Raw genomic sequence first — 57,671 nt, forward strand, 5'->3', positions numbered from 1 at the left:
GCCGCGGCCGGGCGGCGCGCGCTCGGGGCGGGGGCGGGGCGGCGGTCGGCGAGCGGCACGACGGGCGGCAGGGACTCGGAGGGCTCGCCGAGGAAGACCCGCCGCACCACGCGCTCCGCCGCCCGCCCGTCGTCGTGGGGGCAGAAGCGCGCCCGGAAGGCGGCGCGCCGGGCGTCATGGCGCGGATCGCACCAGGCGGAGGTGGCGAAGACCTCGATCAGCTCGTCCTCGGAGCGGGTGACCGGGCCGGGCGGGGCGGCGGTGATGTCGAAGTAGGTGCCGCGGGCGGCCCGGTAGGCGTCCCAGTCGTCGGCGTGGATGACGATGGGGCGGTCCAGATTGGCGTAGTCGAACATGATCGACGAGTAGTCGGTGAGCAGCGCGTCGGCGGCCAGGCACAGCTCCTCGACGCCGGCGTGCCCCGAGACGTCGATCACCCGCCCGCCGGCCGCCTCGCCCGGCAGGCCGTGCGTCCCCTGCGGACCGTGCGCCCCGTGCGTTCCGTCCGGGCCGTGCGTCCCGTCCGGGCCGTAGAAGTAGTGCGGCCGGACCAGGAAGACGAAGCCGGGGCCCAGCGCGCGGGCCACCCGCCCCAGGTCCAGGCGCGGCAGATACCCGCGCTGGTAGTCGCGGTGGGTGGGCGCGTACAGCACGGCCGTGGCGCCCTCCGGCACCCCGAGCCGCTCCCGCACCCGCGCCACGTCCTCGGCGGTGGCCCGCTGGAAGACGTCGTTGCGCGGGAATCCGTACTCGAGCGTGGCGTAGCCCGACGGGTAGACCCGCTCCCACACCAGGGTGGAGTGGCGGTTGGCGGAGAGGCTGAAGTCCCAGTGGTCCACCCGCTCCAGCAGCTCATTGAAATCAATGGAGCGGGCAGCGGCCGGGCGGTCCAGCAGGTCCAGGCCCATGTGCTTGAGCGGGGTGCCGTGGTGGGTCTGGAGATGGATCTGGCCGGGCCGCTTGCGCAGCCGGGGCGTGAAGTTGACGTTGTTGACCAGGTACGCGGCGCGGGCGAGCGCCGTCCAGTACGCGGGCGAGCCCGGGTGCAGCCGGCGCACCCCGGGCGGCAGGGTGTGCGCGTGCTCGCGGGTGGTGATCCAGGCGGTGCGGATGTGCGGCGCGAGCTCGCGGACCTTCGCCTCGATCGCCGCCGGATTGCAGGCGTAGCCCTTGTTCCAGTACGCCGCGAACACGGCGAGCCGCCGGTCGAGGGGGCGCAGCCGCTGCAGCCGGTAGTGCGCCCGCAGCGCCACCGCGCGCAGCCGTACGTACGCGGCCGCCCCGAGCTCCGCCGCGCGCCGCCGCATCCGGTCGGCGCCGCGCAGGAACTGGAAGACCCGGCGCGCCCCGATCCGCAGCAGCAGCCCCCGCCACCAGGCGCGCCCTGGCGGGCTGGTCGCCCCGCCGGGGCGGTAGCGGCGGTGGTGCGCCCCGGCCCGGCGGAAGAACTCGGCGCGCGCCCCGCGCGGCAGCCGCCCGGGTGAGGTGAAGACGGCGGCGAGGTGGTCGAGCATCCGCTGGAACAGCGCGGGCCGCCAGTGGGCCAGGTCCGGGCGGCTGTCCAGGAACCGGAAGACGCGGTCGTACTGGTCGAAGACGTCCAGGTGGCGGCGGCTCGGCGTGCGGAGGATGCCGCCGCGCCGCCGCTGCCGGTAGTGCACGCACACCCGGTCGAGCACGGCGAGCGAGCGGGCGGTCAGCAGCACGGGGTAGGTCCAGGGCGTGTCCTCGTAGTAGCCCGGCGGGAAGGTGAACCCCTCGCGCGCCAGGAAGTCCCGCCGGTACGCCTTGTTCCAGGCCACCATCAGCAACCGCAGCAGCTCGGGCCGGTCGTCCAGCCGGAAGGTCTCCGGCCCGCTCTGGCGCAGCAGCTCCGCCCGTACGTTCCGCACCGCCCGGCCCGTCCAGTACACCCGCGCGTAGTCGAACAGCAGCACCTCCGGCTCCCCGGTGGCCGCCAGCCGCTCGGCGATCGCCCGCAGCGCGCCGGGCGCCAGCGTGTCGTCCCCGTCGAGGAACAGCACATAGTCCCCGGTCGCCCGCCCCAGCCCGGCGTTGCGGGCCGGCCCGAGCCCCACGTTGTCCGTCAGGTGCACCGGCCGCACGCGCGGATCGCGGGCCGCGGCGTCGTCGATGATCGAGCCGCAGGCGTCGGGGGAGCGGTCGTCGACCGCGATCAGCTCGAAGTCGGTGAAGTCCTGCGTGAGTACCGAGCGCAGGCAGTCGTGGAGGTAGGGCTGGACCTGGTACGCGGGCACGATGACGCTGAACCGGGGCAAAGCGCATCCCATCGGTCGAGGCGGCGCGGATGTGGTTTATCAGCATCATCGGACCGTAGGCTCAACGCGGGGAGACGCGTGCCGCGGGGACGCGGAAAGCAACCCGTTCGGCGCAGCGGCGCCGCCCGCCGGCAGGCCCGGGCCGGCTCGGCGCGCCCCGGGCCGAGGTAACGGGTCGCTGTCCAGCCCCCGCACAGCACTGAGCCGGCCGGCCCTCGGCGGGCCGGCCGGCTCAGGGGGTTCGGTTCAGCGAGGTGTGATCACTTCACCGCGCCCGCCATCACCCCCGCGACGAACTGCCGCTGGAAGGCGAAGAACACGGCCAGCGGGATCACCATCGAGATGAAGGCGCCCGGCCCCAGGATGTCGATGTTGTTGCCGAACTGCCGCACCTGCTGCTGCAGGGCCACCGTGATGGGCGGGTTGCCGCTGTCCGCGAAGATCAGCGCGACCAGCATGTCGTTCCACACCCACAGGAACTGGAAGATGCCCAGCGAGGCGATGGCCGGCCCGCCCAGCGGCATGACGACCCGTACGAACAGCCGCAGCTCACCCGCCCCGTCCAGCCGGGCGGCCTCCAGCAGCTCACGCGGGATCTCCGCGAAGAAGTTCCGCAGCAGGAAGATCGCGAAAGGCAGACCGAAGGCGGTGTGGAAGAGCACCACGCCCGTCGTCGTCTGGAAGATCCCGATCTCGCCGAAGAGCTTGGCGACCGGGATCAGCGCGACCTGCACCGGCACCACCAGGAGGCCGACGACCACCAGGAACCACCAGTCGCGGCCGGGGAAGTCCATCCAGGCGAAGGCGTAGCCCGCCAGCGCGCCCAGCACCACCACCAGCACCGTGGCCGGGACGGTGATGGCGAGGGTGGTCCACAGCGAGTCGGTGATCTGCTGGTTCGACAGCAGGTCGTCGTACGCGCCGAAGCTGAGCTGCCCCGGATCGGTGAAGACCTTCCACCAGCCCGAGACGGCCACCTCGGAGGGGTCGCGCAGCGAGGAGAGCAGCAGCCCGATCGTGGGCATCAGCCAGAACAGCCCGATCAGGACGAGGAAGACTTGCAGCGCCCCGCCGCCGGCCCGGGCCGCGATCCGCGCGGCGAGCGACTGCTTGGCTGGTACGACCGTGTCCGCGCTGGTCATCGGCGGCTCTCCCTTCGGATCCGGCGGATGTTGAAGAACATGACGGGCGCCACGAACACCAGCAGGAACACGGCGATCGCGCTGCCGAGACCCTGGTTGACATCGGTCCCGAAGGAGGACTGATACAGCTGGAGGGCCAGCACGTTCGCCTCGTCCTGACTGGCGCCCGGCGCGATGATGTAGACGAGGTCGAAGATCTTCAACACGTTGATCATGAGGGTGACGACCACCACCGACAGCACCGGCGCCAGCAGCGGCACCGTGACCCGGCGGAAGACCTGCCACTCGTTGGCGCCGTCCATCCGCGCCGCCTCCAGCAGCTCGCGCGGCACGCCCGCGAGCCCCGCCGCGATCAGCACCATCGCGAACCCGGCCCAGATCCACACGTACGAGCCGATGATGGCCGGCGTGACCAGCGACGGGCCGAGCCAGTCCACCCCGTTGTACGGCTCGCCGAAGTTCCAGGCGGGCAGGCGCAGCTGGGCGCCCTCCGCCTTGGCCGGGAGGGTGTACGTACCGTCGGCGCGGGACGTGGTCTTGGCGACGACCCTGCCGTCCTTGACCGCCTCGATCCTGACGTCGGCGAGCGCCTTCTCGCCCTTGTCCAGCACGTTGTGCTCACCGCGGTCGCCCCTGGTGAAGTCGAACCAGACGGTGCCGGTGACCTTCCCGGCCTCCGGCTTCGCGGCCTTGGCGTCCTGCGCGCCGCTCACGTCGTCGCGCTTGGCGGCGACCAGCGGCAGCGAGAGGGGGGTGCCCGCCTTCGCCGTCGCCTCGGTGGTGAACGCCCCGCCCGAGGACTCGGTCATCCCGGCGTCGGGCCGGGGATGGGCGCCGGGGAAGGGCGGCGACTCGTTGAACGTGTCGTGCACGCTCACCCAGACGGCGTTCGCCACGCCCCGGTCCGGGTCCGCCTCGTACACCAGGCGGAAGATGATGCCCGCGGCGAGCATCGAGATCGCCATCGGCATGAAGACGATCAGCTTGAAGGCCGTGCCCCAGCGCACGCGCTCGGTGAGCACGGCGAAGATCAGGCCCAGGGCGGTGGCCACGGAGGGGGCGACGATGACCCAGACGATGTTGTTCTTGATCGCCGTCATCGTCGCGTCGTCGCTGAACATCTCGCGGTAGTTGTCCAACCCGACGAACCCGTCGCCCGACGCGTCGAAGAGACTGCGGTAGACGGAGTAGCCGATCGGGTAGACGACGAGCGCGCCGAGCAGCACCAGCGCGGGCAGCAGGAAGATCCCCGCCACCCACAGGCGGGTGCCCGTGATGCTTTTCTTCTTCTTGTCCTTCACTTGCGCAGGCGTTGCGCGGCCAGGTGCTGCCGCGCCGCCCGCTGTCGCGGTCGACATGATGTGGATCTCCCGGTCGCGTCGTCAGTTCCGGTACGCCTTGGCGGCATCGCGTTCCAGCTGGCGTTGAATGCCCTCGACGTCCTTGGGGTTCTTCAGGAAGTCCTGGAGCGCTTTCCACTCGCCCTGGGCCGGCTTGCCGCCGAACGAGGCCGGGGCCTGGTCGGACATGTCGAAGCGGAAGTTGTCACCCGCCGCGATCACCGCCTTGGCGATCTTGCGCAGCGGCTCATTGGGGTAGACGCTCAGGTCAAGCTTTCTGTTCGCCGAGATGAAGCCACCCGCCTGGGCCCAGATGTGGGCGGCGTCGGGCGACGCCAGGAAGGTCAGCAGCGCCTGCGAGGCCTCGCTGTTCTTCAGCGCCACGGCCACGTCGCCGCCGGTGACCACCGGGGCCGTCTTGCCCACGGCCGGGAACGGGAAGACCTTCGCCTCCGAGCCCAGTTGCGCCCCCGCGTCGGAGACGTTGGCCGCGGCGAAGTCCCCCTCGAAGACCATCGCGGCGTCCGGCTCGGCTGCGTTGGAGAAGGCCTTGACGACCGAGTCCGGGAACGCCGTCTGCAGTGCGCCGGACCTGCCCCCCGCGAGCAGCCCCTTGGCGCCCCACAGCTCGGCCAGCGTGGTGAGCGCCTGCTTCACCGAGGGGTCGGTCCACTTGATCTTGTGCTGGGCGAGCAGGTCGTACTTCTCCGGACCCGCCTGGGAGAGATAGACGTTCTCGAACCAGTCGGTGAGCGTCCAGCCGTCCGCGCCGCCGACGGAGACCGGCTCGGTGCCGGAGTCGGAGATCAGCTGCGCCTGGGCGAGGAACTCCTTCCAGGTCTTCGCCTCCTTCGCCCCCGCGTATGCGAACGCGGAGGTGTTGTACCAGATCAGCGACTTGTTGCTGACCTTGAAATAGACGCCGTACTGCTTGCCCTTGTACGAGCCGAGCTCCTGCCAGCCCTTCGAGAAGTTCTTGGCCAGCTCGGCCTTGGTGGCGTCATTGACCGGCTTGGCCCAGCCCTTCTGCGCGAACTCGCGCAACACGCCGACCTGGCCCACCAGCGCCACATCGGGCGGCTGGCCGCCCGCCATCTTCGAGCCGACGAAGCCTGCCATGTCGTCGCCGCTCGGCACGAACGACACCTTGGCGCCGGTGCGCTTCTCGAACTCGGCCAGCACTTTGGTGAAGTTCTTCTGCTCGGTGCCCGTCCACACGGCCGTGACCTGCAGCTGCTTGCCCTTGAGGTTGGGCAGCTTGACGGTCACGGGCGGTGGGCTGCCGCTGTCCGCCTCCCCGCTGTCGGTGCCGCAGCCCGCGGCGGTGAGCATCAGCGCCCCCGCCGAACAGAGGGCCAGCGCGGCTCGTGCCGAACGCTTGCCGCGCTTCCTGCGAAGCGATGTGAGCATCCCCGTTGTCCTCCCAAATCGGCCGTCCCCGCGGCCGTGTCCCGTGCCGACAGTCCTACGCCCGGTCACGGTCCGTCGCAATACCGTTTTCTGCGGTAACTCTCTGATTGTGACCGGCCCGTGATGAACAGTCAGGAAGGAACCGGGCAGGGGTGGTCAGACAGGAGGTTGGGAAGATCGATTCCGAAAATCGGACGGGTCGGAAGGGGCGGGGGCGCGCGGGGGTGGTTGTGGGGCCGGTAGCTGTGCGGGTGCGGGCGGCGGTTCGGTCGGGCTCGGGCGGGCTCGGGCTCGGGCGGGGCAGGGCGCCGGTCGGGCTCGGGCGGGTGGGTGAGCGGGCTCGGGCTCGGTCAGGCTTGGGTGCGGGCGGGCTCGGTTCGGTCAGGCTCGGGCTCGGTCAGGCTTGGGTGCGGGCGGGCTCGGGTGGGCGGGGGCGCGGCGCCGGGTGGGCGCCGCGCCCGCGCGCGTGGCCCGAACCGTAGCGGGTCAGATGAGCGCGGGCGCGGTCGGCGCGCCCGCCGACTGCGCCGCGCGCTGCAGCGCGCTGGCGAGCAGGGCCAGGTCCGTGGGCCCGTTGCCCAGCTCCCGCACCTGGCGGCGGGCCGGCGGGTCGCCCATCCGCTCCCAGTCGACCGCCACGACGGTGGGCCGCTGTGTCGCCGTACGCGGTATCCGCCCGGTCACCCGACCCGCCTGGAACGGCGCCGCCGCGCCGTCCTCGCTCCGCCGGTACACCAACTGCCCGCGGCCGGGGGCGGGCGGGGCGGCGCCCTCCGCCGACCCGGAGCCGCCGCCCTGGCCGCCCTGGCCGGCGGGACCAGCGGGGCCGGTCGGCGCCGGGGACGCCAGAGGGCGGGCCTCCAGGGTGACCCACAGCCCGGCCCGCTCGGCCGCCGCCGTGTCCGCCGTACGCTCCGGGCGGCCGGACGCCGCGATCAGATGCACCCCGAGGCGCGCCCCGTCGCGGGCGACCGCCTCCAGCGCCCGGACGACCGACCCGGCCGCCGGGCGGCCCGGGCTGCCCAGGGCGGGGGCCACCAGCGCGTCGAAGTCGTCGACGAGGACGACGAGCCGCGGCAGCGCGGTCGCCGGGGCCGTCGCGGCCGCCTCCATGTCCTGTCCGCCGGACTGGGCGCACAGCCGCAAGGCGCCGCCCGGGCCGGAGTCGAGATCGCCCGCCCGGCGCGGCGCGACCACCCGCGCGCCGCCGCCCGTACCGCCGGCCGCGCCCATGTCCCCCGCCGGGCCCCCCGGCCCGTCGCCGCCCAGATGCCGCCCAGCGGGGCCGCTGGGGCTGCCGCCCACCTGCCGGGGCGGGGCGTCGCCGGCGCCGGTCCCCGCGCCGGCCGGGTGCCCGCCTTGGCCGCCTTGCCCGCCTTGACCGCGTGCCGGGGCATCGCCCGTGCCGTGGACGCCCAGATGTCCGCCCGGGCTCTGCGCCGGCGCGTCACCCAGGCCCGCGCGGCCCCCGGGCCCGCTGCCCGCGGTCCGGTGCGCGGCGTCGAGTCGGTGGGCCGCCGCGCCGCCGCTCAGGTGTCCGCTCGCGCTCTCGGGCGCGCCACCGCCCCCACTCCCGGCGGACGCGGCGCTCCCGGCGCTCCCCGCGGAGGAAGCGCTCCGGGCAGGCGCGGCACTCCCGGTGGACGCGGCGCTCCGGGCGGGCGGGGGGCTTCCGGCGGGCGCGGCGGGGGCCTGGGCGTGCCAGGTCACGAAGTCCCGCTCGCCCAGCAGCTCCGCGCGGTGCTTGAGCTCAGAGCTGAGCGCCTGGGCGAACTCCCGCATCCGTACCGGGTCGGAGGCCGCCAGATATGTCGAGACCTGCGGCAGGTCCGTACACACCCGCAGCCCCTCGCCGCGCTCCGCGCCACCGCCGTCGACGAGCACGAGCCCGAGGCGGTCCGGGCGCTCGGCCGCCGCGAGCGAGGCGGCGAGCGAGCGCAGCAGCTCCGTCTTGCCGGTGCCGGGGCCGCCGCCGATCAGCAGATGCGGACCCTCGGCCACCAGGTCGACGGCGAGCGGGCCGCGCGGGCCCGCGCCGAGCACGGCCAGGGCCCGGCCTCCCGCCGGGACCTCGTCCGCGGCGGCCGCCCAGCGGGCCAGCAGCGAGGCGGGGGTGGCCCGCGCCAGCCCCAACTCGTCCAGCAGCCGCGAGGCGCGCGGCAGCGGAGCGGCCGCCGGGTGGCCGGAGCCGGGGCCGCCGCCCTCCGCGGCGGAGTCGGCCGGGCGCAGCGGCGCCATCGCCCGCGCGAACCGCTCGGCCCACGGCGCCGACACCGCGTCCACGGTCGCCACCGCGCCCGCGGCCACCTCGTGGCCGCCGCGGCGCACGATCTGCAGCCCCGTGGCCACGTCACCGCTGAGCAGCGCCGCCATCCCGCACGCGGTGAACACCGGGGACGCGGACGAGGCGGCCGCATAGCTCGCCGGCAGCGGTGAAGCGGGCGACGCGGCGGGCGCCTCCACGAGCGAGACGAGGTGGATCCCGGCCGCCGGGCCGGCCAGTGCCAGGGCCGCGAGCGTTTCGCGCAGCGCCGCCGGGCCGGGGTCGCCGTCCACGACCACCACGGTGTACGGGCCGGAGTGGCCCGCCGCGGCGGCGGCCACGGCCGCCGGGGAAGCGGCGGCCCAGCCGGGGCCGGGCCGCCCGTCCTCCAGCCGCCGCACCAGCTCGTTCGTACGGGCCGTGGCCTGCTCCGGGTCGTACGCCAGCAGCAGTCGGCAGTCCTGCCCGCGCAGCGGCTGGAGGTGGGGCAGCCAGCCGAGCCAGGACCACTCGGCGAGCCGGTCCGCGACGGGGCGCCGGGGGTCCGTGCTGACCAGGATGATCTCCAGCGCGGCGGGTGAGTGCAGCGCCGCGAGCTGCGCCACGACGGAGCGGGCGAGCCCGGCCAGGCGGGCGCGCGGGCCCGCCAGCCCCAGCGAGCCGGCCTCCCGCAGATCGACGGTCACGGGTGCGGCGGGCAGCAGCCCGCCGCCCGCGGCGGGCCGGTCGGCGGACCCCAGGCGCACGGTCAGCGCGTCCGGGTGTCCCTGGCCACGCTCCCACAGGCGGGGGCCCGGGCCGAGCGCGGTCATCAGGACGGCGGCGGGGTCGGGCCACCGCTGCTGCAGCGCGGCGGCCTCGGCGGCCGCCTGCGCCGCGACGCCCCCGGCCCCGTCGCCGCCGGTCTCCTCCCGCTCACCCGCGCCCAGCCCCGAAGCGAGCCGCCGCGCCCAGGCCCCTATCCCACCCCGCCGCCGCACCTGCGCCCCAGCAACGTCATAACCACTCGGCCGCGCCCTCCCCGCAGCGCGCCCGCCGGGCACCCCGGGACGACCTGCGCCCTGCCCGCCGGTCGGCCCCGCGCGCCAGGTGTCAGCCGCCCCGCCTGCGGCGGGCCCACCGACTGCTCCGGGGTGCCGGCCGGTGGCCTGCTCGTGGGGCGCCTCCGAGCGCCAGGTGTCTGCCGTGCCTGCGGCTTGCCCACCGGCTGCTCCAGGGTGCGTCCGGCCAGTGGCCTGCCCGCCGGGCGCGCCCGCGTGCCCGGCGCCTGCTGCGCGTCCGTCGGGTGCTTCGGCGTGCCAGGCGTCCTGGGGGCCGTGGCTTGGCATGTGCGCAGGGCGTGCAGAGGGCGCGCCCGCGTGCCCGGCACCTGTCGTGCCGCCTGCCGTGCGTCCGCCGGGCGCTTCGGCGTGCCAGGCGTCCTGGGGATCGTGGCTTGCCGGGCGGGCGGGCGATGCGGGGCCACCCGCTGAGTGCCCGCCGGGCGCGCCCGTGGGGCCCGCCGGCTGTCCATGCGGCGCTGTCGTGGGGGTGGGGCTTGTGGCTGGGTGGGGCGGGTCTTCGGGGCGGTCGCGGCCTGGTGTGGTTCGGGGCCGGGCCGTCGGGCCTTCCGCGACGGCCCAGGGGCCCTGGCCCATCCCGGCGGCGCCGCCGTAATGGGTCGGGTTCTCGTCCGTCCCCGGCGGAACGCGGTCGTCCGCGGCCGGACCGCCGGCCGGCGGGCGGTGGGCGGTGTGGCTGGGGCCGTGGCTGTCCGGGGACGCCTGCCGCCCGTGGGCGCTCCGGTCGTGGGGCGGCCACCCGGCCGCGTCGTCCGGCGCGGCGGGGGCGCGGACGCCGCCTCCGGCGCTCGGGTCGTGGGCGGTGGGCTGAGCGGGGACGCCGTGCGGCGGGGGCCATGGGGCGCGGGGGGCCGTGGCGGGGGCCTGGGCCGGCGCCCCTGGGGCCTCTGGCACGCTCCCGCCGGCCACGGGCGCCGCGCCCGCGAGTGGCTGGCGGCCGCCGGGGAGCCAGTCGCCCTGGCCCGTGGTCGTCCGGCCCGGGATCGTGGGGCCGGTGGTCAGGGAGCCCGGGGGCGTGGAGCCGGTGGCCGGGGAGCCCGGGGTCGTCCGGCCCGTGGGCGCGTCCGACGCGTGGGGTTGGGCGGCGGCGACGCGCAGGTGGCCCTCGCCGTCCGGGTGGGCCGGGAGGTGGTCGGGTGGGGTGGGGGAGGGGGCGCGCAGGCGCAGGGCGGATTCACCGATGCGCAGCAGCGCGCCCGCGGGCAGGGGGACGGCGTGGGGGCCTACGGGGGCGCCGTCGACCGCCGTGCCGTTCGTCGAGCCGAGGTCGGCGATGGTGACCCGGCCGTCGTCGGCGACGGTCACCGCGCAGTGCAGCCGGGAGACGTCGGGGTCGTCGAGGGGCACGTCCGCGTCGGCGGAGCGGCCGATGCGGACCTGGCCGCCGTGCAGCAGGTGGACGCCGCCCGCGTCGGGCCCCGCGACCACGTCGAGCCGGACGGTCGCGTCCGCCGCGGCGGCCTCCGGCAGACCCCCCGGATGACCCGGACTGTCCGGGTGGCCCGCAGACCCCGGGTGGCCCGGACTGCCCGGGTGGCCCGCGGGCCCCGGGCGGCCCTCAGACCCCGGGTGACCCGCGGACCCCGGGTAGCCGGGGTAGCCCGGGTAACCGGGGTGACTGGGGTAGCGGTCGGGGTCGGCCGGCGCGTTGAGCCCGAGGACCGCGCCGTCCACCAGGGGCGGCTCGCCGAGCGCGCAGCGCTGCGCGTCGAGCCGCTCGGCCCCCGCGTAGAGCACCGCGGCGCCGCTGCCGCCGCCCGTGTCGCAGCCCGCGGCGGCGAGGGCGTCTGCCAGGCCGCTGGTCACCGAAGCGAGGGCCGTGCCGACGGGGGCGGTCACGAGCACGTCCACGGCGCGCGGTCCGGCGTGAGCGTGGCCGGGCGCGGGCTGGCCCGGACGGCCTGGGTGGGCGCTGCGCGGCCCGAGGACGGTCAGCCGAATCTGCATAGCCGTCAACGGTCCCTTCTGTCCGAGGGGCCGGGCAGGGGCGCCGTTCCCCCCACCGCCCCCAGGCGCGTCGGCACGTACAAGCTCCGTACGGATGTACGGGCACGGCACGCGGCTCCCCCCGGCTCCCACCGCTTCCGTGCTGCGTGCATCCTCGCACCTGCCGCCCACATCCCGCCCGGCGACCGCCGCTTCATGATCTTGATTGGTCGGCTGACTGGCCGAAACTGGTTGATTACGACCGGCTGGCGAGTGCTTCTGCCTTCCCGCGGCGCCGGATCGTTCCGGCCCTGGCAACCATCTGTCCGGATCGTGCGTCTTCCCCGCATGCCACGCCCGCGGCGGCTCGTACGGAGATCAGTACGGCATCTCCCCCGCCCCCACTACAGTGGGGCGGACGCGAGCGATGCCGACGACACGGAACCGGACCACACCGAACCGGCTCAGACGGAACCGGACGAGAGACGGAACCGTCCGTCGGCATGACGCAGGCAACAGGACCACGACCAGGGAGCGCATGACGTGCGGCCGGTAGGCAGCAAGTACCTGCTCGAGGAGCCGCTCGGACGCGGAGCCACGGGCACCGTCTGGCGAGCCCGCCAGCGGGAGGCGGCGGGCTCGGAGGCCGCCGTGGCCGGACAGCCCGGCGAGACCGTCGCGATCAAGGTCCTCAAGGAGGAGCTCGCGAACGACGCGGAGATCGTCATGCGCTTCCTGCGCGAGCGCTCCGTGCTGCTCCGGCTCACCCACCCCAACATCGTCCGCACCCGTGACCTGGTCGTCGAGGGCGATCTCCTCGCCCTGGTCATGGACCTGGTCGACGGCCCGGACCTGCACGACTACGTGCGCCGCAACGGCCCGTTCACGCCCGTGGCCGCCGCCCTGCTGATGGCCCAGGTCGCCGACGCGCTGGCCGCCAGCCACGCCGACGGCATCGTGCACCGCGACCTCAAGCCCGCCAACGTGCTGCTGGCCGGCACGGGCGAGGGCCAGGAGATGCACCCGATGCTGACCGACTTCGGCATCGCGCGCCTCGCGGACTCGCCCGGCCTCACCCGCACCCACGAGTTCGTCGGCACACCCGCCTACGTCGCGCCGGAGTCGGCCGAAGGCCGCCCGCAGACCTCGGCGGTGGACGTCTACGGCGCCGGGATCATGCTCTACGAGCTGGTCACCGGCCGTCCGCCGTTCGCCGGCAACACCGCGCTGGAGGTGCTGCACCGGCACCTGAGCGAGGAGCCGCGCCGCCCCACCACCGTGCCCGAGCCGCTGTGGACGGTCATAGAGCGCTGCCTGCGCAAGAGCCCCGAGGAGCGGCCCAGCGCCGAGAACCTGGCCCGCGCGCTGCGCGTGGTCGCCGCCGGCGTCGGGGTGCACGCCACGCCCGCGCAGGCCGAGGCCGCGCTCGGCGTCGGCGCGCTGCTCGCCCCTGACCCGGCGCCCGCCCCGGTGCCGGACAGCGAGCCGGCGGGCGCCGCCGACCCGACCCAGGTGCTCCCCTCGGGCGCGTGGGGAGCCCCCGCGTACGACCCCGCGGCCGCCACCAGCGTGCTGCCCCAGACCGGCACCCCCGGCGGCGGGCCGAACGCCGACCCCACCCAGGTGCTGCCCGCGGGCTCCGGCCCGGCCGGCGGCGCCGACCCGACCCGCGCGATGCCGCCCGTGCCCCCCGGCGGCCAGGGCCCGGGCGACGAGGAGCCGCACCCCTGGCAGAGCCAGCTGCGCGCCGCGCGGGACCGCAACGACCAGACGCAGGTCCAGTACCTCGACCCGAGCGAGGACCCGCTGCGCCGCCGCCCGCAGCGCCGCCCGGCCCCCCAGCAGCCGCAGCGCCCGCAACCGCAGCAGTACCAGCAGCCGCAGCAGTACCAGCCGCAGCCGCAGCAGCCGCCGCGTGGCCGGCAGCAGCGCCGCCAGCAGCAGCCGCCGTACGTCCAGCAACCCCAGGGGTACGCCCCGGCGCCCCATCACCCCCAGCAGCCGCAGCCCCAGCGCTACGCGCCGCCACCGCCCCCGCAGCCGCAGCAGCCCGAGCCGCGCCAGCCCCGGCAGCGCAGCTCCAGCCCGATGAAGATCCCCGGCATGGGGTGCCTCAAGGGCTGTCTGTTCGTGATCGTGATCCTGATCGTGGGTTCCTGGCTGATCTGGGAGCTGACCCCGCTCAAGGACTGGGTCGCCGAGGGCAAGGGCTACTGGGACGCGATCACCGGCTGGATCTCCGACGTGAAGGGCTGGATCGACGGCCTCAGCGGCTCCAAGTGATCCACGGGCGGCTCGAGCCGCCCCGCGACCAAGGGGATTTGTCGACATCCGAAGGGTGTTTTCCGTGCAGAAGTGACAGTTGGCGCTGTCCAAGGCCCCCAACGCGCCGGTAGCCGCGTAGCTTTGTCGCCAACGTGGCCCCTGTCGGAGGAGTCGAAGCAGTCTTGTCACGGAAGATCGGCAGCCGGTACACCGCCAACCAGGTCCTGGGCCGCGGCAGTGCCGGCACGGTGTGGCTGGGCGAGGGCCCCGAGGGCCCGGTCGCCATCAAGCTCCTGCACGAGGAACTCTCCTCCGACCAGGAGCTCGTGGGCCGTTTCGTACAGGAGCGCACCGCGCTGCTGAGCCTGAACCACCCCCGGGTGGTCGGCGTGCGCGACCTGGTCGTCGACGGCAACGACCTCGCGCTGGTCATGGACCTGGTGCGGGGCACGGACCTGCGCACCCGGCTCGACCACGAGCGGCGGCTGGCCCCCGAGGCCGCCGTCGCCATCGCCGCGGACATCGCCGACGCCCTGGCCGCGGCCCACGCGGCCGGGATCGTGCACCGCGACGTCAAGCCGGAGAACGTCCTGCTGGACATGCAGGGCCCGCTGGGGCCCGGCGGCTCCCACCCGGCCCTGCTCACCGACTTCGGCGTGGCCCGCCTCGTGGACGCGCCGCGCCGGGCGCGCCCGCAGAGCACCGCCCAGGGGCGCGTCCAGAACCCGCGCAGCGTCATCGGCACCCCGGACTACCTCGCCCCCGAGATCGTCGAGGGGCTGCCGCCGCGGGCGAGCGTCGACGTCTACGCCCTCGCCACGGTCCTCTACGAGCTGCTGGCGGGCTTCACGCCCTTCGGCGGCGGCCACCCCGGCGCGATCCTGCGCCGCCATGTGACGGAGACCGTCGCGCCGCTGCCCGGCATCCCCGACGAGCTGTGGCAGCTGCTGCTCCAGTGCCTCGCCAAGGCGCCCGCCTCCCGGCTGCGCGCCTCCGAGCTGGCGGCGCGGCTGCGCGAGCTGCTGCCGTCCCTGGCCGGCTACCCGCCGCTGGACATCGACGAGCCCGACGAGCCGGGGAACGAGCCGGAGGGCCGGTACGACGAGGCGCCGGCGCCGCACCGCGCCCCGGCCGCCGAGGAGCCGCCGCGGCGCCGCGGCGCGGTGCCGCTGGTCCCCGGGGCGGTGCCCGACTCCAGCCGGGAGACGCACACCAGCATGCGGGTGCCCAGCGCGGACGAGCTGGCCGGAGGCCCGCACGGCACGGCGCGTGCCCCCCGGGTCGCCGGCCAGCGCCGCGCCGGCTCGGCCCGCAACCGCCCGGTCTCCCCGGCGGTGCGCCGCCGCCGGGTCAGGCTGGCCGTGGTCACGGGCGCGCTGCTGGCGGCGGTGGGCATCGGCGGCTGGCTCGCGTCGGGGGGCGACGACGACGGCGAGCCGTCGAAGGGCGGCACGCACTCGGCGCCCACGGACTCCCGCGCGCCCTGAGGCCCGGCCACCGCCGGGGACAGCACCGCCTGCCCGGCCGGGCAGGCGGTCTTCCGCCCGTGCGCCCGGTCGCCCGTCCGGCCGGTTACGCTGGTCCCGTGGCAGTCGTCGATGTATCCGAAGAGCTGAAGTCCCTCTCCTCGACCATGGGGTCGATCGAGGCCGTCCTGGACCTCGACAAGATGAGGGCCGACATCGCCGTGCTCGAGGAGCAGGCGGCGGCCCCCTCCCTCTGGGACGACCCGGAGAGCGCGCAGAAGATCACCAGCAAGCTGTCCTACCTCCAGGGCCAGCTCCGCAAGGCGGAGGAGCTCCGCGGTCGCATCGACGACCTCGAAGTGCTCTTCGAGCTCGCGGACGCCGAGGACGACGCCGACGCGCGCGCCGAGGCCTTCACCGAGCTGGAGTCGGTGCGCAAGGCGGTCGAGGAGATGGAGGTGCGCACCCTCCTCTCCGGCGAGTACGACGCCCGCGAGGCGCTCGTCAACATCCGGGCCGAGGCCGGCGGCGTGGACGCCGCGGACTTCGCCGAGCAGCTGCAGCGGATGTATCTGCGCTGGGCCGAGCGCCACGGCTACAAGACCGAGGTCTACGAGACCTCGTACGCGGAGGAGGCCGGCATCAAGTCGACCACCTTCGCCGTCCAGGCCCCGTACGCGTACGGCACCCTCTCCGTCGAGCAGGGCACCCACCGCCTGGTGCGGATCTCGCCGTTCGACAACCAGGGCCGCCGCCAGACGTCCTTCGCGGGCGTCGAGGTGCTGCCGGTCGTCGAGCAGACCGACCACATCGAGATCGACGAGTCCGAGCTGCGCGTGGACGTCTACCGCTCCTCGGGCCCCGGCGGGCAGGGCGTCAACACCACCGACTCCGCGGTGCGCTTGACGCACATCCCGACCGGCATCGTGGTCTCCTGCCAGAACGAGCGCTCGCAGATCCAGAACAAGGCCACCGCGATGAACGTCCTCCAGGCCAAGCTGCTCGAGCGGCGCCGCCAGGAGGAGCAGGCCAAGATGGACGCGCTCAAGGGCGACGGCGGCAACTCCTGGGGCAACCAGATGCGTTCGTACGTCCTCCACCCGTACCAGATGGTCAAGGACCTGCGGACGGACTACGAGGTCGGCAACCCCCAGGCGGTGCTCGACGGCGAGCTGGACGGCTTCTTGGAGGCGGGCATCCGCTGGCGCAAGCAGCAGGAGCAGCAGAGCTAGGCCTCTCCCAGCCGCTTCGCCCGGGCTTGTCCCGGGCTTCGCCCACGGTCTGACGACCAGTTGGTCACAGTCCTGTACCCATGCATCCGCCAACCACCTCCATAGCGGACATCTCGCGCGCAACGGCCTTGACGGTCATATGAAAAGTCGGGAAGCTGACGCGCGGCATGCGTATGACTGGGGCGCGTGTGAACGGGGGGCTCCCGGACCGCCTTGTGTGGCCGGTCCCGCGATCAGGACTCCCCGCGGAACGTTGCTCCGTGCATAGCTGCTCCATTGACGAGTACAGCTACTGGGGGTAGCAAGCAGATGACGAAGAAGACGCGGCTGCGCGTCGCGCGGATCGCGGCCGGCGCCGTGATAGCCGCCGGCGCGTCGCTGACCGCGGCGGGCGCCGCATCGGCCGTGGGTCTCGATGTCGACATCGTCGGCGTGAAGGCTTCGGCCAGCGCGGATGACAAGGGCGTGACCGTCGGCGCCGGCGTCGGCACCGAGGACCCGACCGACGACCCGACGTCGATCCCCTCGGACCCCAGCACCACCCCGCCGACGACCACCCCGCCGACGGACAATCCCACCACGGAACCGCCGACGACCAACCCGCCGACGACCAACCCGCCCACCGAGGACCCGACCAAGCCGCCGACGGGTGACCCGACCAAGCCGCCGACCGGCGAGCCCACCGGCAAGCCGACGGGCAAGCCCACCGGCAAGCCGACCGCCGAGCCGTCCTCGTCGACCGGCACCGGCGGTGGCGGCGGCGACGAGTCCAACACCTGCACGGTGGAACTCGACGGCACCGACTGCCAGGACAACACCGACACCGACAGCGCGGGCTCCCGGCCGGTCGAGCAGAGCAAGGCCAAGGAGGAGCTGGCCGAGACCGGTGCCTCCGAGACGACCTTCCTCCTGGTCGGCGCCGCGACGATGATCGCGGGTGGCATCGGCTTCCGCCTGATGCCGCGCCTGGTCAACCGCAACACCGCGGCCTGATCACGCACAGCGACCTGATCACGCACGGCGAAGGGCCCGGAGTGCGGCGTCACTCCGGGCCCTTTGTGTGTGTGATGCGTCACGCACGGCGCGCATCGCGCTCCACGTCCCCATGACGCACACGGAATGATTGCAGGACATCACACATCGACACAGATCGTCACCGACTGTGTCGAATCGATCACAGGGCAATCACCGGGCCGTCGGCCGTCAGGCCACGGCCACCTGGTGGGCGAGCAGGGCCACGGCGATCAGCGCCACCAGCAGCGCTATCAGGGCGGCCGGCGTCAGCCCGCCGAAAGCGCCGTCCTGCTGCATACGCTCCCTGCTGGCCCGGCAGACCGGGCAGCGGCCCTCGCTGACGGGGCTCGCGCAGTTGGCGCAGACAAGCCTGTCATACGTCATGCGCTCTTCTCCTCCCGCGCGGCGATGCCGCAGTAGACACGGGCCCAACGATCTGGAAAATGTGTTGGTTCCCCTTCCACTGTGCCAGCTTCCGCCCGGTTCGGCGCGCCCCGCACGATTCCGCACCGCATCCGTACCGGTTCCGTAGCTGTTTCGGACAGCCCGGCGGGACGGTTGTCAACCGTTTGCCCCCAATAGTGCCGCCAATAAGCGCGCCAACCCCCGAACGGCGCCTGCGCGCTCGCGCGCGGTTCGCGTATGGTCACGCTCACCGACGGGAGCCGCCTCGCGGCCACCCGTACCCCTACCCAGGTCGACCGTGGTGCTCCAGTGATCCGATTCGACAACGTATCCAAGACCTACCCCAAGCAGAGCCGTCCCGCACTCCGGGATGTCTCGCTCGAGATCGAGAAGGGGGAGTTCGTCTTTTTGGTGGGCTCCTCGGGGTCGGGCAAATCCACCTTTCTGCGTCTGCTGCTGCGTGAGGAGCGCGCCAGTCACGGCGCGGTCCATGTGCTGGGCAAGGACCTGGCGCGGCTGTCCAACTGGAAGGTGCCGCAGATGCGCCGCCAGTTGGGGACGGTCTTCCAGGACTTCCGGCTGCTCCCCAACAAGACGGTCGGGGAGAACGTGGCCTTCGCGCTGGAGGTGATCGGCAAGCCGCGCGCCGCCATCCGCAAGACCGTCCCCGAGGTGCTCGACCTGGTCGGACTGGGCGGAAAGCAGGACCGTATGCCCGGCGAGCTCTCCGGCGGTGAGCAGCAGCGGGTCGCCATCGCCCGCGCGTTCGTCAACCGGCCGCTGCTGCTGATCGCCGACGAGCCGACCGGAAACCTGGACCCGCAGACCTCCGTCGGCATCATGAAGCTGCTGGACCGGATCAACCGGACCGGGACCACGGTCGTGATGGCGACCCACGACCAGCAGATCGTCGACCAGATGCGCAAGCGCGTGATCGAACTTGAAAAGGGCCGTCTCGTGCGCGACCAGTCCCGCGGCGTTTACGGCTACCAGCACTGAAAGGACGCCATGCGCGCCCAGTTCGTCCTGTCGGAGATCGGCGTCGGTCTCCGCCGCAATCTGACCATGACCTTCGCGGTGATCGTCTCCGTCGCCCTCTCGCTCGCCCTGTTCGGCGGGTCCCTGCTCATGCGCGAGCAGGTGAGCACGATGAAGGGCTACTGGTACGACAAGGTCAACGTCTCCATCTTCCTGTGCAACAAGCAGGACAAGGAGACATCGCCCAACTGCGCCAGGGGCCCGGTCACCGAGGCGCAGAAGAACGAGATCCGCGCCGAGCTCAAGCAGATGAGCATCGTGGAGAGCGTTGACTTCGAGACCGCCGAGGAGGCGTACAAGCACTACAAGGAGGAGTTCAGCGACTCGCCGCTGGCCGAGTCGCTGACCCCGAACCAGATGCAGGAGTCCTTCCGGATCAAACTCAAGGACCCCGAGAAGTACCAGGTGATCACCACCGCCTTCGCCGGACGCCCCGGGGTGCAGGAGGTGCAGGACCAGAAGAAAGTGGTCGACGACCTCTTCAACCTCCTCAACGGCATGAACTACGCGGCGCTGGGGGTGATGTCCCTCATGCTGATCGTCGCGCTGATGCTGATCGTCAACACGGTGCGGGTGTCGGCGTTCTCCCGCCGCCGGGAGACCGGGATCATGCGGCTGGTCGGCGCGTCCAGCTTCTACATCCAGATGCCGTTCATCCTGGAGGCGGCCCTCGCGGGCCTGCTGGGCGCGGGCCTCGCCTGTGTGCTGCTGGTGAGCGGCTACTACTTCCTGGTCCGGAACTGGCTGGCCGGCCAGATCAAGGTCATCCACTTCATCGCCGGCGACGCGGTGCTGGCCAAGCTGCCCCTGGTGCTGGCGATCGGGCTGCTGATGCCCGCCCTGGCGGCGTTGTTCGCGCTCCGCAAGTACCTCAAGGTGTGACATTCGCCCAGGGCGCCGTACCTCACAACGCCCGGTACGGCGCCCCGCGTTGCCCTACACTCACCGGCATGTCGGGCCCGTGTTTGTTCGTCCGGCCCCGCCGCATTCGCCGTGGGGCCGCCCTGACAGTGGTCTTCGTGAGCGTGCTGGCCACCGGAGCCGCCGTCGGCTCCTGGGGCGCCGAGGCCGAGGACGGGCGCGACCCGGCCGCCGCCCGGATACCGTCCCGAGCCCTGTCCAGCACCGTCGAGAGCGACGAGGTCAAGGCGGCCGCGGCCCAGGCCGAGGAGGACGGGAAGTCCGCCTCCCAGGCCGCCCGCGAGGTGGTCAGCCGCAGCGGCGACCGCTGGGGCGCGGTCTACAGCGCCCGCGAGTACGAGGGCTTCCGCCGCAACCTGGACGGCGAGTACGTGGGCGTGGGGATCTCCGCCCGCACGGGGCCCGGCGGCCGGATCTCGGTGGACCGGGTCCAGCCCGGCAGCCCCGCCCAGAAGGCCGGGATCCGGGCCGGCGACCGGCTGCGCGCCGTCGACGGCCGCCCGGCCACCGGCCGCCCGGTCACCGAGGTGGTGTCCTGGCTGCGCGGCCACGGGACCGTGGGCAGCCGGGTCGAGATCGGGCTGCGGCGCGGCGAGCGCAGCTGGAACCAGGCCCTTCGGCGGGCGCGCCTGGCCACTGAGCCGGTGACCGTCGACCGCCTCACCGACCAGCACCCCGCCGCCGTCCGGATCAAGGTCGAGGCCTTCACCAGGGGCGCGGGCCAGCAGGTGCGCCGCGCGGTCCGGGCCACCCCCAAGGGCGCGGGCATCCTCCTGGACCTGCGCGGCAACTCCGGCGGCCTGGTCACCGAGGCCGTCACCACCGCCTCCTCCTTCCTCGACGGCGGGCTGGTCGCCACCTACGACGTACGGGGCGAGCAGCGGGTCCTGGAGGCCCGGCGCGGCGGCGACACCGACTCCCCCCTCGTCGTCCTCGTCGACGGCGGCACCATGAGCGCCGCCGAGCTGCTCACCGGCGCGCTCCAGGACCGCGGCCGGGCCGTGGTCGTCGGCTCCCGGACCTTCGGCAAGGGGTCCGTGCAGATGCCCAGCGAGCTTCCCGACGGCTCGGTCGCCGAGCTCACCGTCGGCCACTACCGCACCCCCTCCGGCCACAGCGTCGACGGCAAGGGCATCACCCCCGACCTGTCCGTCGCCGGCGACGACTCCCAGGGCGCCGAAACGCGCGCGCGGACGGTATTGAGTGGCCTCGGGGGTGGGGCGTAGTGCGAGAATGGCCACGCTATGGCTAAAGAGACGGGGCGCAAGCTGATCGCGCAGAACAAGAAGGCGCGACACGACTACCACATCCTGGACACCTACGAGGCCGGCCTGGTGCTGACCGGCACCGAGGTCAAGTCGCTACGGCAGGGCCGGGCCTCCCTGGTGGACGGCTTCGCCCAGCTCGACGGCGGCGAGGCCTGGCTGCACAACGTGCACATCCCGGAGTACAGCCAGGGCACCTGGACCAACCACGCGGCGCGCCGCAAGCGCAAGCTCCTGCTCCACCGCGCGGAGATCGACAAGCTGATCGGCAAGACCCAGGAGACCGGCCACACCCTGGTCCCCCTCGCCCTCTACTTCAAGGACGGCCGGGCCAAGGTCGAGGTCGCCCTGGCCAAGGGCAAGAAGGAGTACGACAAGCGGCAGACCCTCCGCGAGAAGCAGGACCGCCGCGAGGCCGACCGCGCGATCTCGGCGGCCCGCCGCCGCCAGCGGGCCTGACCGCGCCTGGCCGCGGACCCGGCCCACTGACCTGACCGGCGGGAATAGGCTGGCACGGTCGTGCGTTGTTCCCGTACGATGAGGGCTGCGCCCCCCGAGGGCGCGGCACCACCTTGATAACACCACATGGGGATGATCGGTTTCGACAGCGGCTGTCGAAGCAGGGGAAGCGAGCCGAGGAAGCGGCAATGATCTCGTAAACCATATGCCGAAACCAATAATCGCCAACACCAAGCGCGATTCCTTCGCCCTCGCTGCCTAAGTAGCGACTCGCGAAGTGTCAGCCCGGGGCTGTTCCCGACCCGGATCCTGGCATCAGCTAGGGGACTGAACCACTAGACCCGGCCACGGGGCCTGGTGGGACAACAAACAGTGGCTGAGCCCGTCGGAGACTTGTCCGCGTGATCTCCGGGGCCGAGAAAATCACAGCGGACTGCGCTCGGAGAAGCCCTGGTTCCGCACCGTTGGACGCGGGTTCGATTCCCGCCATCTCCACTCATCCCATGTACGACGAGGGCCCCGCGATCAGCCGACCGCGGGGCCCTCGTCGCGTTCCGGCGCGGGGCGCGGGTGCGCCGCATTCCTGATCAGCCGATTCATGGTTTTCGCAAGGTCTGCCGCAATGTCTGCCCTCCATCGTGGTCGTGCACGACAGGCGACACGAGGAAGGTTCGATCATGCGGAAGTCCGGCGTTCCCGCACTCATCCTCGCGCTCTTGGCGGGGGGAGGTGCGATGACGGCGACTCCGGCGGGAGCCGCGGCCCCGGAAGAGATCACCGTGTATGTGGATCCCGATGCGCCCGCCGCGGCAGCCCGTACCCGCAGTGGGCTGACGGCCGGCGACGCCGTGGCCTCCTTCGAGGAGGCCGAGCGGATTCTCAGGAGCAAGGGGGCGACCAAGGCCAGGATCCTCACTCCCGGCGGCACGTACTATCCCGGGAAGGAGATCAACTGGTCCTATGACCCGCCGGGCGGCGATCTGACGTTCGCCGCGGTGCCGGGCACGGGGAAGGTCGTCTTCGACGGCTCGCGGATGACGTCGGACTCCCCAGCCGAGGGAAACCGGGCCGCCGCGGCGTCCGGCTACTACATGACGATCACGTCGGCCAACAGCAACATCACCGTCTCGGGCAGGACGATCCAGCGCTACACCAACGGCGGCATCCGGATCCGCGGGCGGTCGGGAGACCGGGTGAACAACGTCACCATCAAGGGAAACACGTTCAAGTACCTCGGCAACAAGCACAGCTCCGGCGGCATCGGCTACGGAGGCGTGCACATCACCAGCTCCTCCACGGTCAAGATCACCGGAAACAAGTTCTACTACTTGGAGAACAGCAGCGACCCGGGCGCCATCCACGGCGTCTATCTCGCCAACGCCACCAACTCCAGCGTCATATCCGGCAACCGCTTCGGATACGTTTCGGGTGACCCGATCCGAACCAGGAACAACAGCAAGAACAACACCGTCAGCGGCAACAAGTTCTGGCGGGCCGGGACGTACGCGATCTTCAGCGACTGGCGGTTCGGCAGGGAGACCTGCGGCAGGGGAAACGTCTTCAAGAACAACACGGTCGGCCGAACCTCGTACTACGGAAAGAAGTTCGGCTCGGGCCAGCAGGGCAGGATCAAGCCGATCAAGCTCCTCCTATGGGGACACGACGCCCCCGCCAACGCCAACCTGGGCGGCTGCAGCCCGGCGCCGGTGAAGAGCGGCGGCGGGAACCGGTATGTGACCTCGCGGCCTTGGTGAGGACCCCCGATCGGCGGGCGCCGGTCCCGGTTCCCCGGGACCGTCCTGCACGGGCCCATCCGCGGCCTGCGGGATCAGCCGTCTCCGACGTGGCTCAGGTGCCCGAGCCCAGCTCGGGCAGGGGGAGGTGGAGCGTGCCGTGGCCACCGCCATCTCCATCGACGCGGAGCACCCCCGGGTGCGGTCCATGCTTGACTCGTTCACCCGTGACCTTCGCCGGATTGCTCCCGGCCCCCTCTACGACTCGTGGGAGCAGCAGTGGACAGCAGCGTGAGTCTCGTCCGGATCGGCGACGTGGACTCCGTGTGGGATGACCTGATGGCCATCTACGAGGAGTGCTGGGCGCACAAGCTGCACCTGCCGCACTACGCGCCGGAGGCATTCGGGGAGCGGCTGCGGCGGCACGCCGCCGAACCGGGCTGGGAGGCTTTGGTGGCGTACGACTCGGGCGAGCCCGTCGGCTACCTCTACGCGAACCGGCTCGCCGGAGCGGACGACCGCTGGTGGCGCCGCACCCGTCCGGAGCCCGGGCCGGACGTGGTGGGGGCTTCCACGGTCGCGGTGAAGGAGATGATGGTCCGCCGGCGGTGGCGCGGGCAGGGGATCGCCCGCAGGCTGCATGACGCGCTCCTGGCCGGGCGGCCCGAGACGCAGGTGTCGTTGATGGTGAACCCGCTGAACCGGGACGGGAAGGTACAGGCGCTCTACGCGTCGTGGGGGTACGGGGCGGTGGGCACCGCGCGGTCCTCGCCGGAGGCGCCGGTCCTGACGGTGATGGTGCGCTCGGTGCGGCCCGGGCTGGCCGTCGGGTAGTGCGGGGGCTCGATGTGAGGCCGCGCGCCGGCCTCACATTTCGGTGCGCTGTCTCGTCGGAGTGGTGAGGGCAGATCCGACCCAGGGAGCCGGGACACCATGACCACCTCGTCCGAGCCGGGCGGCGGCCGACCCGATCCGGGTCTGGGCGCGATCATGAGCGAGCGGCGGCAGCTGCTCAATCTCGCCTACCGGATGCTGGGGTCCCTGGCCGAGGCCGAGGATGTTGTGCAGGAGACCTACGCCCGCTGGTACGCGATGTCCCGGGAGCAGCAGGAGGCCATCGAATCCCCTGGTGGCTGGCTGATGAAGGTCGCCAGCCGGGTCTGTCTCGATGTGCTCGGGTCGGCGCGGGCGCGGCGGGAGAGTTATGTGGGGGAGTGGATCCCCGAGCCGCTGCCCGAGCGCGCCGAATGGCTGAGCGGAGCGTCGGAGGGCATCATGGCCGACCCGGCCGAGCGTGTCACGCTGGACGAGTCGGTGAACATGGCCTTCCTCGTGGTGCTCGAATCGATGACGCCGGCCGAGCGCGTGGCGTTCATCCTCCATGACGTCTTCCGCTATCCCTTCGCCGAGGTGGCCGACATCGTCGGCCGCACCCCGGCGGCCTGCCGCCAGTTGGCGTCCTCGGCGCGGCGGCGCATCCGGGCCGCGCAGGCGCCCGCGACACCGACGGCTCAGCAGGCCCGCGTCGTCAGGGGCTTCAAGCAGGCGTGGGAGGCCAAGGACATCATCGCCCTCATCGGCCTGCTGTATGTCCACGCGGCGTCGTGGAAGTCCGGCTTGCCTTTGTAGAGCTCGTACGAGTCCACCCAGGAGCGGTCGGCCTTGCTGAGGGCCAGCTGGTAGACGTACTGGTGGGCGGGGTATTCGGCGCCCGCGTTCGCCAGGGGGGTGACGCCCTTGGAGGTGAAGGTGTCCAGCGCGGCGGTGAACTCCTCGAAGGAGGTCGGGGCCTTCACCTTGTACGTGTCGAAGAGGGCCTTGTTGTAGAAGACCATCGTGTACTCGGCGTAGTTGGGCACCCCGTACCACTTGCCGGAGCCCATCACGCCCTGCGCGTCGTACCGGCTGGTGGTCCGCACCCCGGAGCTGAGCGGCTTGTCCCAGCCGCGCTTGGTGACCTCGGGCGTGAGGTCGGTGAGCAGCCCCTGCTTGGAGAGCAGCCCGGCCGTGGCGTTGCCCTTGTTGTACTCCATCACGTCCGGGGCGTCGCTGGAGTTGAGGACCATCGAGGCCGTCTTCTGGATCTGCTCGAAGCCCTTCTCCTCGAACTTCACCGTGACGCCCGGGTGGGTCTTCTTGAACTCCTCGATCGCCTGCTGCCAGGCCGCGCCCATCGCGCCGTTGGGGGCCTCGTAGTGCCAGAGCTTGAGTGTCTTGCCGTCGCCGTCCCCGCCGTCCGAGCCGCATCCGGTGAGCGCCGCGGCTCCCACCAGGGCGGCGGCGGCCAGGAGGGCTGCCGTCCGTTTCCGTGCCTTCAACATCCGCCTGCCTCCGGGAGGGTGGGAGGGTTACGCACGATCGTCGAAGCGCTTCGATGGAGGAAGGTAGGTGGGGCGTCTGAGGTACGTCAATGGCGTTGACAAAATGACTAGGGGACCCGGGAGTACACCTACCGGCAACCTTCGCCCAGCGCTATGCCGACGCAGGCTTCCGCATCGCGATCCTCGAAGGTTCGGCAGTCCGGACAGAGCACCGCTGAGCCCCCGGACACGGAGTCCAGGGGCTCAGGGCGCCGCCCAACGGCGGGTGGGAACCCATTCCCACCGGTTTTACCGAGTTTGCACCCTGGGCCACAAGCGCGCGGAAATCCGCCTGTGACGGGAAGGGCGGGATGTCTCGGGGATCCGGCCCGGTGCCCAACGCCGGCTGGTCAGAGGACACGAGGGTGCCGCCGTGAGGGGCCGGGGTCTCTCCTCATCGAGGATCGGCCTTGTCGGGGCTAGCACGTCCGTCGAGCCGCCACCGACGCGCTCCTGTGATCTACACAATCGTCCCCCCGGCCGTGGTCATAGTGGTCGTCGTGGTTGTCGTGGCTTTTGAGGTCGTCGCACTCGTCGTTGCCGCTGTAACCGCCGTGACCGCTGTAACCGCTGTGGTCGCCGTTATCGCCACTGCCGTGACCGCCACTGCCGTGACCGCCACTGCCGTGACCGCCGCCGCCGGGGCCGCCGTGACCGCCGCCGGGGCCGCCGTGACCGCCGCCGTGACCGCCCGGACCGCCACCGGGACCACCGGGACCGCCCGGACCCTCATCGCCCGGACTGCCGGGAGGCCCAGGGGGGCCGGCAGGACCAGCGGGGCCGGCCGGACCGGCGGGGCCGGCGGGGCCGGCGGGGCCGGCAGGACCAGCGGGGCCGGCGGGGCCGGCCGGACCAGCGGGGCCAGGGGGGCCGGCGGGGCCAGGCGGCCCGACGGCACAGGCGGCCCTCGTAATGGTGTTGGTGTCGAGCGTGACGGCGCCATTACGTGCCAGGGCTCGGCCTTCGATCACCGCGCCGGTCTGTACCGTGATGGACGTCAGGGCCAGGATGTTGCCCTTGAAGTTGGAACTGACTTTGATCGTGGCGGAACTCCCCACCTGCCAGAACACGTTGCACGCCCGTGCTCCGTTGATGAGGAGGACGTTGCTCCCCACCTCCGCGGTCAGAGTCGAACCCATCTGGATGATGAAGACGGCGTCGGGGTCGCCCTGGGCATCGAGAGTGACTGTCCCCGTGATTCCCAGCGAGGACGAGGACGTGTAGACGCCGGGCGTCAGCGTCTGCCCGCCGAGGTCACCAGAGACGGCGGCCCCGGGTCCCCGGCTGGCCGCGTCGCTGTAGGCGATGGCGAGGTCGGCCTGCGCCCCTGCGGCGGCGGCGTCGGCCGCGTGGATCGCTCCGTTGACGATTCCGGGCGGGAAGCCCGTCACCGCCGAGCCAGGGCTCACCCCCAAATCGCCGTTGATGACGGTGGGGCCCGTATTGGTGACAGTTGAACCGGCAAGGACTGCGTAATTGGTGGCTCTCCCGAGTTGCACCGGAGCTTCTGCGGCGTGCGCAAGGCTCGAAACCATTGTGAGCGTCGCCAGCAGCGCCGCTCCGGGGATCAGCGCGAAGGTTCGCATGAGTCGACTGCGTCTACGCCCTCTGCCCGGTGGGGCGGACGGGATGGCATCCACTGCCATAGGAAGACCTCTCTTATCGGCATTTAGCTCAGTCGCCCCAGCAAGGGATCCCGAGCGCCCGTGATGACTGCTGGTCAGGCCACGGACCTCCCTGCGCGAGTCGGCCTTCCACGGTTGCCGCCCCGTAAGGAATTTCAGGGCAACAACCTTCCGGAGGTAGTGGCATGTCGGCATTCATCGAATCCCATTAATAACAACATAAAAAGCAAAACATACTAAAGGTCCATAAGGGTGATTTGGTCGAGAAATTGAAGGGGTTTAACCCATTTGCTCGGCGTGTTGTAGGTCGGCATGCATGCGGCCCAACGGCGGGTCGAGTGTGCCGTGTAGGCCCTGTTGTCGCATGGCATACGGCCAGGGGGCGGGTGGCGCTCAGTCAGGCCCGGGGCTGTGGTCGTCCTCGTCGTCAGCCCAGGGACCGCCGCAGCCGCCCCGCGCCCCCCGCCGCGGCCAGCAGGGCCAGCGCCGCGGCCGTCGCGGGGGCCGTGTAGCCCGCGTGCGGGCCCAGGTGGTCGACCGTCCAGCCGCCGGCCGCCGCGCCCGCGGAGATGCCGACGAGGAGGCCGGTGTAGACGGTCGTCATGCCCTCGTTGAGGCGGGTGGGCGGGGTCAGCCGGTGGACGAGGGTCATGCCGCTGATCATCGTCGGCGCGGTCGCCATACCCGCGACGAACAGCAGCGGGGTCAGCGTCGCCAGACCGTTCGCGGCCAGCAGGGGGAGAGCCGCCACGGCCATGGCCGCCACCCCCGCCAGGAAGCGGGTGGCCGCCGAACCGCGGACCGGCAGCGCGCCGAAGACCAGGCCCGCCACGCAGGACCCGGCCGCCTGGAGGGCGAGGACCGCGCTGCTCGCCGATCCGTGGCCGTACGACTCCACGGTCGCGACCGTCGCGACCTCCATCGAGCCGAAGACCGCGCCGGTCGCCAGGAAGGTGAGGACCACCACCCGAAGACCCGGCGAGCGCGCCAACGATCCCTCGGCGCCGCTGGAGCCGGAGCCGGAGCCGGAGCCGGAGACGGCGGTGGCGCGGGTGCGCGGTGGCGGCTCGGTGCGGCGCTGCGCCGCGAACAGCAGGGTCCCCACGACCAGCAGCACCGCCGCCGTCGCCACCCCCGCCTCCGGGAACACCGCCGTGCACAGCACCATCGCGAGCGCCGGGCCCGCCATGAAGCACACCTCGTCGACGACCTGCTCGAACGAGTTGGCCGTGTGCCGGGCGGCCGGGTCGTCGCGGTGGACGGCCGCCCAGCGGGCGCGCGTCATCGAGCCGAGGCTCGGCACGCCGGAGGAGCCCACCGCGCAGACGAACAGCGCCCAGGCCGGCGCGCCGTAGTGGACGCACAGCAGCATCGCCGTGGCCCCCAGCGCGTACACGGCGACCGCCGGAACCGCGACCCGCGCCTGGCCGTGGCGGTCCACGAGCCGACCGAGCAGCGGCCCGGTCAGGGCCGTCACCGCGAGGCCGGTGGCCGAGACCGCCCCCGCCAGGGCGTACGAGTCGCGCACCGTCGCGATCATCAGCACCATGCCGACCCCGAGCATCGACCCCGCCACCCGCCCCACGAGCCCGGCCAGCGTGAACGCGGCCGCCCCCGGCACGGCGAACAGCCGCCGGTAGGGCGCGAGCAGCGACCGGGGGGACGGGCGGGGGCCGCTGGCGGCCTCCGCCGCTCCGTCGTCAGGGTGGTCCGTGTGGTCCGTGTGGTCCGTGTCGTTCGTACGGCGTGGCGCGGCGGGCCCGGCGCCCGTACCGCGCGGCGGCGGCCCGGGCCGGGGGCCCGCAGCGGTACGGAACGCGGCGCTCGACAGACGGCGTGCCGTCGGCACCACTGGCCTGGAGGCGAGGAAGAGGATCACCCCCTTACGGTCGCGGGCCCGCCCGGGCGCGGTCCAACACCTGATGCGCGGCTATTGACGCACCTGTGTTGTCAAACGCCCGCGTGCGGTTGACTGCACAGCGTGCCCAAGGACATCGAGCCGCGCCTGCTGCGCGCCTTCACCGCCGTCGCCGACGAGTTGCACTTCACCCGGGCCGCCACCCGGCTCTACGTCGCCCAGCAGGCGCTGAGCCGGGACATCCGGCGGCTGGAGCGGGAGCTGGGCGCCGAGCTGTTCGTACGGACCACGCGGCAGGTGACGCTGACCGCCGAGGGGCAGCGGCTGCTGCCGTACGCGCGGCGGGTGCTGGAGGCGCAGGAGGAGCTGTCGGCCGCCTTCGGAGGCGGCCGGGCGGGGACGGGGGCGGGGCGGCCGCTGGTCGTGGACGTCAGCGCGCCGGTCAGCACGGGGAGCGCGGTGCTGGCCGAGGCGCGCGGCCGGGTGGCGCCCGACGTGGAGCTGGTGGCGCACTTCCACAGCGGGCTGACCGGCGCCGCCGCCGAACTGCTCGCGGGCCGGGTGGACGTCTCCTTCGGGCGGGTCGGCGGGCTGGACCCGGCGGTCCTCGCGCGCCTCGAACACCAGCTGATCCGGTACGAGCGGATGGCCGTGGTGCTGCGCGAGGACCACCCGCTGGCCCAGCTCCACGAGGTCCCCCTGGAGGCGCTCGCGGGGGAGACGCTGTACGCGGCGGCGGGCAACGCGGCCACCGCCGAGTGGACGGACCTGGCCGCGCAGCTGTTCGCGGGGCGCGGCATCGTGATGGCCGAGCCGTTTCCGCAGATCGAGGGCGTCGAGGAGTTCACCCGGGTGGTGGCCAAGCGGCGCTGGTCGGTGCTGGCGAGCTCGGTGTTCATCGCCATGCCGGGAGCGGTGCTGCGCCCGCTGACCGCCCCGGTCCCGCTGTCCCCCGTCTCCCTGGTCTGGCGCCGCGGCCTCCGCCACCCGGGCCTGGACGCCCTCCGCGAGGCAGCGGCGGCGCTCGGCGCGGCGGGAGGCTGGCTCGCCACCCCACCCGGGGCCTGGCTGCCGAGCCCGGAGGCGGAGGAGGTGGCGGAGGCGGCGGAAGCGGGGAAGGCGGCCCAGGCGGCGCGGTGAGCCTCGGCGGCGGCAGCCCGCTCCGCGCGGGCGACCCCGACCACCGCGTCCGGTCGGCGCGGTGGCGCGTCGGCCGGGCCGCGCGCGAGCCCCTCACCGCCTCGCGCGCTCGTGGGTGAGAGCAAGGTTTCGTACGCGTCACCTGCCGCCACAGCCCGGTAATCCGCGCTTCCTACCGTCGTCGGGCAGTGAGGCCGCACAGCAAGGCGACACCCGAAACCGTGGAGGCGTGATGACTGCCCCGACCACCACCCCCGCACGTAAAGGGGGCCGCTGGATAGAGCAGTGGGACCCGGAGGACGAGACCTTCTGGAGGGAGAAGGGCGAGAAGATCGCCACCCGCAACCTCCTGTTCTCCATCCTCTCCGAGCACATCGGCTTCTCCATATGGAGCCTGTGGTCGGTGATGGTCCTGTTCATGGGGCCGGAGTACGGGGTGGATCCGGCCGGGAAGTTCTTCCTGGTCGCGATGGGAACGCTGGTGGGCGGGATTCTGCGCGTCCCCTATACGTTCGCCGTCGCCCGTTTCGGCGGCCGCAACTGGACGATCGTCAGCGCGGCGCTGCTGCTGGTGCCGACGGTCGCCGCCGCCGTGGTGATGGAGCCCGGCACCTCGTACACCACCTTCATGGTGGTCGCGGCGCTCACCGGGGTCGGGGGCGGGAACTTCGCGTCCTCGATGACGAACATCAACTCCTTCTACCCGCTGAGGAAGAAGGGCTGGGCGCTCGGCCTCAACGCGGGCGGCGGCAACATCGGCGTGCCGGTCATCCAGCTCATCGGACTGCTCGTCATCGGCACGGCCGGCGCGGCGCACCCGCGCGTGGTACTCGGGGTCTACATTCCGCTGATCGTGGTCGCCGCGCTGCTCGCGGCGCTGTTCATGGACAATCTGGCGCCGGTGCGCAACGACGGCGGGGCGGTCAGGGAGGCGGCGCGGGACGCCCACACCTGGATCATGTCGTTCCTGTACATCGGCACCTTCGGCTCGTTCATCGGCTACAGCTTCGCCTTCGGCCTGGTCCTGCAGAACCAGTTCGCCCGCACCCCGCTGCAGGCCGCCTCGCTCACCTTCATCGGCCCCCTCCTCGGCTCCCTCGTCCGCCCCATCGGCGGCCGGCTCGCCGACGCGTACGGCGGCGCGCGGATCACCCTGTGGAACTTCGCCGCCATGTCCGTGGCGGCCGTGGTCGTCGTCTACGCCTCCGCGCAGAAGTCCCTGGCCGTCTTCCTCGTGGGCTTCATCGCGCTGTTCGTCTTCAGCGGGCTCGGCAACGGCTCCACGTTCAAGATGGTCCCGGGCATCTTCCAGGCCAAGGCGGTGGCGCGGGGCCTCGCGGGCGAGGAGGCCGCGGCGTACGGGCGGCGGCTGTCGGGGGCCGCGATGGGGCTGATCGGGGCGGTGGGGGCGCTCGGCGGGCTGGGCATCAACCTGGCCTTCCGGGAGGCGTTCCTGAACGCGCACAGCGGGACCCCGGCCTTCGTCTCCTTCCTCGTCTTCTACGCCCTGTGCTCCGCCGTCACCTGGGCCGTGTACCTCCGCGGGGCCCGGGCGGCCGGGCGGTCCGACGCGACACGGACGCAGGAGCCGCAGGGGGCGCGGCAACCCGCCTACGCGGACGTCTGAGCCAGGAGCCGTCCGTTACACCCGGGTAACCTCCGTGAACCGCGCCCGTTATCGGGCGGCAACAGGATGGGCGTCGAGATGAGGCCGCGGAGGGCGCCCATACGACAGCGGATCGGGACGAGAACCATGCACCGAGACCACAGCGCCGAGAGCACGGCCCCCGGGGCGCCCGCCGCGCCGGCCCCGGCCGCCGGCCCCGCCCCCACGGACCCGGTCGCCAAGGCCCCCGCCACCGGCCCCCTCGCCGGGTTCACCGTCGGCGTCACCGCCGCCCGCCGCGCGGACGAGCTGGGTGCCCTGCTGCGGCGGCGCGGCGCGGCCGTCGTGCACGCGCCCGCGCTGCGCATCGTGCCGCTCGCCGACGACGCGGAACTCCTCAGCGCCACCAAGCAGCTGCTCGACCACGCCCCCGCCCTGGTGATCGCGACCACCGCCATCGGCTTCCGCGGCTGGGTGGAGGCCGCCGACGGCTGGGGGCTGGGCGAGGCCCTGCTGGCCCGGCTGCGCGGCGCCCGGCTGCTGGCCCGCGGCCCCAAGGTGCGCGGCGCGATCCGGGCGGCGGGGCTCACCGAGGAGTGGTCCCCGGCGTCCGAGTCGCTGGCCGAGGTGCTCGACCGGCTCCTGGAGGAGGGGGTCGAGGGCAGCCGGATCGCGGTCCAGCTGCACGGCGAGCCGCTGCCCGGCTTCGTCGAGTCGCTGCGCGCGGCGGGCGCGGAGGTGGTCGGCGTACCGGTGTACCGCTGGATGCCGCCCGAGGACCTCGCCCCCCTGGACCGCCTCCTGGACGCGACGGTCGCCCGCGCCCTGGACGCCGTCACCTTCACCAGCGCCCCTGCCGCCGCGAGCCTGCTGGACCGGGCCGAGCGGCGCGGCATGCGCGAGGAGCTGCTCGACGCGCTGCGCCATGACGTGCTGCCGGCCTGCGTGGGGCCGGTCACCGCGCTGCCGCTGGAGGCCCACGACATCCCCACCAGCCAGCCGGAGCGCTTCCGCCTCGGCCCGCTCGTCCAGCTGCTGACCCGTGAGCTGCCCGGGCGCGTAAGGCCGTTGCCGGTGGCCGGGCGCCGTCTGGAGATCCGCGGCCACGCGGTGCTGGTCGACGGGGAGCTGCGGGCCGTGCCCCCGGCCGGGATGGCCCTGCTGCGCGCGCTGGCCCGCCGCCCCGGCTGGGTCGTGCCCCGCGCCGATCTGCTGCGCTCCCTGCCGGGCGCGGGGCGCGACGAGCACGCGGTCGAGACGGCGATGGCGCGCCTGCGCACGGCCCTGGGGGCGCCGAAGCTCATCCAGACGGTCGTCAAGCGCGGCTACCGGCTGGCGCTCGACCCCTCCTCGGACGCCAAGTACGCCGATGCTTGAGGCCGTTGGGGTTCCGGGCTCGCGCCGGGGCGGGCACTCTGGGAGGGCATGCCCTTCCGCGTGACCGCACGGCGACCCGAGGGAGTGACAGGAACATGACGTCGGCGTCGGCCTACGACCTGCGGTTCGACTCCGGACGGATCTGTCTGGACCTGGTGGCCACGGTCGGCGGGCGGCTGAGCGAGACCCCGGTGGAGCGGCTGGACGGGGTGGAACCGCTCAAGGCGTGGCTCGTCGGCGCCGGCCTGGTGCCCCGCGACACCGCCCTCGACGTCGTGGACGGCAGCTGGCTCGCCCGCTTCCGCGCCGCCCGCGACCTGCTCCATCGCATCGTGCACACCGAGGTCGAGGGCCGCGCCGCGGGCGCCGACCTGGAGCGGGTGAACGCCCTGGCCTCCACCGCCCCGCCCGCCGTCCGGGCCGTACGCGGCGCCGACGGCACCCTCGTACGCACCCTCGCCGCCACCCCCGACTGCGGCGCGCTGCTGGCCCAGGTCGCCCGGGACGCCGTGGAGTTGCTCACCGACCCCGTGGCGCGGGGGCAGCTGCGCCAGTGCGAGGGGGAGACCTGCTCGCTGCTCTACCTCGACACCTCGCGCGGTCGCCGCCGCCGCTGGTGTTCCAGCGAGGTCTGCGGCAACCGCGAACGCGTGGCGCGGCACCGCCGCCGGGTCACCCGCGCCTGAACCGCCCCACCCGCGCCTGAACCCGCCCCCCTCGACCGCGCGGTGGGGATTGCGCAAGGATGCTCCCCGTGACCGAGAGGACGACACCGGACGACGCGCTCATGCGCGCGCTCTACGAAGAGCACGCGGGCCCGCTTCTCGCCTTCGTCCTGCGCCTGGTCGCGGGCGACCGGCACCGCGCGGAGGACGTGGTCCAGGAGACGCTCCTGCGGGCCTGGCGCAACGCCGACCAGCTGCGGAGCACCGGCGGCTCGCTGCGCCCCTGGCTGGTGACCGTGGCCCGGCGCATCGTCATCGACGGTCACCGCGGCCGCCGGGCCCGCCCCCAGGAAGTCGACCCGACGCCCCTGCACGCCGTCCCCGCCGCCGACGAGATCGACCGCGCGCTGCGCATGATGACGATCTCCGACGCGCTCGCCGACCTCACCGACGCGCATAGGGAGGCACTGGTCGAGACATACTTCAAGGGGCGTACGGTGAACGAGGCGGCCGAGGTGCTCCGCGTACCGCCCGGGACGGTCCGGTCCCGGGTCTTCTACGCGCTGCGCGCCCTGCGGCTCTCGCTCGAGGAACGGGGGGTTACGGCATGATGCCGGCAGCGGAGGACCAGCAGCACACCGCCGTCGGTGCTTACGCCCTCGGCGTCCTGGACCCGGCGGACGCGGCCCGCTTCGAGGAACACCTGCTCGGCTGCGACCGCTGCGGCGCGGAGCTGGAGCGGCTGATGGACATCCCGCCGCTGCTGGCCGAGTTCGCCACGTCCGCCGACGGCCGGACCGTCCTCGACCCGGCCACCATCACCGCCCGCCCCGGGCCGGAGCTGCTCGGCCGGCTGATGGACGACGTCGCGAAGAGCCGCCGCGGCAACCGCAGGCGCCGGCTGTACCTGGTCGCCGCGGCCATCGCCCTGATCATCGGTGGTCCGTTCGCCGGCGCCGCGCTGACCTCGGACGACGGCGGCGGGAGCGGCGGCGGCACGGTGGCGGCCACCCCGGCGAAGGCGGCGTTCGACCAGGGCCGGAAGTCCGGCTCCACCGACCCCGGCACCGACGTCGAAGCCGTCGTCTCGCTCCAGGCCAAGGGGTGGGGCACGTCGGTGGCCCTCAAGCTGGCCAACGTGAAGGGCCCCAAGACCTGCGACCTGGTCGCCGTCGGCAAGGACGGCCACGAGGAGACCGTCACCACCTGGGCCGTGCCCAGCACCGGCTACGGCATCAAGGACGGCGACGCCTCCCGCTGGAGCAGGGAGCCGCTGTACGCCCTGGGCGGCGCGGCCATGAACCCCGACCAGATCGACCGCTTCGAGGTCCGCACTTTGGACGGCGAGCGGTTGGCCGTGGTCAAGGTCTAGCCAGGCCCCTGGTGTACGGTTGACGGCTGCCCTACGCACACAGAAGGGGGCTTGGGTGGCCGCGCACAACGCCACGCACGCGAGCCGGGAGGCGAGACCGGACAGACCCGGGCCCGCCGCCGAACGGGACGCCGCGCAACGGGACGCCGTGAACCAGGACGGTGTGAACCAGGGCGCCGGGAACCGGGACGCCGGGAACCAGGACGGCGGGAACCAGGACGGCGCTCACCAGGACGGCGGGGACGGGGTCCGCGAGCGGGAGATCCGTGGCGAGCAGGCGCATCTGGACCGCGTCTACCGCCGCCTCGAGGAGAAGATCCACGAGGCGGAGTTCCTGATGGACGACGCCGCCAAGCGCGGCCAGGTCGGCACGCCCGGCGCGCTCGCCGAGCGGGACGCCCAGGTCTTCCGCGCCGGCGTGCACCTCAACCGACTCAACAGCGAGTTCGAGGACTTCCTCTTCGGCCGCATCGACCTGCTGCTCGGCAAGGACGGGGAGCGCGGCCCGGACGGCGCGTACACCTCCGTCGAGCCCGCCGACGACGCCATCCAGCCCGGCGGCGAGGACGGCGGCGACCGCGCGGAGATCGCAGAGACCCTGCACATCGGCCGCATCGGCGTCCTGGACGCCGACTACGCCCCCCTCGTCATCGACTGGCGGGCCCCCGCCGCCGCCCCCTTCTACCGCTCCACCCCCGTCGCCCCCGGCCGGGTCGTGCGCCGCCGCGTCATCCGCAGCAAGGGCCGCCGGGTGATCGGCGTCGAGGACGACCTGCTGCGCCCCGAACTCACCGCGACCCTGGACGGCGCGGACCTGCCGGTCGTCGGCGACGGCGCGCTGATGGCGGCGCTCGGCCAGGCCCGCGGCCACACCATGCGCGACATCGTCGCCTCCATCCAGGCCGAACAGGACCTGGTGATCCGCGCCCCCGCCGCCTCCGTCACCGAGGTGGAGGGCGGCCCGGGCACCGGCAAGACCGCGGTCGCGCTGCACCGCGCGGCGTACCTGCTCTACCAGGACCGGCGGCGGTACGCGGGCGGGATCCTGGTCGTCAGCCCGACCCCGCTGCTGGTCGCCTACACCGAGGGCGTGCTGCCCTCGCTCGGCGAGGAGGGGCAGGTCGCGATCCGCGCGGTCGGGTCGCTGGTGGACGGCGCCGAGGCCACCGCGTACGACGAGCCGGCCGTGGCCCGCGTCAAGGGCTCGGCCCGGATGACGCGGGTGCTGCGCAAGGCCGCCCGCGGCGCCCTGGAGCTGCCCGCGGGCCCCGGCCGGGCCGGGCCGCCGGAGCGGCTGCGCGTCGTGGCGTTCGGCGCGCGCGTCGAGCTGGACGCGGACGAGCTGCGCCGGATCAGGCAGGCCGCGCTGGGCGGCACCGCGCCCGTCAACCTCCTGCGGCCGCGCGCCCGCCGCCTGCTGCTGGACGCGCTGTGGGCCAAGTCGGGGGCCGGCCGCCGCTACACCGACCCCGAGCTGGCCGCCGAGGCGCGCGAGGGGTTCGACGAGGACATCTCCACCGAGGACGACTTCCTCGGCTTCCTGGACGCCTGGTGGCCCGAGCTCACCCCGCGCTCCGTGCTGGCCGCGATGGCCGACGAGAAGCGGCTGGGGCGCTGGTCCCGGCGGGTGCTGACGCAGCGCGAAGTGCGGCAGCTCGCCCGCTCGCTGGCCCGGCTCGGCGAGGACGGCCGGGGGCCGCTGTCCGTGCACGACGTGGCGCTGCTGGACGAGCTGCACACCGTCCTGGGCGCCCCGGCCCGGCCCGCCAGGCCCCGCGAGGCCGACCCGCTGGACCAGCTCACCGGCCTGGAGGAGCTGACCACCTTCGCCGACCGCACCGCGCGGCGCCGCGGCCGCGCGGACCGGGCCGAGCAGGAGCGCGCCGACTACGCCCATGTGATCGTCGACGAGGCGCAGGACCTCACCCCCATGCAGTGGCGCATGATCGGGCGGCGCGGCCGCCACGCCACCTGGACGGTGGTCGGGGACCCGGCGCAGAGCTCCTGGTCGGACCCGGAGGAGGCGGCCGAGGCCCGCGCCGAGGCGCTGGGCAGCCGCCCGCGCCGCCGCTTCACGCTGACCGTGAACTACCGCAACCCGGCGGAGATCGCCGAGGTCGCGGCGAAGGTGCTCGCGCTCGCCATGCCCGGCGCCCAGGCGCCCGAGGCGGTCCGCTCCACCGGCCTGGCGCCGCGCTTCGCACCCGCGGCGGACGGGGACGGGGCCGACGGGGCGCTGGCGGCGCGGGTGCGCGAGGAGGCGCGGCGGCTGCTGGACGAGGTGGACGGCACGGTCGGCGTGGTCGTCGCCATGCGGCGGCGCGCGGCGGCGCGCCGCTGGCTGGAGGGGCTCGGCGACCGCGTGGTGGCCCTGGGCAGCCTGGAGGCCAAGGGCCTGGAGTACGACGCGACGGTCGTGGTCTCGCCCGCGGAGATCGCCGACGAGTCCCCGGCGGGGCTGCGCGTGCTGTACGTGGCGCTGACCCGCGCCACGCAGCGGCTGACCGTGGTGCCGGGGGAGCGGGACGACCCCGACGAGCACGGCGTCCCCGATCTGCTCCGCGACTGACCTGTTCCGGGACCGCTCCGCTCCGGGGAGTGCTCGAGCCGCTCCGGGACCGGAGCAGCCCCGGGCGGAAAATCAACCCGTGGGGGAGGGAATCACTTCCGGGGATGGTTTGTTAGCCTTGCTGTGGCACCGGCTCGATCCAAGCCCCCGGGCCCAACCTTCGTCGCTTCGAGCGACCACTTGCCGCGAGGCGAGCATGGCGGGTCGGTGCCACTCAGACCGTTGAAGAGGTCCGCGTCAGCCTTCAGGGCGCGGGCCTCTTTCGTTTGCTGAACAATATTTCCGAAACTCGGGCCCGGTTACCAGGTACCGGAAGGTAGGTGCAACTATCTGAGGACGCGGCCCGGCAACCACTACCGCGGCCCCGGACAACCTGAAACAAGGGAAAGCAGAGGAAGTCGGCCATGGCAACGGCGCCCAGCGTCTCGTACTCGATGACGGTCCGGCTGGAGGTCCCCGCGAGCGGCACGGCGGTCAGCCAGCTCACCACGGCCGTGGAGTCCTCCGGTGGCTCGGTCACCGGCCTCGACGTGACCGCGTCCGGTCACGAGAAGCTCCGTATCGACGTCACCATCGCCGCGACCTCCACCGCGCACGCCGACGAGATCGTCGAGAAGCTGCGCGGCATCGAGGGCGTCTCGCTCGGCAAGGTCTCCGACCGTACGTTCCTGATGCACCTCGGCGGCAAGATCGAGATGTCGTCGAAGCACCCCATCCGCAACCGCGACGACCTGTCCATGGTCTACACCCCGGGCGTCGCCCGCGTCTGCCAGGCCATCGCCGACAACCCCGAGGACGCCCGCCGCCTCACCATCAAACGCAACAGCGTCGCGGTGGTCACCGACGGCTCCGCGGTGCTGGGCCTGGGCAACATCGGCCCCAAGGCCGCGCTGCCCGTCATGGAGGGCAAGGCGGCCCTGTTCAAGCGCTTCGCCGGCATCGACGCCTGGCCGCTGTGCCTGGACACCCAAGACAGTGATGAAATCGTCGCGATCGTGAAAGCGATCGCCCCCGGCTTCGCGGGAATCAACCTGGAGGACATCTCCGCCCCCCGCTGCTTCGAGATCGAGGCCCGGCTGCGCGAGGCGCTGGACATCCCGGTCTTCCACGACGACCAGCACGGCACCGCGATCGTGGTGCTCGCCGCCCTCACCAACGCGCTGCGCGTGGTCAACAAGAAGATCGGCGACGTGCGGGTGGTCATGTCCGGCGCGGGCGCGGCCGGCACCGCGATCCTCAAGCTGCTGATCGCCGCGGGCGTGCGCCACGCGGTGGTCGCGGACATCCACGGCGTGGTGCACGCCGGGCGCGAGGACCTGGCCGGCGCGAACGGCAACGGCGACATGGCCGCGCTGCGCTGGATCGCCGACAACACCAACCCCGAGGGCGTCACCGGCACGCTCAAGGAGGCCGTGCGCGGCGCCGACGTCTTCATCGGCGTCTCCGCCCCGAACGTCCTGTCCGGCGAGGACGTGGCCGCCATGGCGGACGACGCGATCGTCTTCGCGCTGGCCAACCCCGACCCCGAGGTGGACCCGGCGATCGCCCGCCAGACCGCCGCCGTGGTCGCCACCGGCCGCTCCGACTTCCCGAACCAGATCAACAACGTGCTGGTCTTCCCGGGCGTCTTCCGCGGCCTGCTCGACGCCCAGTCGCGTACGGTGAACGACGACATGATGCTGGCCGCGGCCCGGGCCCTGGCGGACGTCGTCCACGACGATGAGCTGAACGCCAACTACATCATCCCGAGTGTCTTCAACGACAAGGTCGCGGGTGCGGTCGCCGGGGCCGTGCGGGCCGCCGCCAAGGCTGTGACCGGTACCACGGCGGTCTAGGCCGGGCTCGGCGCGTCGTACGGCGCGTCGGGTGGCGTTCAGCCGATCGGGCCCCCTTAGGGTGTCGGCAGAAACGGCCGCCACGGCGCTATCCGTGCGACTCACCAGGGCCCCGGATTGGCTTTCCCGCCACAGGTGGGGGCAGGATGCGTTCCGGGCGCGAGGGTCTGAACAGCAGACCCGGGTCCGGGGACTGTCCGAGGGCCCTGGCAGCATCGGCTTCGATCTCACGCCTACTGGCAAGATGAACACGGGAGTACAAAATGAACCGCAGTGAGCTGGTGGCCGCTCTGTCCGAGCGCGCCGAGGTGACCCGAAAGGACGCCGACGCCGTTCTGGCCGCCCTCGCCGAGGTGACCGGAGAGGTCGTCGCGAAGGGCGACGAGAAGGTCACCATCCCCGGCTTCCTCACCTTCGAGCGCACCCACCGTGCCGCTCGCACCGCGCGCAACCCGCAGACCGGTGAGCCGATCGAGATCCCGGCCGGCTACAGCGTGAAGGTCTCCGCGGGCTCCAAGCTCAAGGAAGCCGCCAAGGGCAAGTAAGACCCCATGCGAAAGGGGCGGCCACCCCGCTGATGGGTGGCCGCCCCTTTCGGCGTTCCTGGGGCCCTCTGAGGCCGTTTCCGGGGCCTTAGGCCTTCTCCCCGGCCCCCGGCAGCTCCACCTTCGCGCCCAGCTCCACGAGCTTGTCCATGAAGTTCTCGTAGCCGCGGTTGATCAGGTCGATGCCGTGGACCCGGGAGGTGCCCTGGGCCGCCAGGGCCGCGATGAGGTACGAGAAGCCGCCGCGCAGGTCGGGGATGACCAGGTCCGCGCCCTGCAGCTTGGTCGGGCCCGACACGACCGCCGAGTGCAGGAAGTTCCGCTGGCCGAAGCGGCAGGCGGAGCCGCCCAGGCACTCGCGGTAGAGCTGGATATGCGCGCCCATCTGGTTCAGCGCGGAGGTGAAGCCCAGCCGCGACTCGTACACCGTCTCGTGGACGATGGACAGCCCGGAGGCCTGGGTCAGGGCCACGACCAGGGGCTGCTGCCAGTCGGTCTGGAAACCGGGGTGGACGTCCGTCTCCAGGGCGATCGCGTTGAGCTTGCCGCCCGGGTGCCAGAACCGTATCCCCTCGTCGTCGATGTCGAAGGCGCCGCCGACCTTGCGGTAGGTGTTGAGGAAGGTCATCATCTCGCGCTGGCTGGCGCCGCGCACGTAGATGCTGCCCTCGGTCGCGAGCGCCGCACTGGCCCAGGAGGCGGCCTCCAGGCGGTCGGGCAGGGCGCGGTGGTTGTAGCCGCCGAGCTTGTCGACGCCGGTGATGCGGATCGTCCGGTCGGTGTCCATGGAGATGATCGCGCCCATTTTCTGCAGGACGCAGATCAGGTCCTCGATCTCCGGTTCGACCGCCGCGTTGGAGAGTTCCGTCACACCCTCGGCGAGCACCGCCGTCAGCAGCACCTGCTCGGTGGAGCCGACCGACGGGTACGGCAGGCGGATCTTGGCGCCGCGCAGCCGGTGCGGGGCCTCCAGGTACTGGCCGTCCGCCCGCTTCTCGATCGTGGCGCCGAACTGCCGCAGCACGTCGAAGTGGAAGTCGATCGGCCGGCCGCCGATGTCGCAGCCGCCCAGGCCGGGGATGAAGGCGTGGCCGAGGCGGTGCAGCAGCGGACCGCAGAACAGGATCGGGATGCGCGAGGAGCCCGCGTGGGCGTCGATGTCGGCGACGTTGGCGCTCTCCACGTGGGTCGGGTCCAGCACCAGCTCGCCGGCCTCGTCACCGGGGCGTACCGTGACGCCGTGCAGCTGGAGCAGCCCGCGCACCACCCGCACGTCGCGGATGTCGGGGACGTTGCGCAGCCGGCTCGGCCCGCTGCCGAGCAGCGCGGCGACCATGGCCTTGGGCACGAGGTTCTTCGCGCCGCGGACACGGATCTCGCCTTCGAGCGGGGTGCCGCCATGGACGAGCAGGACATCGTTCGAGCGGGTCATCTGGTCTCGCGTTCCTGGGACGGTCGGGGGCCAAAAGGCAAGAGTAATGGCCGCGGAGAGCGCCTCCGCATGCCCGAGGTACCCACAGAACCGACATGAATGTGTCACAACACGTTCGGTTCGGAGCGGAAAGCGGACGGTTACATGCGCCGTGCCTGCTGTCGTACGCCCCGACCTGCTCTCATACGGGACTCGTCTTCCACTCCCCCTCCGGGGCCGACATGCGGGATCATGTGTCCATGACCGAGGTGTCCTCGCTCACAGGACGGCTGCTTGTCGCGACACCGGCGCTGGCGGACCCGAACTTCGACCGCGCGGTGGTGCTCCTCCTCGACCACGACGAGGAGGGGTCGCTGGGCGTGGTGCTCAACCGCCCGACCCCGGTAGGGGTCGGCGACATCCTGGAGTCCTGGGCCGCGCTGGCCGGCGAGCCGGGGGTGGTGTTCCAGGGCGGCCCGGTGTCGCTCGACTCCGCGCTGGGCGTCGCCGTGGTCCCGGGCGAGGCCGGCAGAGCCTCCTCCGTGACCGAGGACGGCCCGCTCGGCTGGCGCCGGGTGCACGGCGCGATCGGACTGGTCGACCTGGAGGCGCCGCCCGAGCTGCTGGCCGCCGCCGTCGGCTCGCTGCGGATCTTCGCGGGCTACGCCGGATGGGGGCCGGGGCAGCTGGAGGACGAGCTGTCCGAGGGCGCGTGGTACGTGGTGGAGTCCGAGCCGGGCGATGTCTCCTCGCCCGCCCCGGAGCGGCTGTGGCGGGCGGTGCTGCGCCGCCAGCGCAGCGAACTGGCGATGGTCGCCACCTATCCGGACGATCCCTCGCTCAATTGAGGGCGGCCGCCCAACTGGGAGCGGTGGGTGGCGGGTGGCGCGCGGCGGCGAACACCGGCCGGCGCCGAGGGGAGGCGCTGAGCCGTCGTTCGCCCGGAGCCTGAGTACCCTAGGGCTGTATGAGCACTCTTGAGCCCGAGCGCGGGGCAGGCACGGGGACCCTCGTTGAGCCGACACCGCAGGTGTCGCACGGTGACGGCGACCACGAGCGCTATGCCCACTATGTACAGAAGGACAAGATCATGGAGAGCGCGCTCTCCGGATCGCCGGTGGTCGCCCTGTGCGGCAAGGTCTGGGTCCCGGGTCGCGACCCGAAGAAGTACCCGGTCTGCCCGATGTGCAAGGAGATCTTCGACGGCATGGGCGCCGGCGGCGACAAGGACAAGGACGGCGGCAAGAAGTAAGCCTTCCGCCTCCGGCGCACCGCCGGAGACGAGCCCCGCGCGCGGCACGTCCGGCCCGCGCCCCCTCGACCGGGGCGCGGGCCGGACGTGTGCCCGCATCTCGGCGGGGAGTTGCCGGGCGGCTGAGCAGCGGCCGCTCGGGGCAGTGAAGCAGTGGCAGGCCGAGCCCTGCCGCGCAGCCCCACTCGCCACGAGGCTTCGCTCGCCGCGAGGCCACCCGCCGGGAAGGCACTTGCCATGAAGCTGACGGATCCGATCCCGGCGCCCAGCAGCGCGCACGAGCCGCTGTCCGGCGCCGGCCACCTCCTGGACGCCACGACCCCGCTGGCGGCGGGGCCGGGCACCGAGCCCACCGCGCGCTGGCTGCGCGCCACGGTCGGCGCCGCCACCGGCCTGCCGCTCGCGCCCGGCCAGGACCACGACAGCGGCGTCGTCCTCCGGATCAGCCCCGAGATCGAGCGGAAGCTGGGCCCCGAGGGCTACCGCCTCGCCGTCGACGGCCACGCCGTCCGGATCGACGGCGGCGGCCCGGCCGGCGTCTTCTGGGGCGCGCAGACGCTCCGTCAGCTGCTGGGGCCCGAGGCCCACCGCCGGGCTCCGATCGCGCCCCGCGAGCGGTGGGAGGTGCCCGCCGGCGTGATCGAGGACGCCCCGCGCTTCGCCTGGCGCGGTCTGATGCTGGACGTCGCGCGGCACTTCATGCCCAAGGGCGATCTGCTCGCCTACGTCGACCTCATGGCCGCGCACAAGCTCAATGTGCTCCACCTGCACCTGACGGACGACCAGGGCTGGCGCCTGGAGATCCGCCGCTACCCCAGGCTCACCGAGGTCGGCGCCTGGCGCGAGCGCAGCAAAGTCGGCCCTCGCGACTCGCCGCTGTGGGACGAGCGCCCGCACGGCGGCTACTACACCCAGGACGACATCCGCGAGATCGTCGCCTACGCCGCCGAGCGGCACATCACCGTCGTCCCGGAGATCGACATCCCCGGACACTCGCAGGCCGCCATCGCCGCGCACCCGGAACTGGGCAACACCGACGTCATCGACACCGCCTCCCTCGGAGTCTGGACCACCTGGGGCATCAATCCGAACGTACTCTCACCCACCGACACCACGCTGCGCTTCTACGAGAACGTCCTGGAGGAGGTCCTGGAACTCTTCCCCGGCACCTTCGTCCACCTCGGCGGCGACGAGTGCCCCAGGGAGCAGTGGCAGGCCTCCCCGGCCGCCCGGGACCGCGTCCGCGAGCTGGGCCTGGCCGGCGTGGACCAGCTTCAGGGCTGGCTGCTGGGGCACTTCGGCCGCCGGCTCGCCGAGCGCGGCCGCCGCCTGATCGGCTGGGACGAGATCCTGGAAGGCGTCCTCCCGGAAGCCGGCCTGCCCGAGGGCGCCGCCGTCCAGTCCTGGCGCGGCTACGCGGGCGGCATCGCGGCCGCCAGGGCCGGCCACGACGTCGTCATGTGCCCCAAGCAGCACGTGTACTTCGACTACCGCCAGGCGCCGGGCGACGACGAGCCGGTGCCCCTCGGCTACGTACGCACACTGGAGGACGTCTACCGCTTCGAGCCGGTTCCGCCCCAGCTCACCGGCGCCGACGCGGAGCGCGTGCTCGGCGCCCAGGCCAACGTGTGGACGGAGCTGACGGAGGACCGGCGGCGCGTGGACTACCAGACCTTCCCCCGCCTCGCCGCCTTCGCCGAGACCGTCTGGTCCTCCCTCCCGCCCCCGTCCGAACGGGACTTCGAGGGCTTCCAGGAGCGCATGGCGGCCCACTACGCCCGCCTGGACGCGCTCGGCGTGGAGTACCGGCCTCCCGGCGGCCCGCGCCCCTGGCAGCGGCGCCCGGGCGTATCCGGACGTCCGATCGACGGGTCGCCCCCGATCGTGTGAGGCACACCGGAAGGTGCGCCCCCCGGCGGCATGCGCCTGGGACCGTGGGTCCCCGGCGCAACCCCAAGTCGTACGAGGGTCCCTGAAACGTGGCAATCCACACCTGGCGGAGACGTCGTCCCAAACCCGTACCATCCCCTTGGTCGGGGACGGATCCATGCTTGACGGACCCTCGCGACGGCGGACTCGGAAGATGTGCCAGAGTTGCCACGTCCGGGCTGTCAGCACGTACCGTACGGCGCAACAGCCGGGACACCGGGGAAGGGGCAGCTGGGTTGACCACGCACGCACCGCAGGCGGCGCACACGGTGACGTTGCCGGGCACGCTCGACGAGGCCGTGGCGGCGCTGGCCGCCATGCCCGCCGCCGTGCCCGTCGCGGGCGGCACCGATCTGATGGCCGCCGTCAACTCCGGGCTGCTGCGGCCCGCCGCCCTCGTCGGTCTCGGCCGGATCAGCGAGATCCGGGGCTGGCGCTACCTGGACGGCCACGCCCTGCTCGGCGCCGGACTCACCCACGCCCGCATGGGCCGCCCCGACTTCGCCGCGCTCATCCCGGCGCTGGCCGCCGCCGCCCGCGCGGCCGGGCCGCCGCAGATCCGCAACGCGGGCACGCTCGGCGGGAACATCGTCACCGCCGCCCCCACGGGCGACGCGCTGCCGGTGCTCGCCGCGCTGGAGGCCACGGTCATCATCGCCGGGCCCGAGGGCGCGCGCCGTGAGATCCCGGTCAGCCATCTGCTGGCCGGCGTGGAGATGCTGCGGCCCGGTGAACTCGTCGGGTTCGTACGGGTGCCGATCCTCCACGCGCCCCAGGCCTTCCTGAAGGCCACCGGCCGCACCGGCCCGGGCCGGGCCACGGCCTCGGTCGCCGTGGTGCTCGACCCGGCGCGGCGCGGGGTGCGCTGCGCGGTCGGCGCGGTCGCGCCCATGCCGCTGCGCCCGCTGGAGGCCGAGCGCTGGGTGGCCTCGCTCATCGACTGGGACGGCGACCGGGGCCGCCTCGACCCGCAGGTGGCCGCCGCCTTCGGCGAGTACGTCGCCGCCGCCTGCATTCCCGACCCGGCTCCGCCCGCCGACGGCTCCGAGCCGGTGCCCCTGCCGCCCGCCGCGATCCATCTGAGGCGTACGGTGGCAGCCCTGGCCCGCCGAGCATTGGGGAGGGCACTCGCGTGAGTGACGAACAGCAGCCGCACCGGCCGGATCCCGGGAGCGGGTGGCAGCCGATGCCGCACGGCCCCGAGTACGACGCGGAGGCCACCGGCTTCGTGCAGCTGCCGCCCGACCACTCGCTCCAGGACCCGGCCGCCCTCGCGGGCGGGTGGGACCCGCTCGCGGCCCCCGGCACCGGCTACACGCCCCCGCCCATGACGGGCGTGCCCGGCGCGCCCTCGCAGGGCGGCCAGTGGCAGCCGACGGCGCACGACCCCGGCGCGCACGGGCAGCCGACCCCCCCGGCGGGTGATCCCGCCGGGACCGGGCACTGGTCGCTGCCGATGGACGCCGGCGCGGACGCCTCCGGGCAGTGGGCGCAGCCCGGACAGGGCGGTGACTCGGGCGAGTACGCCTACGGGGGACGCCAGGACCCGCACGCCCCGCACCACGCGCACGACCCGCACGACCCGCATGGGAACGGGGGGTGGGACCTGCCCGCCGCCGGGCAGGGGCAGGCCGGCCAGCCGGGTCAGGCCGGGCAGTGGTCGATCCCCTTCGCCGCCGACGACGGCTACGACGAGACCGGCGCGTATCCGGTGAACGACCCGGCCGCCGCGGCCCAGTGGCAGGTGCCCGAGGCGCCCGGCGGCCAGTGGGGCGCCCCGGCCGTGGGCGACCACGGGGTCGAGGAGAGCGGCGAATACCCGGTCGTCGAGCACCCCGGCCCGGCGGCGTCTCCGTACGGCGCGCACGACACCGCGCAGTGGGCGATGCCCTACGCCGACGGCACGCACGAGCAGCAGAGCGGGCCCGACCCGCACGGCCACGCCCAGCCGCACGCTCAACCGCACGCCCAGCAGGGCCAGGTGGGTCAGAGGGGCCAGACCGGGCAGACCGGCCAGTGGTCGTTTCCGGTGGCCGGTGACGACGGCGCCGAGGACTCCGGCGAGTACGCGCTCGGCGACCACGCCCTCCGCCCCGCCCCCGCCCCGCAGCGGCTCAGGGGCCCCGCCCGGCGCCGCCTGAGGCTGCCCGGCGGCGCCCACGAGGTGGACGACTGGCCCGAGGAGTTGACGCACGGCGGCCAGGGCGGCGCCGACGCGCACGAGGGCGCGGGGACCCCGCCGCACGGAGTGGTGCCCACGGGCGGCCGCGGCGGGTTCGTGGACGACGGTTACGACGAACACGGCGGCTACGACGGACCGGCGGACGACGGCTCCGCGCACGAGGGCTCCGCGCACGAGGACCAGGGCGCGACCCCGCCGCACGGCGTCGCCGCCGAGGGCACGCCCTCCGAGGCGCCTGATGCCCTTGAGGCGGCGGGGGCCGCGGAGGCGGCCGAAGCGTTCGAGGCCCCCGAGGTACCTGAGGCACTGGAACCTGTCGAGGCAGCAGAAGCTCCCGAGGCACACCAGGCTCCCGAGGTACACCAGGCACCCGCGGGTCCCGCACAGGCCGGGGATTCGGCCGAGTTGGCGCTGGACGGCCAGGGCGCGCCCCTCGCCGACGCCGACCCGTCGGCCGGTGACGGCGCGTCCGCCGACGGCGGCGAGCCACCCGCCGCCGAGGCGGCCCCCGAAGCAGCCGAGCCCGCCGCACCGGCCGACGCGCCGGACGCGGCAGCCGCGGCGGACCCGGCGGCCCCAGCCCTCGCAGAAGCCACAGACGCGACAGACGCGACAGAGGCGACAGACGCCCCGGCAGACCCTCAGCCGGACGACGCCGACGCGGCCCTCCAGGTCGACGGCGAGCACCCCAGCGCCTCGTACGTCCTGCACGTCAACGGCGCCGACCGGCCCGTCACCGACGCCTGGATCGGCGAGTCGCTGCTGTACGTACTGCGCGAGCGGCTGGGCCTGGCCGGGGCCAAGGACGGCTGCTCGCAGGGCGAGTGCGGCGCCTGCTCCGTGCAGGTCGACGGGCGGCTGGTCGCCTCCTGCCTGGTGCCCGCCGCGACCGCCGCGGGCTGCGAGGTCCGTACGGTCGAGGGCCTGGCCGTGGACGGGCAGCCGTCGGACGTGCAGCGCGCGCTGGCCGCCTGCGGGGCGGTGCAGTGCGGGTTCTGCGTGCCGGGCCTGGCGATGACCGTGCACGACCTGCTGGAGGGCAACCACTCCCCGACCGACCTGGAGACCCGCCAGGCGATCTGCGGGAACCTGTGCCGCTGCTCCGGCTACCGCGGCGTGGTCGACGCGGTGCGCCAGGTCGTCACGGAAAGGGAGGCGGCGGCCGCCGCCGACGCGGAGGAGGCGGCGCAGCACGACGGGCAGGAAGCCGCCGCCCGCATCCCGCACCAGGCCGGCCCGCCGGGCATCAACGGCGCCGGTGGCAACGGCGGCTTCGACGGCAGCGGCACGGGCAGCGGGAGGGCGACGGCATGACTGGAATCGCGGACGGCACCGGCGCCGCCACCGCCACCCCCGCCGCCGGAGTCCCCCTCACGCCCAAGGAGCCGCCGACCATCGGCCTCGGCGTGTCGCTGGAGCCCGCCGACGCCGTCGCCAAGACCTCCGGCACCTTCCCGTACGCGGCCGACCTGTGGGCCGAGGGGCTGCTGTGGGCCGCCGTGCTGCGCTCCCCGCACCCGCACGCCCGTATCGTCTCGATCGACACCGCGGCCGCCGCCCGGATGCCGGGCGTCCGGGCCGTGGTGACGCACGCCGACGTCCCGGGCGACGCCTCGCACGGCCGCCGGGTCGCCGACCGCCAGGTCTTCGCCAAGGACGTGGTGCGCCACCACGGCGAGCCGATCGCCGCGGTCGCCGCCGACCACCCCGACACCGCCCGGCTGGCCGCCGCGGCCATCGCCGTCGAGTACGAGGTGCTGGAGCCGGTCACCGACCCCGAGCAGGCGTTCGCCGCCGAGCCGCTGCACCCCGACGGCAATCTGGTGCGCCACATCCCGCTGCGCTTCGGCGACCCGGACGTGGTCGGCGAGGTCATCGTCGAGGGCCTGTACCGGATCGGCCGTCAGGACCCGGCGCCCATCGGCGCCGAGGCCGGTCTGGCGGTCCCGCGCCCCGACGGCGGCGTGGAGATCTACACGGCCTCCACCGACCCGCACGCCGACCGCGACCTGGCCGCCGCCTGCTTCGGCCTGGAGCCGGAGCGGGTCAAGGTCGTGGTCACCGGCGTGCCCGGCGCCATGGGCGAGCGCGAGGACCCCGGCATGCAGCTGCCCCTCGGCCTGCTGGCGCTGCGCACCGGCCACCCCGTCAAGCTCGCCGCGACCCGCGAGGAGTCCTTCCTCGGCCACGCCCACCGCCACCCGACCCTGCTGCGCTACCGCCACCACGCCGACGCCGAGGGCAAGCTGGTGAAGGTCGAGGCCCAGATCCTGCTGGACGCGGGCGCGTACGCCGACTCCTCCGCGGACGCGCTGGCCGCCGCGGTGTCCTTCGCCTGCGGCCCGTACGTCGTGCCGCACGCGTTCATCGAGGGCTGGGCGGTGCGCACCAACAACCCGCCCTCCGGCCATGTCCGCGGCGAGGGCGCCATGCAGGTGTGCGCCGCGTACGAGGGCCAGATGGACAAGCTCGCGGCCAAGCTGGGCATCGACCCGGCCGAGATCCGGCTGCGCAACGCCATGGCGACCGGCGATCTGCTGCCCACCGGCCAGACCGTCACCTGCCCCGCCCCCGTCGCCGAACTGCTGCGCGCCGTACGGGACGCCCCGCTGCCCCCGCTCCCCGAGGACGACCCCGAGGAGGAGTGGCTGCTGCCCGGCGGCCCCGAGGGCGCCGGCGAGCCGGGCGCGGTGCGGCGCGGCGTCGGCTACGCGCTGGGCATGGTGCACATGCTGGGCGCCGAGGGGGCCGACGAGGTGTCCACGGCCACGGTCAAGGTCACCGGCTCGGTGGCCACCGTCATCTGCGCGGCCGTCGAGACCGGCCAGGGCTTCACCACCCTGGCCCGCCAGATCGTGCAGGAGATCCTCGGCATCGAGGAGGTGCACGTCGCCCCGGTCGACACCGACCAGCCCCCGGCCGGCCCCGCCGCGCGCGGCCGCCACACCTGGGTGTCGGGCGGCGCGGTCGAGCGGGCCGCGAAGATGGTCCGCACCCAGCTGCTCCAGCCGCTCGCGCACAAGTTCGGCATGTCCACCGAGCTGCTGACCATCGCCGACGGAAAGATCACCTCGTATGACGGGGTGCTCTCCACGACCGTCGACGAGGCGCTGGAGGGCAAGGAGCTGTGGGCCACCGCGCAGTGCCGCCCGCACCCCACCGAGCCACTGGACGAGACCGGCCAGGGCGACGCCTTCGTCGGCCTCGCCTTCTGCGCCGTACGCGCGGTGGTCGACGTCGACATCGAGATCGGCGCGGTGCGCGTGGTGGACATGACGGTCGCCCAGGACGTCGGCCGGGTGCTCAACCCCCGCCAGCTCGCGGCCCGGATCGAGGCGGGCGTCGCCCAGGGCATCGGCGCGGCCCTCACCGAGAACCTGCGCACCTCCCGCGGCGTGATCCGCCACCCGAACCTCACCGGCTACACCCTGCCGACCGCCGTGGACGTTCCCGACATCCGCATCGTCAAACTCGTCGAGGAGCGCGACGTGGTCGCCCCCTTCGGTGCCAAGGCCGCCAGCGCGGTGCCGGTCGTCACCACCCCGGCGGCGGTGGCCGCCGCGGTCCGCTCGGCCACCGGGCGCCCGGTCAACAGGCTGCCGATCCGCCCCCAGTCGGCGGTCGTCAACAGAACCTGATCGCGGTTCGAGTCTGAGGGGGTGGGCTGGTGAGCGCGCGCGTCCTGGTCGCCGAGGACGACGAGAAGCAGGCGAGGCTGATCCGGATCTATCTGGAACGGGAGGGAAACGCCGTCCAGACCGTCCACGACGGCCGCTCGGCCATCGACCGGGCCAGGGCCATCCGCCCCGACCTCATCGTGCTCGATGTGATGATGCCGCAGGTCGACGGCCTGGACGTGTGCCGCATCCTGCGCACCGAGTCCCAGGTGCCGATCCTGCTGCTGACCGCGCGGTCCACCGAGGAGGACATGCTCCTCGGGCTCGACCTCGGCGCCGACGACTACATGACCAAGCCGTACAGCCCCCGGGAGCTGACCGCGCGCGTCAGGGCCCTGCTGCGGCGGTCCCGGGCCGCCGGCGGGGAGCCGACGGTCATCAGGGCCGGGGCGCTGGAGATCGACACCGCGCGCTTCGAGGTGCGGCTGGCGGGCGAGGTGATCGCGCTGACCGGCAAGGAGTTCGCCATCCTGGCCCTGCTGGCGGGCGAGCCGGGGCGCGCCTTCACCCGGGCGCAGATCATCGACCGCGTCTTCGGCTTCGAGCAGAACGTGCTGGAGCGGACCGTGGACGCGCATGTGATGAACCTGCGCCGCAAGCTGGAGCGCGGGCCCGGGGCGCCCCGCATGCTGGAGACCGTCTACGGGCGCGGCTACCGGCTCGCGGACCCGGACCGGTGAGCTTCCGGCTGCGGGCGCTGGCCCTGGTGATGCTGCTCGTCGTCGCCGCCACCGCCGCCACCGCCTGGCTGACCCTGCGCCAGGCCTCGCGCCAGGCCAACGAGACCGCCGCCGCGGACCGGGCCGACATCAACCGCGTCACGAGCGAGCTGCGCCAGTACGGCCTGCGGCACGGCACCTGGGACGGCGTCGCCCCCGCCGTACGCGAGCTGGCCACCGCCACCGGGCAGCGGATACGGGTCACCACCACGACCGGGTCCGGGGCGGTGCTGGCCGACTCGGACGTCCTCATGGGCCGCGAGCCCCGCAGGACCGGCCCCGGCGCCCCGCTCCTGGTGGACCCGCGCCCCGAACTGCGGCTGCCCGCCGGGCTGGCGCCTGTGGCGGCCTTCAAGATCACCACCGTGGAGATCGCCCGGTACCGCTCCGGGGCGGCGTACGCGGCGTGCCTGACCCGGGCGGGCACCGAGGTGACGGTCGGCCGGGACGAGCACGGCGTCCCGACGTACGCGGCGGGCCGTAAGGCCGGAGACGGCGGCACGCCGACGCCGGGCGGATCCTGCCGGCGCGCGAAGACGTCATCGACGCAGTACGCCCGGTATGACGAGGCCGCGAAAACCTGCCTGTCGGACGCGGACGCGGACGCGGGCGCGGACGCGGGTGCGGGTGCGGGCGCGGGTGCGGGCGGGCGGGCGGGCAGCACCCCCTGCCTTCAGCGGGTCTTCGCGGAGCAGATCAGCGACGCCGCCCCGCCGCCCCTCCAGGTCCGGCTCGGCGCCCTCGACGACCCCCCGTCCACCCTCGCCGCCGCGCCCGCGGTCACCGTGGCCGTGGCCGTCGCCGCGGCGGCGATCCTCGGCGCGCTGCTGCTCAGCCGTACGGTGCTGCGCCCGGTCAGCGCCCTGACCGCGGCCTCCCGCGGCCTCGGCGAGGGCGACCTGGCCCGGCGGGTGCCCGTGACGGGCCGGGACGAGATCGCCGAACTCGGCCGCTCCTTCAACCGCATGGCCGAATCACTCCAGGCCAGCGAGGAGCGGCAGCGCCGACTCGTCGGGGACGTCGCGCATGAGCTGCGCACCCCGCTGGCCAATCTGCGCGGCTATCTCGAGGCGCTGCGCGACGGGGTCGTCGAGCCGGACCCCGAGCTGCTGGACTCGCTCCACGAGGAAGTCCTGCTCCAGCAGCGGATCGTCGACGACCTCCAGGACCTGGCGCTCGCCGAGGCGGGCGCCCTCACCTACCACCGCGACCACACCGACCTGGGCGAGCTGCTGGAGACCTGCCGCACCGCCCACCGGGCCCAGGCCGAGCGCGCCGGGGTCACCCTCACCGCCACGGTGCCCGCCGCGCCCGTGTACGCGCACGCCGACGCAGACCGGCTGCGGCAGGCCGTCGGCAACCTGGTGAGCAACGCCGTACGGGCCACCGCGCCCGGCGGCGGCGTCCGGCTGACCCTGGAGCGCCGCGCCGCGGAGGCCGTCGTACGGGTGAGCGACACCGGGCACGGCATCCCCGCCGAGCAGTTGCCGCACGTCTTCGAGCGCTTCTGGCGGGCCGACGCCGCGCGGGGGAGGGCCACCGGCGGCAGCGGGCTGGGGCTGTCCATCACACGCCAGATCGTGAAGGACCATCAGGGGACGATCGGGGTGGAGAGCGAGGTCGGCGTCGGCACGACGTTCACCATGGTGCTCCCGCTCCCGTCGACCGAGGCGCCCGCGGACTGACGCCCCCGCCGAGCAGCCGGCGGGGGCGCGGCCGCTCCGGCGCGCTCAGGCGGATCCGGCGAGCGCCTGGGTCGGGGCCAGCCGGCCGGCCCGGATGGCTGGATACAGCCCCGCCAGCGCCCCGATGGCCAGCGTGACCCCGACCCCGGCCGCGGTGGCCCACAGCGGCACCTCCGTCGGCCAGCCCCGCACCCCCGCGTACACGGCCGTGATGCCCGTGCCCAGCACCGCCCCCGCCGCCCCGCCGAGCGCGCACAGCAGCAGCGACTCGGTCACGAACTGCCCGCGGATCTGCCCGCTGGTGGCGCCCAGCGCCCTGCGCAGCCCGATCTCCGGGCGGCGCTCGAGCACGGAGATGACCATCGTGTTGCCCACCCCCACGCCCCCCACCAGCAGCGCCACCCCGCCGAGCCCCAGCAGCAGCCCGGTCAGCGCCGACTCGGTCGCCTCCCGCGCGGCCAGCGCGTCGGAGGGCCGGGAGACCACCACCTGGTTCGGATGCTCGGGGTTCGCGGTCGCCGCGAGCACATCCCGCACCGCCGTCACCCGGTCCTCCTCCGTGCGCACGTACACGGTCGACGGGTGGCCGTCGAAGCCCAGGTACTCCCGCGCGGCCGGCCAGCCGACCAGCGCGGCCTGATCCAGCTCGGGCGCGAGCGGCACCGGGTCCACGATGCCCACCAGCGAGAACCATGTGCCGCCCAGCCACAGCCGGGTGCCCGGGGTGTGCACGTCAAGCCGCCGGGCCGCCTCCCGGCCGAGCACCACGCCCGGGTACTCGGCGGTGGCCGAATCCAGCCACCTGCCCGTACGGACCTTCCCGCCCACCGACGCCAACAGCCGCGGCTCGGCCGCCAGCACCTCGATGCTCCCGGTGCGCCCGCTGGGCATGTGCTCGTTCCGGTACACCTTGGCGTCCCCGACCGCGCCCGTCGCCGCGACCTGCCGCACCGGGCCGATCCGCCGGATCATCGCCGTGGACTCCTCGGGCAGCCGGGAGCTCTGGCCCAGGGACTGGCTGGGGGAGACGCGCAGCAGATTGGTGCCGAGCCGGTCCAGCCGGCGGTCCACCTCGGCCCGCCCGGACATGGAGATCCCGACGACCGCGAGCATCGCGGCCACGCCGATCGCGATGCCCAGCGCGGACAGAAGCACCCGCAACGGCCGGGTACGCAGCCCGGTCCCGCCCAGGCGGACGAAGTCCCCGGGGCGCAGCCGAGCCGCCCGCAACCCGCGCTTCCCTGAGACCTGCCGCCACCTCATGACCGCCCCCAGCCCACAGCCGCGCCCGCGTCTGCGGCGCCCGCCGCGCCCGGCGGGGCTGCGGGGTCAGGCGGAGCCGTGGGGCCCGCCACGCCTGCCGCGCTCGGCAGGGACATTGCGCCCGACGGGGCCGCCGCGCCCGCCGCCCCGGCCCCGGCCGCCGCGCCCGCCGGGGCCGTGGCGGCGGCCGGGCCAGCCGTGCCCGCCGTGGCCGGGCCAGCCGGCCCAGGCGGAGCGGTGGCGCCCCGCAGGGCCGCCGCGCCCGCCGCCCCCCGCGTGTCGCTGTCCGCGACGATCCGGCCGTCGCGGATCTCCACCCGCCGGTCCAGCGCCGCGGCCAGCTCGCGGTCGTGGGTGATCACCACCACGGTCGTACCGGCGGCGTGCAGCTCCCGCAGCAGGTCCAGCACCGCCGCGCCCGAGGCCGAGTCGAGGTTGCCGGTGGGCTCGTCGGCCAGGAGCAGCGCGGGCTCGCCGATCACCGCGCGGGCCACGGCGGCCCGCTGGCGTTCCCCGCCGGAGAGCTGGTGGGGGAGGTGGCGGGCGCGGTGGCCGAGGCCCACCCGGGCCAGCGCGGCCGAGGCCCTGCGGCGGCGCTCCCGCAGGGGTACGCCCGCGTACAGCAGCCCGTCGGCGACCGTGTCGAGCACCGGCACGCCCACCGTCAGGTGGAACTGCTGGAACACGAAGCCGATCCGCTGCGCCCGCAGCGCGGCCAGCTCCCGGTCGGACAGCCGCGCCACGTCGTGGCCGTCGATCGTGATCCGCCCGGTGGTCGGCCGGTCGAGGGTGCCCATCAGGTGCAGCAGGCTCGACTTGCCGGAACCGGACGGGCCGACGACGGCGACCAACTCCCCGGAGCGGATGAGCAGATCCATCTCGCGGACCGCCGCCACCCCACCCGGATAGGTCTTCGTGACGCCCTCGAAGACGACGACGGGCCTCACTCGGGAATCCTCACCTTCATGCCCTCGCGGACCGCCGGGCCGCTGACCTCGACCTTGCCGTTCGCGAACAGGCCCGTCTTGACGGCCACGAAGCGACTGCCCTTCTCGCCACCAGACCCGCCGGCACCGTCGGTACCGTCGCCGTCGGCCAGTTCGAGCCCGTGGCCGCCCTCGGCGAGCGCCACCAGGGCGGCCACCGGCACCGTCAGCACGTTCTCGCGCTTGCGGCCCACGTATCGAACGGTCACCGGGGTGCTGTTCAGCCGGCCCAGGGCCTCCTGGTCGCTGATGCGGATGAGGACCGGGACCTTGGCGTTCTTCGCTGCGTCCCCCTCGCCGCCCCCACCCCCGGCGCCCCCGTCGCCGCCCCCGTCGCCCTGCGCCGGGGAGGCGTTCTGCCCGATCTCGGCCACCCGGCCCTTGACCGTGTGCCCGCCCGGCAGCTCGACGGTCACCCGATTGCCGCGCTCCGCCCAGCCGGTCTCCCCGGCGGGCGCCTCGACGGTGACCGAGCGCGCGGTGCTCGTGTAGCTGAGCACGGTGCCCGTGGCCTGGGCGCCCACCCGGACGCTCGTGCGGGCGATCCGGATCGGCCCGGAGACATACGCGATGTCCCCGATCCCCACCTTGCCGGTCCTGGGCCTGCCGAGGTCCTTCTGCCAGCGCTTCACCGCGTCGGCGGTCAGCTGGGAGTACGTGTCGTCCACGGTGAAGCCGGAGTAGCCGAGCATGGCCAGGTTGGACTCGAACTGCTTGACGTCGAGGCCCCGCAGGGGCCGGTCCGGGTCCCGGCCGACCGCCAGCTCCCGGTACATCGGCAGGTTCCCGTACATCAGCACCACGGGCTTCTCGTCCACCCGCAGCAGCGTCCCGCCCCGCGTGATGGTCTTCTCGGCCTGCGGCAGCCAGGTGACGGTGCCCTCCGCCCGGGCCTCGAAGGGGACCTCAGGCCCGTGGTCCAGCGTCCCGTCCACCGCCGTCTCGTCGACCAGAGTGCCGCGCGTGACCCGCACCATCCGGTCACCGGGCCCGGAGTCCGGCCCGCCGGAGTCCGGGCCGTCCCCGCCGCCGAGCCCCAGCGCGCCGACCACCGCCACCGCGCTGACCGCCACGGCCCCCGCCGCCACCAGCACGGCCCTGCGCCGGACGCCCATCAGCCCTTGCCCTGACCGGGGTCGACCGGGTCCCCGATGATCGGGGCGCAGATGCGGATGGCCCGCTTGGCGCGTGCCGAGGTCGGGTCCCACGCCATCTTCCCGTCGTTCTCGAACTCCCCGTCGGCGTAGCCGTCGGGGCCCACGTCCGGGAACTCGGTGACCCCGTTCTCCTGCATGCACTTCGCGTAGCGCTTCCTGGTCGCGATCTCCTTCGCGGACAGCTTCGGCACCTGCTGCCGCTCGAGTTCCTCGGGCACCGGGAGCGAGAACTCCTGGCACTTCACCTGGGCCCGGGTGAACTTCGGGTCCGCCTTCAGCTCCCGGGCGTCGCCGTAGTCGATGCGCCCCTTCGCGTCGGGGTCGGGGACGTCGACCCCCTCCTCGCGCAGACACCTGACGAACCTGCGCTGCCCCTCGACGTACCGCGCGACCTCGCCCTGGCCCGTCTTCGACGCCTTGGCCTTGCCGTCACCCGCCGAGGCCACCTCGTCCCCGCCTCCGCCGCCCCCGCCACAACCGCCCAGCCCCAGCGCCACCACCGACACCACCACGGCCGGCCACACCCGGGCCGCGAACCGCCGACGCGCACATGCCTTCATGGATACGGATCCCTCATCGCTCGTGACCGCCCGGCCGCCGGTGCGGTCGGGCGGGCTCGAACGTACGAGGGGTCCTTTGAAGAACCTATGAAGAAGCCATCAAGAACCGTCGCGGGAGCAGTCACCAGATGTCGGGGGTCGGGATCGCCCGGCGAAAGTCCCCCGCCCGCAGCGCCTCGGTGGGGATCGACCAGTGCATCCAGCCGCCGTCGCCGCCGATGTACCACTCGTCCTGCCCGGACAGCTGCAGCAGGTGGTGGTAGCGGTTGGGGTCCTCGCCCGACGGCAGCATCGGCGAGCTGCCCGTGGGGAACTGGGACCACCCGAAGGCGATGTCCTCGGAATCGAGCGCGCCCGGCCGCTCCGACCACTCGGTGAGCAGGCCTTCCACATAACTCCCGGGCATCGCCCTGGCCATGTCGTCGGCGTCGGGCCCCACGTCGAAGCCGTCCCAGGCCGGGTCCCAGGTGTCGGGGAAGGCGAACCCGGGCGTCGCCGCCCACGGGATCGGGTCGAAGACGCTCGAACGGGCCGGTGGTTCGGTCTCGACGGCGTGGGTGAAACGGGCGGGGATCACCCGGCTCACCTCCGGGTCGTAGTGGCTGTGCTTCAGCATCAGGTCGTACGAGACCGGGTCGCACTGCTCGGACTCGGCGTCGAGATAGAAGAAGTTGAGCAG

41 protein-coding genes, 1 other RNA gene and 3 pseudogenes (1 of these 45 running past the window's edge) are annotated in these 57,671 nt (G+C 73.7%); 30 read left to right on the plus strand and 15 right to left on the minus strand.

All coding sequences use genetic code 11. The features are described 5' to 3' along the window. The 5 genes from ABFY07_RS33200 to ABFY07_RS33220 all read right to left on the minus strand — a co-directional run. The coding region (locus ABFY07_RS33200; protein WP_346178049.1) for a bifunctional glycosyltransferase/CDP-glycerol:glycerophosphate glycerophosphotransferase at window positions 1-2,279 on the minus strand (2,279 nt) is incomplete at its 3' end. A gap of 260 nt (window positions 2,280-2,539) precedes the next feature. Beyond that, a complete protein-coding gene (locus ABFY07_RS33205; RefSeq protein ID WP_346178050.1) occupies window positions 2,540-3,421 on the minus strand; it encodes a carbohydrate ABC transporter permease in 882 nt (293 codons plus the stop codon). Then, window positions 3,418-4,779, minus strand: coding sequence for a carbohydrate ABC transporter permease (locus ABFY07_RS33210; protein WP_346178051.1), 1,362 nt, complete (start codon window positions 4,777-4,779; stop codon window positions 3,418-3,420). Before ABFY07_RS33210 ends, ABFY07_RS33205 begins: the two co-directional genes overlap by 4 nt. A gap of 24 nt (window positions 4,780-4,803) precedes the next feature. Beyond that, entirely contained in the window at window positions 4,804-6,171 is a 1,368-nt protein-coding gene (locus tag ABFY07_RS33215; protein WP_346178052.1) for an ABC transporter substrate-binding protein, read from the minus strand. A gap of 486 nt (window positions 6,172-6,657) precedes the next feature. Then, window positions 6,658-11,442 carry an FHA domain-containing protein gene (locus ABFY07_RS33220; RefSeq protein WP_346178053.1) on the minus strand — a complete coding sequence of 1,595 codons (4,785 nt, stop codon included), beginning with the start codon at window positions 11,440-11,442 and terminating at the stop codon, window positions 6,658-6,660. A gap of 522 nt (window positions 11,443-11,964) precedes the next feature. Between ABFY07_RS33220 and ABFY07_RS33225 the strand changes: the two genes are divergently transcribed. The 4 genes from ABFY07_RS33225 to ABFY07_RS33240 all read left to right on the plus strand — a co-directional run bounded on the left by ABFY07_RS33225 (window position 11,965) and on the right by ABFY07_RS33240 (window position 17,377). Next, the gene (locus ABFY07_RS33225) at window positions 11,965-13,704 is read left to right on the plus strand and encodes a serine/threonine-protein kinase (RefSeq protein WP_346178054.1); all 1,740 of its coding nucleotides are present in this window, start codon (window positions 11,965-11,967) and stop codon (window positions 13,702-13,704) included. A gap of 164 nt (window positions 13,705-13,868) precedes the next feature. Next, window positions 13,869-15,173, plus strand: coding sequence for a serine/threonine-protein kinase (locus tag ABFY07_RS33230; protein ID WP_346178055.1), 1,305 nt, complete (start codon window positions 13,869-13,871; stop codon window positions 15,171-15,173). A gap of 98 nt (window positions 15,174-15,271) precedes the next feature. Beyond that, window positions 15,272-16,384 carry a peptide chain release factor 2 gene (gene prfB / locus ABFY07_RS33235; protein ID WP_346178056.1) on the plus strand — a complete coding sequence of 371 codons (1,113 nt, stop codon included), beginning with the start codon at window positions 15,272-15,274 and terminating at the stop codon, window positions 16,382-16,384. Between the two features lie 309 nt (window positions 16,385-16,693). Continuing rightward, entirely contained in the window at window positions 16,694-17,377 is a 684-nt protein-coding gene (locus ABFY07_RS33240) for a hypothetical protein (protein ID WP_346178057.1), read from the plus strand. Between the two features lie 210 nt (window positions 17,378-17,587). On the opposite strand, the gene ABFY07_RS33245 is transcribed toward ABFY07_RS33240, so the two are convergent. After that, window positions 17,588-17,782 carry a hypothetical protein gene (locus ABFY07_RS33245; RefSeq protein WP_065960165.1) on the minus strand — a complete coding sequence of 65 codons (195 nt, stop codon included), beginning with the start codon at window positions 17,780-17,782 and terminating at the stop codon, window positions 17,588-17,590. A gap of 330 nt (window positions 17,783-18,112) precedes the next feature. On the opposite strand from ABFY07_RS33245, the gene ftsE reads away from it, so the two are divergent. The 9 genes and pseudogenes from ftsE to ABFY07_RS33290 all read left to right on the plus strand — a co-directional run. Further along, entirely contained in the window at window positions 18,113-18,802 is a 690-nt protein-coding gene (gene ftsE, locus ABFY07_RS33250; RefSeq protein WP_065960162.1) for a cell division ATP-binding protein FtsE, read from the plus strand. Between the two features lie 9 nt (window positions 18,803-18,811). After that, on the plus strand, window positions 18,812-19,723 hold the full coding sequence (gene ftsX / locus ABFY07_RS33255) for a permease-like cell division protein FtsX (protein ID WP_346178058.1): 912 nt from the start codon (window positions 18,812-18,814) through the stop codon (window positions 19,721-19,723). A 68-nt stretch (window positions 19,724-19,791) separates the two neighbouring features. Further along, window positions 19,792-20,988 (plus strand): S41 family peptidase, encoded by a 1,197-nt coding sequence (locus tag ABFY07_RS33260; RefSeq protein WP_346178059.1) that lies wholly within the window; start codon window positions 19,792-19,794, stop codon window positions 20,986-20,988. A gap of 18 nt (window positions 20,989-21,006) precedes the next feature. Then, window positions 21,007-21,486, plus strand: a complete 480-nt coding sequence (gene smpB, locus ABFY07_RS33265; protein ID WP_346178060.1) for an SsrA-binding protein SmpB — start codon at window positions 21,007-21,009, stop codon at window positions 21,484-21,486. 128 nt (window positions 21,487-21,614) lie between these two features. Next, window positions 21,615-21,984: a transfer-messenger RNA gene (gene ssrA, locus ABFY07_RS33270) on the plus strand. A 236-nt stretch (window positions 21,985-22,220) separates the two neighbouring features. After that, window positions 22,221-23,240, plus strand: coding sequence for a right-handed parallel beta-helix repeat-containing protein (locus ABFY07_RS33275; protein ID WP_346178061.1), 1,020 nt, complete (start codon window positions 22,221-22,223; stop codon window positions 23,238-23,240). A gap of 139 nt (window positions 23,241-23,379) precedes the next feature. Then, window positions 23,380-23,514, plus strand: coding sequence for a hypothetical protein (locus ABFY07_RS33280; protein ID WP_346178062.1), 135 nt, complete (start codon window positions 23,380-23,382; stop codon window positions 23,512-23,514). Continuing rightward, window positions 23,499-24,053, plus strand: a complete 555-nt coding sequence (locus tag ABFY07_RS33285) for a GNAT family N-acetyltransferase (protein ID WP_346178063.1) — start codon at window positions 23,499-23,501, stop codon at window positions 24,051-24,053. The genes ABFY07_RS33280 and ABFY07_RS33285 overlap by 16 nt, the downstream gene beginning before the upstream one ends. Window positions 24,054-24,152: 99 nt before the next feature. Further along, a pseudogene (locus tag ABFY07_RS33290) lies at window positions 24,153-24,821 on the plus strand (sigma-70 family RNA polymerase sigma factor); the annotation flags it as partial. On the opposite strand, the pseudogene ABFY07_RS33295 reads toward ABFY07_RS33290, so the two are convergent. The 3 genes and pseudogenes from ABFY07_RS33295 to ABFY07_RS33305 form a co-directional block, all read right to left on the minus strand. Further along, window positions 24,806-25,540: pseudogene (locus ABFY07_RS33295) on the minus strand (ABC transporter substrate-binding protein); the annotation flags it as partial. The pseudogenes ABFY07_RS33290 and ABFY07_RS33295 overlap by 16 nt on opposite strands. 458 nt (window positions 25,541-25,998) lie before the next feature. Beyond that, window positions 25,999-27,165, minus strand: coding sequence for an ice-binding family protein (locus ABFY07_RS33300; RefSeq protein ID WP_346178064.1), 1,167 nt, complete (start codon window positions 27,163-27,165; stop codon window positions 25,999-26,001). 466 nt (window positions 27,166-27,631) lie between these two features. Continuing rightward, on the minus strand, window positions 27,632-29,083 hold the full coding sequence (locus tag ABFY07_RS33305; RefSeq protein WP_346178065.1) for an MFS transporter: 1,452 nt from the start codon (window positions 29,081-29,083) through the stop codon (window positions 27,632-27,634). A gap of 102 nt (window positions 29,084-29,185) precedes the next feature. On the opposite strand from ABFY07_RS33305, the gene ABFY07_RS33310 reads away from it, so the two are divergent. The 9 genes from ABFY07_RS33310 (at window position 29,186) to ABFY07_RS33350 (ending at window position 40,171) form a co-directional block, all read left to right on the plus strand. Beyond that, window positions 29,186-30,202: a LysR family transcriptional regulator gene (locus ABFY07_RS33310; protein WP_346178066.1), complete on the plus strand. Its 1,017-nt coding sequence runs from the start codon at window positions 29,186-29,188 to the stop codon at window positions 30,200-30,202. A gap of 232 nt (window positions 30,203-30,434) precedes the next feature. Next, window positions 30,435-31,829: a nitrate/nitrite transporter gene (locus ABFY07_RS33315; RefSeq protein WP_346178067.1), complete on the plus strand. Its 1,395-nt coding sequence runs from the start codon at window positions 30,435-30,437 to the stop codon at window positions 31,827-31,829. Between the two features lie 126 nt (window positions 31,830-31,955). Continuing rightward, a complete protein-coding gene (locus ABFY07_RS33320) occupies window positions 31,956-33,185 on the plus strand; it encodes a uroporphyrinogen-III synthase (RefSeq protein WP_346178068.1) in 1,230 nt (409 codons plus the stop codon). A gap of 95 nt (window positions 33,186-33,280) precedes the next feature. Then, a complete protein-coding gene (locus ABFY07_RS33325) occupies window positions 33,281-33,871 on the plus strand; it encodes a CGNR zinc finger domain-containing protein (RefSeq protein ID WP_346178069.1) in 591 nt (196 codons plus the stop codon). Window positions 33,872-33,930: 59 nt separating this feature from the next. Beyond that, window positions 33,931-34,461: a sigma-70 family RNA polymerase sigma factor gene (locus ABFY07_RS33330; protein ID WP_346178070.1), complete on the plus strand. Its 531-nt coding sequence runs from the start codon at window positions 33,931-33,933 to the stop codon at window positions 34,459-34,461. Continuing rightward, window positions 34,458-35,222: a zf-HC2 domain-containing protein gene (locus tag ABFY07_RS33335; protein ID WP_346178071.1), complete on the plus strand. Its 765-nt coding sequence runs from the start codon at window positions 34,458-34,460 to the stop codon at window positions 35,220-35,222. The genes ABFY07_RS33330 and ABFY07_RS33335 overlap by 4 nt, the downstream gene beginning before the upstream one ends. 262 nt (window positions 35,223-35,484) lie before the next feature. Continuing rightward, window positions 35,485-37,791, plus strand: coding sequence for a HelD family protein (locus ABFY07_RS33340; protein ID WP_346178114.1), 2,307 nt, complete (start codon window positions 35,485-35,487; stop codon window positions 37,789-37,791). A gap of 404 nt (window positions 37,792-38,195) precedes the next feature. After that, window positions 38,196-39,626, plus strand: coding sequence for an NAD-dependent malic enzyme (locus ABFY07_RS33345; protein ID WP_346178072.1), 1,431 nt, complete (start codon window positions 38,196-38,198; stop codon window positions 39,624-39,626). Window positions 39,627-39,889: 263 nt separating this feature from the next. Further along, complete coding sequence (locus ABFY07_RS33350) at window positions 39,890-40,171, plus strand: HU family DNA-binding protein (RefSeq protein WP_009717479.1); 282 nt, start codon at window positions 39,890-39,892, stop codon at window positions 40,169-40,171. A gap of 88 nt (window positions 40,172-40,259) precedes the next feature. On the opposite strand, the gene murA is transcribed toward ABFY07_RS33350, so the two are convergent. Next, window positions 40,260-41,603, minus strand: a complete 1,344-nt coding sequence (gene murA, locus ABFY07_RS33355; protein ID WP_346178073.1) for a UDP-N-acetylglucosamine 1-carboxyvinyltransferase — start codon at window positions 41,601-41,603, stop codon at window positions 40,260-40,262. 239 nt (window positions 41,604-41,842) lie between these two features. On the opposite strand from murA, the gene ABFY07_RS33360 reads away from it, so the two are divergent. The 8 genes from ABFY07_RS33360 to ABFY07_RS33395 all read left to right on the plus strand — a co-directional run bounded on the left by ABFY07_RS33360 (window position 41,843) and on the right by ABFY07_RS33395 (window position 53,026). Further along, complete coding sequence (locus ABFY07_RS33360) at window positions 41,843-42,430, plus strand: YqgE/AlgH family protein (RefSeq protein ID WP_065960137.1); 588 nt, start codon at window positions 41,843-41,845, stop codon at window positions 42,428-42,430. Window positions 42,431-42,549: 119 nt separating this feature from the next. Beyond that, complete coding sequence (locus ABFY07_RS33365) at window positions 42,550-42,834, plus strand: DUF3039 domain-containing protein (protein WP_076972165.1); 285 nt, start codon at window positions 42,550-42,552, stop codon at window positions 42,832-42,834. Between the two features lie 237 nt (window positions 42,835-43,071). Further along, window positions 43,072-44,724 carry a beta-N-acetylhexosaminidase gene (locus ABFY07_RS33370; RefSeq protein WP_346178074.1) on the plus strand — a complete coding sequence of 551 codons (1,653 nt, stop codon included), beginning with the start codon at window positions 43,072-43,074 and terminating at the stop codon, window positions 44,722-44,724. A gap of 275 nt (window positions 44,725-44,999) precedes the next feature. Next, entirely contained in the window at window positions 45,000-45,899 is a 900-nt protein-coding gene (locus tag ABFY07_RS33375) for an FAD binding domain-containing protein (RefSeq protein WP_065960132.1), read from the plus strand. After that, window positions 45,896-48,259, plus strand: coding sequence for a 2Fe-2S iron-sulfur cluster-binding protein (locus ABFY07_RS33380; protein WP_346178075.1), 2,364 nt, complete (start codon window positions 45,896-45,898; stop codon window positions 48,257-48,259). The genes ABFY07_RS33375 and ABFY07_RS33380 overlap by 4 nt, the downstream gene beginning before the upstream one ends. Continuing rightward, window positions 48,256-50,583: a xanthine dehydrogenase family protein molybdopterin-binding subunit gene (locus tag ABFY07_RS33385; protein WP_346178076.1), complete on the plus strand. Its 2,328-nt coding sequence runs from the start codon at window positions 48,256-48,258 to the stop codon at window positions 50,581-50,583. The genes ABFY07_RS33380 and ABFY07_RS33385 overlap by 4 nt, the downstream gene beginning before the upstream one ends. 29 nt (window positions 50,584-50,612) lie before the next feature. Beyond that, the gene (locus ABFY07_RS33390; protein WP_346178077.1) at window positions 50,613-51,302 is read left to right on the plus strand and encodes a response regulator transcription factor; all 690 of its coding nucleotides are present in this window, start codon (window positions 50,613-50,615) and stop codon (window positions 51,300-51,302) included. Then, window positions 51,299-53,026 (plus strand): sensor histidine kinase, encoded by a 1,728-nt coding sequence (locus ABFY07_RS33395; RefSeq protein WP_346178078.1) that lies wholly within the window; start codon window positions 51,299-51,301, stop codon window positions 53,024-53,026. The genes ABFY07_RS33390 and ABFY07_RS33395 overlap by 4 nt, the downstream gene beginning before the upstream one ends. Window positions 53,027-53,071: 45 nt before the next feature. Here ABFY07_RS33395 and ABFY07_RS33400 read toward each other — a convergent pair whose 3' ends face one another. The 5 genes and pseudogenes from ABFY07_RS33400 to ABFY07_RS33420 all read right to left on the minus strand — a co-directional run. Next, complete coding sequence (locus tag ABFY07_RS33400) at window positions 53,072-54,289, minus strand: ABC transporter permease (RefSeq protein ID WP_346178079.1); 1,218 nt, start codon at window positions 54,287-54,289, stop codon at window positions 53,072-53,074. Between the two features lie 260 nt (window positions 54,290-54,549). After that, window positions 54,550-55,167 (minus strand): annotated as a pseudogene (locus ABFY07_RS33405) (ABC transporter ATP-binding protein); the annotation flags it as partial. A 65-nt stretch (window positions 55,168-55,232) separates the two neighbouring features. After that, the gene (locus tag ABFY07_RS33410; RefSeq protein ID WP_346178080.1) at window positions 55,233-56,390 is read right to left on the minus strand and encodes a peptidoglycan-binding protein; all 1,158 of its coding nucleotides are present in this window, start codon (window positions 56,388-56,390) and stop codon (window positions 55,233-55,235) included. Beyond that, the gene (locus tag ABFY07_RS33415) at window positions 56,390-56,992 is read right to left on the minus strand and encodes a hypothetical protein (protein WP_346178081.1); all 603 of its coding nucleotides are present in this window, start codon (window positions 56,990-56,992) and stop codon (window positions 56,390-56,392) included. The genes ABFY07_RS33410 and ABFY07_RS33415 overlap by 1 nt, the downstream gene beginning before the upstream one ends. 121 nt (window positions 56,993-57,113) lie before the next feature. Beyond that, a protein-coding gene (locus ABFY07_RS33420) for a DUF1963 domain-containing protein (protein WP_346178082.1) crosses the window boundary here: on the minus strand, window positions 57,114-57,671 show its 3' portion. 288 nt of this gene lie beyond the right edge of the window; only the last 558 of its 846 coding nucleotides appear in the window; its start codon lies off the right edge, out of view; it ends in the stop codon at window positions 57,114-57,116.

Origin of the sequence: Streptomyces sparsogenes subsp. cuspidosporus (genome assembly GCF_039532705.1) — a bacterium.
Lineage (GTDB): Bacteria > Actinomycetota > Actinomycetes > Streptomycetales > Streptomycetaceae > Streptomyces > Streptomyces sparsogenes.

Excerpts from the sequence above, each read along its gene's own strand:
- ABFY07_RS33205 (WP_346178050.1), bottom strand. The coding sequence starts at position 3,421 with ATGACCAGCGCGGACACGGTCGTACCAGCCAAGCAGTCGCTCGCCGCG.
- ABFY07_RS33210 (WP_346178051.1), bottom strand. The coding sequence starts at position 4,779 with ATGTCGACCGCGACAGCGGGCGGCGCGGCAGCACCTGGCCGCGCAACG.
- ABFY07_RS33215 (WP_346178052.1), bottom strand. The coding sequence starts at position 6,171 with ATGCTCACATCGCTTCGCAGGAAGCGCGGCAAGCGTTCGGCACGAGCC.
- ABFY07_RS33220 (WP_346178053.1), bottom strand. The coding sequence starts at position 11,442 with ATGCAGATTCGGCTGACCGTCCTCGGGCCGCGCAGCGCCCACCCAGGC.
- ABFY07_RS33240 (WP_346178057.1), top strand. The coding sequence starts at position 16,694 with ATGACGAAGAAGACGCGGCTGCGCGTCGCGCGGATCGCGGCCGGCGCC.
- ABFY07_RS33245 (WP_065960165.1), bottom strand. The coding sequence starts at position 17,782 with ATGACGTATGACAGGCTTGTCTGCGCCAACTGCGCGAGCCCCGTCAGC.
- ftsX (WP_346178058.1), top strand. The coding sequence starts at position 18,812 with ATGCGCGCCCAGTTCGTCCTGTCGGAGATCGGCGTCGGTCTCCGCCGC.
- ABFY07_RS33260 (WP_346178059.1), top strand. The coding sequence starts at position 19,792 with ATGTCGGGCCCGTGTTTGTTCGTCCGGCCCCGCCGCATTCGCCGTGGG.
- smpB (WP_346178060.1), top strand. The coding sequence starts at position 21,007 with ATGGCTAAAGAGACGGGGCGCAAGCTGATCGCGCAGAACAAGAAGGCG.
- ABFY07_RS33275 (WP_346178061.1), top strand. The coding sequence starts at position 22,221 with ATGACGGCGACTCCGGCGGGAGCCGCGGCCCCGGAAGAGATCACCGTG.
- ABFY07_RS33300 (WP_346178064.1), bottom strand. The coding sequence starts at position 27,165 with ATGCGAACCTTCGCGCTGATCCCCGGAGCGGCGCTGCTGGCGACGCTC.
- ABFY07_RS33315 (WP_346178067.1), top strand. The coding sequence starts at position 30,435 with ATGACTGCCCCGACCACCACCCCCGCACGTAAAGGGGGCCGCTGGATA.
- ABFY07_RS33320 (WP_346178068.1), top strand. The coding sequence starts at position 31,956 with ATGCACCGAGACCACAGCGCCGAGAGCACGGCCCCCGGGGCGCCCGCC.
- ABFY07_RS33325 (WP_346178069.1), top strand. The coding sequence starts at position 33,281 with ATGACGTCGGCGTCGGCCTACGACCTGCGGTTCGACTCCGGACGGATC.
- ABFY07_RS33330 (WP_346178070.1), top strand. The coding sequence starts at position 33,931 with ATGCTCCCCGTGACCGAGAGGACGACACCGGACGACGCGCTCATGCGC.
- ABFY07_RS33335 (WP_346178071.1), top strand. The coding sequence starts at position 34,458 with ATGATGCCGGCAGCGGAGGACCAGCAGCACACCGCCGTCGGTGCTTAC.
- ABFY07_RS33345 (WP_346178072.1), top strand. The coding sequence starts at position 38,196 with ATGGCAACGGCGCCCAGCGTCTCGTACTCGATGACGGTCCGGCTGGAG.
- ABFY07_RS33350 (WP_009717479.1), top strand. The coding sequence starts at position 39,890 with ATGAACCGCAGTGAGCTGGTGGCCGCTCTGTCCGAGCGCGCCGAGGTG.
- murA (WP_346178073.1), bottom strand. The coding sequence starts at position 41,603 with ATGACCCGCTCGAACGATGTCCTGCTCGTCCATGGCGGCACCCCGCTC.
- ABFY07_RS33360 (WP_065960137.1), top strand. The coding sequence starts at position 41,843 with ATGACCGAGGTGTCCTCGCTCACAGGACGGCTGCTTGTCGCGACACCG.
- ABFY07_RS33365 (WP_076972165.1), top strand. The coding sequence starts at position 42,550 with ATGAGCACTCTTGAGCCCGAGCGCGGGGCAGGCACGGGGACCCTCGTT.
- ABFY07_RS33370 (WP_346178074.1), top strand. The coding sequence starts at position 43,072 with ATGAAGCTGACGGATCCGATCCCGGCGCCCAGCAGCGCGCACGAGCCG.
- ABFY07_RS33385 (WP_346178076.1), top strand. The coding sequence starts at position 48,256 with ATGACTGGAATCGCGGACGGCACCGGCGCCGCCACCGCCACCCCCGCC.
- ABFY07_RS33400 (WP_346178079.1), bottom strand. The coding sequence starts at position 54,289 with ATGAGGTGGCGGCAGGTCTCAGGGAAGCGCGGGTTGCGGGCGGCTCGG.
- ABFY07_RS33410 (WP_346178080.1), bottom strand. The coding sequence starts at position 56,390 with ATGGGCGTCCGGCGCAGGGCCGTGCTGGTGGCGGCGGGGGCCGTGGCG.
- ABFY07_RS33415 (WP_346178081.1), bottom strand. The coding sequence starts at position 56,992 with ATGAAGGCATGTGCGCGTCGGCGGTTCGCGGCCCGGGTGTGGCCGGCC.